This is a genomic window from Thiorhodococcus mannitoliphagus, from assembly GCF_010915725.1.
Classification (GTDB): domain Bacteria; phylum Pseudomonadota; class Gammaproteobacteria; order Chromatiales; family Chromatiaceae; genus Thiorhodococcus; species Thiorhodococcus mannitoliphagus.
This window is the reverse complement of sequence record NZ_JAAIJR010000022.1, coordinates 1-55564: the sequence shown is the minus strand read 5'-3', so window position 1 is coordinate 55564 and position 55564 is coordinate 1. Positions and strand designations below refer to the sequence as shown.

The 55564-nt window shown below is 63.0% G+C and carries 58 protein-coding genes and 2 tRNA genes (1 of these 60 cut by a window edge); 14 read left to right on the top strand and 46 right to left on the bottom strand.

Going from position 1 to position 55564, the window contains the following annotated elements; all coding sequences use genetic code 11:
* Positions 1–1592: the 3' portion of a carbamoyltransferase HypF gene (hypF, locus tag G3480_RS07515; protein ID WP_164653256.1), read on the top strand. The gene continues 772 nt to the left of window position 1, outside the view; the window shows 1592 of its 2364 coding nt (coding positions 773–2364); its start codon lies beyond the left edge, outside the window; its stop codon occupies positions 1590–1592.
* A 7-nt stretch (positions 1593–1599) separates the two neighbouring features.
* Here hypF and G3480_RS28270 read toward each other — a convergent pair whose 3' ends face one another.
* The 5 genes from G3480_RS28270 to G3480_RS07490 form a co-directional block, all read right to left on the bottom strand.
* Positions 1600–1758, bottom strand: a complete 159-nt coding sequence (locus G3480_RS28270) for an SEC-C metal-binding domain-containing protein (RefSeq protein ID WP_240905652.1) — start codon at positions 1756–1758, stop codon at positions 1600–1602.
* Positions 1755–2465, bottom strand: coding sequence for a DUF1186 domain-containing protein (locus tag G3480_RS07505; RefSeq protein WP_164653228.1), 711 nt, complete (start codon positions 2463–2465; stop codon positions 1755–1757). The genes G3480_RS28270 and G3480_RS07505 overlap by 4 nt, the downstream gene beginning before the upstream one ends.
* A gap of 122 nt (positions 2466–2587) precedes the next feature.
* Entirely contained in the window at positions 2588–3139 is a 552-nt protein-coding gene (locus G3480_RS07500) for a hypothetical protein (protein ID WP_164653227.1), read from the bottom strand.
* Between the two features lie 60 nt (positions 3140–3199).
* Positions 3200–3275: transfer RNA gene (locus G3480_RS07495), tRNA-Glu, on the bottom strand.
* Between the two features lie 59 nt (positions 3276–3334).
* A tRNA-Ala gene (locus G3480_RS07490) sits at positions 3335–3410 on the bottom strand.
* 188 nt (positions 3411–3598) lie between these two features.
* Between G3480_RS07490 and htpX the strand changes: the two genes are divergently transcribed.
* The 3 genes from htpX to G3480_RS07475 all read left to right on the top strand — a co-directional run bounded on the left by htpX (position 3599) and on the right by G3480_RS07475 (position 6120).
* A complete protein-coding gene (gene htpX / locus G3480_RS07485; RefSeq protein WP_164653226.1) occupies positions 3599–4486 on the top strand; it encodes a protease HtpX in 888 nt (295 codons plus the stop codon).
* Between the two features lie 468 nt (positions 4487–4954).
* On the top strand, positions 4955–5536 hold the full coding sequence (locus G3480_RS07480; protein WP_164653224.1) for a cytochrome b: 582 nt from the start codon (positions 4955–4957) through the stop codon (positions 5534–5536).
* Positions 5536–6120: a YceI family protein gene (locus G3480_RS07475; RefSeq protein WP_164653222.1), complete on the top strand. Its 585-nt coding sequence runs from the start codon at positions 5536–5538 to the stop codon at positions 6118–6120. The genes G3480_RS07480 and G3480_RS07475 overlap by 1 nt, the downstream gene beginning before the upstream one ends.
* Positions 6121–6155: 35 nt before the next feature.
* Here the strand turns inward: G3480_RS07475 and G3480_RS07470 are convergent, their stop codons facing one another.
* The 4 genes from G3480_RS07470 to G3480_RS07455 form a co-directional block, all read right to left on the bottom strand.
* Positions 6156–6971, bottom strand: a complete 816-nt coding sequence (locus tag G3480_RS07470; RefSeq protein ID WP_164653220.1) for an HAD-IIA family hydrolase — start codon at positions 6969–6971, stop codon at positions 6156–6158.
* A 36-nt stretch (positions 6972–7007) separates the two neighbouring features.
* Complete coding sequence (locus tag G3480_RS07465; protein ID WP_164653219.1) at positions 7008–7586, bottom strand: DUF3501 family protein; 579 nt, start codon at positions 7584–7586, stop codon at positions 7008–7010.
* Between the two features lie 48 nt (positions 7587–7634).
* Complete coding sequence (locus tag G3480_RS07460) at positions 7635–8975, bottom strand: (Fe-S)-binding protein (protein WP_164653217.1); 1341 nt, start codon at positions 8973–8975, stop codon at positions 7635–7637.
* A 180-nt stretch (positions 8976–9155) separates the two neighbouring features.
* Positions 9156–9701 carry a glutathione peroxidase gene (locus tag G3480_RS07455; RefSeq protein WP_164653254.1) on the bottom strand — a complete coding sequence of 182 codons (546 nt, stop codon included), beginning with the start codon at positions 9699–9701 and terminating at the stop codon, positions 9156–9158.
* Between the two features lie 92 nt (positions 9702–9793).
* On the opposite strand from G3480_RS07455, the gene G3480_RS28925 reads away from it, so the two are divergent.
* The 3 genes from G3480_RS28925 to G3480_RS07445 all read left to right on the top strand — a co-directional run bounded on the left by G3480_RS28925 (position 9794) and on the right by G3480_RS07445 (position 12110).
* On the top strand, positions 9794–9928 hold the full coding sequence (locus tag G3480_RS28925) for a hypothetical protein (protein WP_276611685.1): 135 nt from the start codon (positions 9794–9796) through the stop codon (positions 9926–9928).
* An 80-nt stretch (positions 9929–10008) separates the two neighbouring features.
* Positions 10009–10752: a ferredoxin--NADP reductase gene (locus G3480_RS07450; protein WP_164653215.1), complete on the top strand. Its 744-nt coding sequence runs from the start codon at positions 10009–10011 to the stop codon at positions 10750–10752.
* A gap of 68 nt (positions 10753–10820) precedes the next feature.
* Positions 10821–12110 (top strand): protoporphyrinogen/coproporphyrinogen oxidase, encoded by a 1290-nt coding sequence (locus G3480_RS07445; protein WP_164653214.1) that lies wholly within the window; start codon positions 10821–10823, stop codon positions 12108–12110.
* Here G3480_RS07445 and G3480_RS07440 read toward each other — a convergent pair.
* Entirely contained in the window at positions 12107–13864 is a 1758-nt protein-coding gene (locus G3480_RS07440) for a B12-binding domain-containing radical SAM protein (RefSeq protein WP_164653212.1), read from the bottom strand. The two genes, G3480_RS07445 and G3480_RS07440, sit on opposite strands and share 4 nt — an antisense overlap.
* Before the next feature lie 232 nt (positions 13865–14096).
* Complete coding sequence (locus G3480_RS27825; protein WP_164653161.1) at positions 14097–14288, bottom strand: hypothetical protein; 192 nt, start codon at positions 14286–14288, stop codon at positions 14097–14099.
* Positions 14289–14389: 101 nt separating this feature from the next.
* On the opposite strand from G3480_RS27825, the gene G3480_RS28920 reads away from it, so the two are divergent.
* Entirely contained in the window at positions 14390–14512 is a 123-nt protein-coding gene (locus G3480_RS28920; RefSeq protein WP_276611683.1) for a hypothetical protein, read from the top strand.
* A gap of 90 nt (positions 14513–14602) precedes the next feature.
* On the opposite strand, the gene G3480_RS07430 is transcribed toward G3480_RS28920, so the two are convergent.
* Genes G3480_RS07430 through G3480_RS07415 form a run of 4 tightly spaced genes read right to left on the bottom strand, consistent with a single transcriptional unit; the run spans position 14603 to position 19073 of the window.
* Entirely contained in the window at positions 14603–15505 is a 903-nt protein-coding gene (locus G3480_RS07430; protein ID WP_206171548.1) for an ROK family protein, read from the bottom strand.
* The gene (locus G3480_RS07425) at positions 15502–16392 is read right to left on the bottom strand and encodes a phosphatase PAP2 family protein (RefSeq protein WP_164653210.1); all 891 of its coding nucleotides are present in this window, start codon (positions 16390–16392) and stop codon (positions 15502–15504) included. Before G3480_RS07425 ends, G3480_RS07430 begins: the two co-directional genes overlap by 4 nt.
* A gap of 27 nt (positions 16393–16419) precedes the next feature.
* The gene (locus tag G3480_RS07420) at positions 16420–18054 is read right to left on the bottom strand and encodes an ArnT family glycosyltransferase (RefSeq protein WP_164653209.1); all 1635 of its coding nucleotides are present in this window, start codon (positions 18052–18054) and stop codon (positions 16420–16422) included.
* The gene (locus G3480_RS07415) at positions 18051–19073 is read right to left on the bottom strand and encodes a glycosyltransferase family 2 protein (protein WP_164653208.1); all 1023 of its coding nucleotides are present in this window, start codon (positions 19071–19073) and stop codon (positions 18051–18053) included. The genes G3480_RS07420 and G3480_RS07415 overlap by 4 nt, the downstream gene beginning before the upstream one ends.
* A 1142-nt stretch (positions 19074–20215) precedes the next feature.
* Here G3480_RS07415 and G3480_RS07410 point away from each other — a divergent pair.
* From G3480_RS07410 to G3480_RS07400, 3 genes are all read left to right on the top strand, one after another.
* The gene (locus tag G3480_RS07410; RefSeq protein ID WP_164653207.1) at positions 20216–20977 is read left to right on the top strand and encodes a flagellar brake protein; all 762 of its coding nucleotides are present in this window, start codon (positions 20216–20218) and stop codon (positions 20975–20977) included.
* A 117-nt stretch (positions 20978–21094) separates the two neighbouring features.
* Positions 21095–22699 (top strand): flagellar hook-length control protein FliK, encoded by a 1605-nt coding sequence (fliK, locus tag G3480_RS07405; protein ID WP_164653206.1) that lies wholly within the window; start codon positions 21095–21097, stop codon positions 22697–22699.
* Positions 22700–22835: 136 nt separating this feature from the next.
* On the top strand, positions 22836–23246 hold the full coding sequence (locus tag G3480_RS07400) for an EscU/YscU/HrcU family type III secretion system export apparatus switch protein (RefSeq protein ID WP_164653250.1): 411 nt from the start codon (positions 22836–22838) through the stop codon (positions 23244–23246).
* On the opposite strand, the gene G3480_RS07395 is transcribed toward G3480_RS07400, so the two are convergent.
* The 30 genes from G3480_RS07395 to G3480_RS07250 form a co-directional block, all read right to left on the bottom strand.
* The gene (locus G3480_RS07395; RefSeq protein WP_164653205.1) at positions 23203–23664 is read right to left on the bottom strand and encodes a DUF2802 domain-containing protein; all 462 of its coding nucleotides are present in this window, start codon (positions 23662–23664) and stop codon (positions 23203–23205) included. The two genes, G3480_RS07400 and G3480_RS07395, sit on opposite strands and share 44 nt — an antisense overlap.
* Before the next feature lie 45 nt (positions 23665–23709).
* Positions 23710–24114 (bottom strand): hypothetical protein, encoded by a 405-nt coding sequence (locus G3480_RS07390; protein ID WP_164653204.1) that lies wholly within the window; start codon positions 24112–24114, stop codon positions 23710–23712.
* An 87-nt stretch (positions 24115–24201) separates the two neighbouring features.
* Entirely contained in the window at positions 24202–24684 is a 483-nt protein-coding gene (locus G3480_RS07385; protein ID WP_164653203.1) for a chemotaxis protein CheW, read from the bottom strand.
* A gap of 111 nt (positions 24685–24795) precedes the next feature.
* Positions 24796–25713 (bottom strand): flagellar motor protein MotD, encoded by a 918-nt coding sequence (gene motD, locus G3480_RS07380; protein WP_164653202.1) that lies wholly within the window; start codon positions 25711–25713, stop codon positions 24796–24798.
* 9 nt (positions 25714–25722) lie between these two features.
* A complete protein-coding gene (locus tag G3480_RS07375; protein WP_164653201.1) occupies positions 25723–26466 on the bottom strand; it encodes a flagellar motor protein in 744 nt (247 codons plus the stop codon).
* Position 26467: 1 nt separating this feature from the next.
* The gene (locus G3480_RS07370) at positions 26468–27553 is read right to left on the bottom strand and encodes a protein-glutamate methylesterase/protein-glutamine glutaminase (RefSeq protein WP_164653200.1); all 1086 of its coding nucleotides are present in this window, start codon (positions 27551–27553) and stop codon (positions 26468–26470) included.
* Positions 27554–27557: 4 nt separating this feature from the next.
* Positions 27558–29624, bottom strand: coding sequence for a chemotaxis protein CheA (locus tag G3480_RS07365; RefSeq protein ID WP_164653199.1), 2067 nt, complete (start codon positions 29622–29624; stop codon positions 27558–27560).
* 126 nt (positions 29625–29750) lie between these two features.
* Positions 29751–30515, bottom strand: a complete 765-nt coding sequence (locus G3480_RS07360) for a protein phosphatase CheZ (protein ID WP_164653198.1) — start codon at positions 30513–30515, stop codon at positions 29751–29753.
* A gap of 172 nt (positions 30516–30687) precedes the next feature.
* Positions 30688–31065 (bottom strand): chemotaxis response regulator CheY, encoded by a 378-nt coding sequence (cheY, locus tag G3480_RS07355; RefSeq protein ID WP_164653197.1) that lies wholly within the window; start codon positions 31063–31065, stop codon positions 30688–30690.
* Between the two features lie 46 nt (positions 31066–31111).
* Positions 31112–31861, bottom strand: a complete 750-nt coding sequence (locus G3480_RS07350; protein ID WP_420824611.1) for an RNA polymerase sigma factor FliA — start codon at positions 31859–31861, stop codon at positions 31112–31114.
* Positions 31858–32685 carry a MinD/ParA family protein gene (locus G3480_RS07345; RefSeq protein WP_164653195.1) on the bottom strand — a complete coding sequence of 276 codons (828 nt, stop codon included), beginning with the start codon at positions 32683–32685 and terminating at the stop codon, positions 31858–31860. Before G3480_RS07345 ends, G3480_RS07350 begins: the two co-directional genes overlap by 4 nt.
* Positions 32672–33907, bottom strand: coding sequence for a flagellar biosynthesis GTPase FlhF (flhF, locus tag G3480_RS07340; protein ID WP_164653194.1), 1236 nt, complete (start codon positions 33905–33907; stop codon positions 32672–32674). The genes G3480_RS07345 and flhF overlap by 14 nt, the downstream gene beginning before the upstream one ends.
* A gap of 23 nt (positions 33908–33930) precedes the next feature.
* A complete protein-coding gene (flhA, locus tag G3480_RS07335) occupies positions 33931–36039 on the bottom strand; it encodes a flagellar biosynthesis protein FlhA (RefSeq protein WP_164653192.1) in 2109 nt (702 codons plus the stop codon).
* Between the two features lie 5 nt (positions 36040–36044).
* Entirely contained in the window at positions 36045–37190 is a 1146-nt protein-coding gene (flhB, locus tag G3480_RS07330) for a flagellar biosynthesis protein FlhB (protein ID WP_164653190.1), read from the bottom strand.
* Position 37191: 1 nt separating this feature from the next.
* Positions 37192–37965, bottom strand: coding sequence for a flagellar biosynthetic protein FliR (gene fliR, locus G3480_RS07325; RefSeq protein ID WP_164653188.1), 774 nt, complete (start codon positions 37963–37965; stop codon positions 37192–37194).
* Between the two features lie 30 nt (positions 37966–37995).
* Complete coding sequence (gene fliQ, locus G3480_RS07320; protein ID WP_164653187.1) at positions 37996–38265, bottom strand: flagellar biosynthesis protein FliQ; 270 nt, start codon at positions 38263–38265, stop codon at positions 37996–37998.
* Between the two features lie 11 nt (positions 38266–38276).
* Positions 38277–38990 (bottom strand): flagellar type III secretion system pore protein FliP, encoded by a 714-nt coding sequence (gene fliP / locus G3480_RS07315; RefSeq protein WP_420824610.1) that lies wholly within the window; start codon positions 38988–38990, stop codon positions 38277–38279.
* Positions 38991–39022: 32 nt separating this feature from the next.
* Positions 39023–39454: a flagellar biosynthetic protein FliO gene (gene fliO, locus G3480_RS07310; protein WP_338114087.1), complete on the bottom strand. Its 432-nt coding sequence runs from the start codon at positions 39452–39454 to the stop codon at positions 39023–39025.
* 5 nt (positions 39455–39459) lie between these two features.
* The gene (fliN, locus tag G3480_RS07305) at positions 39460–39945 is read right to left on the bottom strand and encodes a flagellar motor switch protein FliN (protein WP_164653245.1); all 486 of its coding nucleotides are present in this window, start codon (positions 39943–39945) and stop codon (positions 39460–39462) included.
* Positions 39946–39955: 10 nt separating this feature from the next.
* Positions 39956–40933: a flagellar motor switch protein FliM gene (fliM, locus tag G3480_RS07300; RefSeq protein WP_164653183.1), complete on the bottom strand. Its 978-nt coding sequence runs from the start codon at positions 40931–40933 to the stop codon at positions 39956–39958.
* Positions 40934–40941: 8 nt separating this feature from the next.
* Entirely contained in the window at positions 40942–41469 is a 528-nt protein-coding gene (locus G3480_RS07295) for a flagellar basal body-associated FliL family protein (protein WP_164653181.1), read from the bottom strand.
* Between the two features lie 232 nt (positions 41470–41701).
* Positions 41702–43162 (bottom strand): flagellar hook-length control protein FliK, encoded by a 1461-nt coding sequence (locus G3480_RS07290; RefSeq protein ID WP_164653179.1) that lies wholly within the window; start codon positions 43160–43162, stop codon positions 41702–41704.
* Between the two features lie 11 nt (positions 43163–43173).
* Positions 43174–43626 (bottom strand): flagellar export protein FliJ, encoded by a 453-nt coding sequence (fliJ, locus tag G3480_RS07285; protein WP_164653177.1) that lies wholly within the window; start codon positions 43624–43626, stop codon positions 43174–43176.
* A complete protein-coding gene (fliI, locus tag G3480_RS07280) occupies positions 43623–45026 on the bottom strand; it encodes a flagellar protein export ATPase FliI (protein WP_164653175.1) in 1404 nt (467 codons plus the stop codon). The genes fliJ and fliI overlap by 4 nt, the downstream gene beginning before the upstream one ends.
* Complete coding sequence (locus G3480_RS07275; RefSeq protein ID WP_338114086.1) at positions 45023–45967, bottom strand: FliH/SctL family protein; 945 nt, start codon at positions 45965–45967, stop codon at positions 45023–45025. The genes fliI and G3480_RS07275 overlap by 4 nt, the downstream gene beginning before the upstream one ends.
* On the bottom strand, positions 45964–46980 hold the full coding sequence (gene fliG, locus G3480_RS07270) for a flagellar motor switch protein FliG (RefSeq protein ID WP_164653173.1): 1017 nt from the start codon (positions 46978–46980) through the stop codon (positions 45964–45966). Before fliG ends, G3480_RS07275 begins: the two co-directional genes overlap by 4 nt.
* Entirely contained in the window at positions 46970–48661 is a 1692-nt protein-coding gene (gene fliF / locus G3480_RS07265; protein WP_164653172.1) for a flagellar basal-body MS-ring/collar protein FliF, read from the bottom strand. Before fliF ends, fliG begins: the two co-directional genes overlap by 11 nt.
* 38 nt (positions 48662–48699) lie before the next feature.
* Entirely contained in the window at positions 48700–49038 is a 339-nt protein-coding gene (fliE, locus tag G3480_RS07260) for a flagellar hook-basal body complex protein FliE (protein WP_164653170.1), read from the bottom strand.
* A 356-nt stretch (positions 49039–49394) separates the two neighbouring features.
* Positions 49395–50765 carry a sigma-54 interaction domain-containing protein gene (locus tag G3480_RS07255; RefSeq protein WP_164653243.1) on the bottom strand — a complete coding sequence of 457 codons (1371 nt, stop codon included), beginning with the start codon at positions 50763–50765 and terminating at the stop codon, positions 49395–49397.
* 178 nt (positions 50766–50943) lie between these two features.
* Complete coding sequence (locus G3480_RS07250) at positions 50944–51462, bottom strand: PilZ domain-containing protein (protein ID WP_164653168.1); 519 nt, start codon at positions 51460–51462, stop codon at positions 50944–50946.
* Between the two features lie 252 nt (positions 51463–51714).
* On the opposite strand from G3480_RS07250, the gene G3480_RS07245 reads away from it, so the two are divergent.
* Positions 51715–51984 carry a late competence development ComFB family protein gene (locus G3480_RS07245; RefSeq protein ID WP_164653166.1) on the top strand — a complete coding sequence of 90 codons (270 nt, stop codon included), beginning with the start codon at positions 51715–51717 and terminating at the stop codon, positions 51982–51984.
* Positions 51985–52050: 66 nt separating this feature from the next.
* Here the strand turns inward: G3480_RS07245 and G3480_RS07240 are convergent, their stop codons facing one another.
* Entirely contained in the window at positions 52051–53499 is a 1449-nt protein-coding gene (locus G3480_RS07240) for an HDOD domain-containing protein (RefSeq protein WP_164653164.1), read from the bottom strand.
* A 187-nt stretch (positions 53500–53686) separates the two neighbouring features.
* Here G3480_RS07240 and motA point away from each other — a divergent pair, with 187 nt between their 5' ends.
* Positions 53687–54541, top strand: a complete 855-nt coding sequence (motA, locus tag G3480_RS07235) for a flagellar motor stator protein MotA (protein WP_164653163.1) — start codon at positions 53687–53689, stop codon at positions 54539–54541.
* A 12-nt stretch (positions 54542–54553) separates the two neighbouring features.
* Positions 54554–55489, top strand: a complete 936-nt coding sequence (gene motB, locus G3480_RS07230; protein ID WP_164653162.1) for a flagellar motor protein MotB — start codon at positions 54554–54556, stop codon at positions 55487–55489.
* The last annotated feature ends 75 nt before the right edge of the window (positions 55490–55564 follow it).

Here is a 55564-nt window from a genome sequence, read left to right as displayed (position 1 = left end):
TTGCTCTCATGGCACGCGATCTCGACGTCATCCGCGCCTACTGCACCCTGGACGCGGAGGAGGCAGGGCTGCTGCAGCGTCCCGCCGCCCCCATCCTGCTCCTGGATGTCAGCCCGAAAACGCAAGCAACACCGCTGGCGCCGGACATCGCCCCAGGGCAGCGCGCGCTCGGCTTCATGCTGCCCTACAGCCCGCTGCACCATCTGCTGTTGCAGGCATGGGACCGACCATTGGTCATGACGAGCGGCAATCTGAGCGAGGAGCCCCAGTGCATCGACAACGCAGACGCGGCCGATCGTCTCGGCACGCTCGCTGATGCGACCCTGCTACACGATCGCGAGATCGTCAATCGCGTCGACGACTCCGTCATCCGCCGCATGGCCGGCGCCCCGCGACTGCTACGACGCGCGCGCGGCTACGCCCCGGCACCCATCCGTCTGCCACCCGGCTTCGAGCAGAATCCGCCGATTCTCGCCCTTGGCGGTGAGCTGAAGAACACCTTCTGCCTGCTCAGCGATGGCCAGGCGATGCTGTCCCAGCACCTCGGCGACCTCGAAGACGCACGCACCGCCCGGGAGTTGGAGGTCACGCTCGACCTCTATCTCGAACTCTTTCAGCACCGGCCTGAATGGATTGCGGTCGATCTGCACCCCGACTACCGCTCCACACTCATCGGACGGGAGCGCGCGGCACACGATGACCTGCCACTGCTGAGCATCCAGCACCATCATGCTCACCTGGCCTCGACCTTGGCAGACAACGGCTGGGCGATGGACGCCGGGCCGGTTCTAGGCATCATCTTGGACGGACTGGGCTTCGGACCGGACGGCACCCTTTGGGGCGGGGAACTGCTGCTCGGAGACTACCTGGACTGCGAGCGCGTCGGTCACCTCAAACCAGTCCCCATGCCAGGCGGCACCAAGGCCATTCTTGAGCCCTGGCGCAATCTCTTCGCTCAACTCGAAGCGGCTGACGGCTGGGCGACGATGCGCGATCGGCATCCGACTCTCGAAAGCCTCCAGAGGCTTGGCGATCGTCCCTTGGACGTGCTTAGGAAGATGATGGCTCGCGGTGTCAACGCCCCGCTCACGAGTTCCGCCGGCCGGCTGTTCGATGCGGTGGCGGCAGCACTCGGGGTCGGCGGCGACCCCATTACCTACGAAGGGCAGGCAGCCATCGAACTGGAAGCCCTGGCTGCGCAAGCCATGGACCCAGGCCTGGAGGGCTACCGGCTCAAGGCCACGCGGCAGGCTTCCGGCATGGTGCTCGATCCTGCCAGCCTTTGGGAGCAGCTCTTCGCCGATCTCGAGCAGGGCGTGTCGAAGGCGCGGATCGCGGCACGTTTCCATAGCGGACTCTCCCAGGCGCTAGGAGACCTGGCGATCGCATTGGCTGAAGCGCGTGCGGTGCAGAGGGTCGCCCTTTCCGGAGGGGTCTTTCAGAATCGGATACTGCTGGAGTCCGTGCAGCGCCAGCTCAGCGCCGCAGGGCTCGAGACCCTGCTGCAGCGACAGGTTCCGTCCAACGATGGCGGACTCTCACTCGGGCAGGCCTGTATCGCCGCCGCGCGAGCTTCGCGGGCAAGCGAATGACGGCGCCTCAGCGCCCGCAGCACTTCTTGAACTTTTTCCCGCTGCCGCAGGGGCAAGGATCGTTGCGACCAACCTTGGCCGCCTTGACCTGAGCCCCTTTCGCGATCGCCGGAGCAGGCTTCGCCGCCTTGCGGTCGTCCTCCCTGAAACAGGCCCACCAACTCATCTCGGCCACCGTATCCTCGATCGGCCCCCTGCGGAACATCTGCGGATCGCCCGTTCCTTTCCTTCGGACATTGCCCGCTCGACACTCTCCATGGTGATGAACAAGGTATCCACCAAGTCGTCAGCGAAGGCGCGCTCAATTTCAGGCAAGAGTTCCTCGGGATAGAGATCGCAACAGTCGCTGATGAGCGCGCCCCGCAGGAAATAGGCTTCACGCTCCAGCTTGCCGTTGAAGAGACTCCGGAAATAGGCGACGACATGCTCGCGTTCCAGATCTCCCTGAGCAACGAGTCTGACCAAGGCCCGTATGCAGGCACTTCGCACATATTCGTTCACCTCGGGGTTCTCGATCGTCTCCTTGATCGGATCCAGGTCGTCACCACAGACCGCCGCCAGGATGCGATCCAGGTCCTCCGTCACCGTATCACCGATCACGTCGAAACAGAGGTCACCCGGCGCAGACAACAGCTTCACAAGCATCGGATAAGCAGCTCGCTCGCGAAACTGCGCCAGCAAGAAGATCGCATACATGTGGAGCATGGCGCCGGGAGTGTTCGCGACCTTCTCGGGGTCCTCGGCCGTCTCCCGGAGACACTCCAAGAGAATAGGCGTCATCGCCTCGCGTTGCTCCACGGCGGCCCGCACGGCAGCCGTGGGAAACTTGCGCTCATAGGTTTGGAGCTGCTTCTTGATGTCCTCGATAGTCATGCTCAGTTCGCTCTCTTTGGTCCAAGCGCGTGGTCGGTGGGAGCGGCGCCCCGCCGCGACGGACGCGGGCGCGGAGGAGGGGGGGAGCTGTCAGCGATTCAACGACCACCTGCCGAGCCGTCTCAGGCTGCCAGCGAAGGCTCGGACTGCTCCTGGATCTCGATCGCGTCGACGATCTCCAGCAGCTCGAGTACGCGGGCGCGCGACTCGCCGTTGAGATCCGTCCCGTAGCCTTCGCAATAGGCAACCGCGAGCCGGTAGCCCTCGGACCGGTTGGTGGGAGCGTAGAGAAAGATCTCCAGCCCCATTTCGATGAGGAGTAGAGGCGTGCTGTGGATCCTTCGGACCTGCCCCCATTGCAGCCTCTTGTGGTCGTCTTGGAATGCCTTGAGACGACCGAGGAGAATCTTGGCAGCCACACGGTCTGGCGCGGGTGCGTCAAGCGTCCAGGTATCGAGCAGATTCCGAGCAAGGTCCAAGAGACAGGGGTCCGCGTCGTCCGCGGCGCCAGCCGCCGAAACCGCCCTGACCGCAAGCGAGAGGGCAAAGCGCTGAAGTCGCTCCGGCTTCTCCAGCCACTTCTTGAGCACAGTCAAACGTGTCTGGTTCGCGTGCCCAGCGCGATCGATCTCGTCAACGATTGAGGCCAGCTTATCCTGAATGCGTCGCGTCATCGGCATACCCCCAAAAGAAAACGGGCCAGCTGCTTCAGCAGCTGGCCCGTGATTCTTAAATGGCGTCCCCACGGGGGTTCGAACCCCGGTTACCGCCGTGAAAGGGCGGTGTCCTAGGCCACTAGACGATGGGGACAGAAATCTTTCCCAAAACAAACCCGGCTCATGACCAACTTGCCGGATTCTATCGAAATTTGGTGGAGCCAGGCGGGATCGAACCGCCGACCTCAACACTGCCAGTGTTGCGCTCTCCCAGCTGAGCTATGGCCCCAGTGCGCTGAGACGCGGAATATTAAGGCGCGATTTCCGCGTTGTCTAGCCCTTTTTCGCCTTTGTTGTACGGACCATGGCCCTATATGCTGTGCCAGTTTTCTTTGGCGACCTTCGGGGCCAGTACCACTGAGCGAAGGCCGCGTATATTACAGCCATTCTCTCTCATTGACTAGGAGCTCTTGATCCATGATGCGTATCTTCTTGTTCCTCGCGACCAATGCGGCCATCCTGGTCGTCATCAGCGTCGTCTTCCGCTTGCTGGGGATCGACGGCGTTCTCCAAGAGAGCGGCGGCATCGACATGGGTGCCCTCTTGATCATGGCCGCCATCATCGGCTTCAGCGGCTCGCTGATCTCGCTCTTCTTGTCCAAGAGCATGGCGAAGCGCTCGATGGGTGTGCAGATCATCGCGCATCCCTCCACTCCCTTCGAGCAGTGGCTCGTCGATCTGGTCGCGCGCCAATCCGAGCGCGCGGGAATCCAGATGCCTGAAGTCGGCATTTTCGACTCGCCCGACCCCAATGCCTTCGCAACCGGCTGGAACCGCAACGATGCACTGGTTGCTGTCAGCACCGGACTGCTGCAGCAGATGAACAAGGATGAGGTGGCGGCCGTTGTCGGCCATGAGATCAGTCACGTCGCGAACGGCGACATGGTCACCCTGGCGCTCATTCAGGGCGTGGTCAACACCTTCGTCGTCTTCCTGGCCCGGATCATCGGCCATTTTGTCGACCGTGTTCTGCTCAAGAACGAACAAGGCTATGGTATCGGCTACTTCGTCACCTCGATCATCGCCGAGATCATGCTCTCCGTCCTGGCGACCATGATCGTCATGTGGTTCTCACGCCATCGGGAGTTCCGCGCTGACGCCGGCGGCGCCATGCTAACCAGCCGCGGACACATGGCCGATGCCCTGCGCGCGCTTCAGCGAGTGCACGAGCCCCAGGATCTGCCTGCGGGCGAGTTTGCCGCCTTTGGGATCTCGGGCAAGATCGGCGAAGGCTTGGCTGCACTCTTCCGCAGCCATCCGCCGCTCGACAAACGCATTGCCGCGCTCGAACAGTCCGCCACCTAAGAAAGCGCCCATTAATTGTTTCCCGATACGAGCGATGCCGCCCGAAATCCCCCCTAGCCCCCCTTTGCGAAAGGGGGGAAGTTGTTGATGGACGCTTTCTAACCGGCGGCACAGTTCCCGATCGCGCAGGTCCAGACAGGCACCCCGTTCGCGTCCGGCCGATGGCCGGACGCTTTTCCCCCGCACCCTGCCACTAATCCTCTCGCTTGACGTTAGGGCATCCGGACACCAGTTGATTTGGAAGATTCGGGCTCTAGTGCTTCGCTGCGCAAGTTCCGAGACCGTTGCCTCCTCGTTGTCGTTGTCGTTGTCGTTGTCGTTGTCGTAATCGTAATCGTGATCGCGGTCTCGACATGGCGAATATTCGATTACGACAACGACAACGACCTGAGACGGTCTCGGGACTTTCGCACAGTTGCACTAGCGAGCCTCTAGGGCAAGAGCTGACACTGACTGGGAGCGCACCTCATGTGGCGCAGCACGGCGCACCGCTATGGCTTGATCTCCGTTCTCTTTCACTGGTTGACCGCCATCACCGTCGTGGGTCTCTTTGGACTCGGGCTCTGGATGGTCGAGTTGACCTACTACGACGCCTGGTATCGGACGGCACCCTGGATTCACAAGAGCCTGGGTGTGCTGCTGCTCATCGCACTCGCGCTGCGCCTCCTCTGGCGTCTCATCGACAAGCCACCGCCCCCGGAACCCGCGCTGAGCCGATTCGAGCTGATCCTCTCCCGCTGGACACACGCCCTCCTCTACCTGCTCCTCTTCGCCGTGATGGTCAGCGGCTATCTGATCTCGACCGCCGAGGGGAAAGGCGTCGCTGTCTTCGACCTCTTCGAAGTGCCAGCGACCCTGAGCCACCTACCCGGCCAAGCCGATTGGGCCGGTGATGTCCACCTGGCACTCGCCATTGCCCTGATCGCCCTGGCCGCGCTGCACGCCTTGGCCGCCTTGAAGCACCACCTCCTCGACCGAGACCGCACACTGCTGCGCATGCTTGGTCGCACAGGTTCTCCACAACAGCCCAATCACGGGAGAAACTTCTGATGAAACGAGTGACCTCGACCGTCATCGGTCTCGTGCTGATCCTGAGCAGCCCCATCACCCTCCTCGCCGCGCCCGAGCGTTATGTGATCGATACCGAAGGCGGCCATGCCTTCATCCAGTTCCGTATCAAACACCTAGGCTACAGCTGGCTCTACGGACGCTTCGACGACTTCGAGGGGAGCTTCGTCTACGACCCGGACGACACCAAGGAGTCGTCGATCGCGCTGCAGATTCAGACCGCGAGCCTCGACTCCAATCATGCCGAACGCGATAAGCATCTGCGCGGCGATGACTTTCTCGAGGTCGATCGGTATCCGACGGCCTCCTTCAAGAGCACGTCCTATCGAGAGACCGGATTCAACAAGGCCGTGTTGGAGGGCGAACTGACGCTCAAAGGGATCACCAAGCCCGTCACCATCGAGGTCAGGAAGATTGGCAACGGACCGGATCCTTGGGGAGGCTACAGACGCGGCTTTCAGGGTTCGACCGAGTTCGCGCTAAAGGACTTCGGAATCGACTACAACCTGGGCCCTGCCTCACGGAAGGTCGAGATGATCCTGTCGATCGAGGGCGTGCGTCAGTGAGCGGTGACGGCCAAGCCTGCCCGGCGACCCGAGCCTCAAGCGATGAGCCGCGGATAGCTGTCTCGCAAGGCCGACATGAGCGCGTCGAGGTCGACGGCGTCGAAGTCTGGCGCGGGGATCTCCTTGGGCCAGGGACGGCGCGGCGCGAAGCGCCCGGTCCGCACCAGGGCTGTCCACATGCCGAGACGCTCGGCGCCGGCAATATCCGTATCTGGTCGGTCGCCAATCATGAGGCACTCGCCGGGCGAGCAACCGAGCACCTCCAAGGCCATCTCATAGAGCAAGGGTTCGGGCTTGCCGATGATGGTGGGCGTGACGCCCGTGGCCGTCGCAAAGGGCGCGATGAGTGCGCCGCCTCCGGGTAGGACGATCCGCTTCCCATCGCGAACCGCGTCGACAGAGTGATCGGGATTCGTCCCGATGAGACGCGCGCCCTGCTGGAGGATCAGGTTGATGCCTGTGGTCAGTTGGTCGAAGTCCAGCCCAGGCCCCTCGCCGACGATCACGAAATCGGCATCCTCGGCGTCGGGCTGACCCACGGCGCGCAAGGCGGCGTCCAAGCCGCCCGCGCCCACCGAGAAATAGCGAAATCCGGGGTGAACGCGCGACAGCCAACGTGCGGTGGCAAGCGCAGAAGTCAGAATCAGACGGCGATCCGGCCGTGGCAGCCCCATGGCAACGAAGGCGTTGGCGACTTCGTCTGGCGTGCGAATTGGGTTATTGGTGACGTAGGCGTGCGGAGTGCGCGCGAGGGAGGCTAGCAGACGCTCTGCGCCCGGAAGTGCCTGGGCCCCATGAAAGAGCACGCCGTCCATATCGAGAAGGACGGCGCTCGGGTCGGGTCTTCTCATCTCCCGCATATCGACCCGACTCCTCTCAGGTAAGCATCAGACCAGATCGGCGGTCAATGAATCACGCACCGCTGGGGGCGCCTCGACCTGATAGCCATAGTCTGGATGGTCTGAGCCGAGCATCACCGCGGCACCTTCTTTCATGGCGGCTACCATGGGCGGGGTCAGCTCGAAGCGCATGAAGTGGACCGACGAGGTCTTGGTGTCGTCCTCCCGCTCCAAGTCTTCGTCCGCGATGGCGAAGACCTTATCGAAACCAGCCACCTGGACCCAGACCATGTCTTCGATGCCGCGCAAGCGCATCAGTGCCTCGCGACGTTCCTCCGCACTCTCGTACTCGATCATGAAGGTCGCTTTCCAGTTCGAGCCGTCCGGAATCAGCGGATTGTACGCACTCAGCTCGTCCTCGATGCCCTCAGCTTCGAAGATGCGCTCGACCCTCAGCATCTCCTGAATCTGGTACTGGATCGTCAGCCGGTCCTCGAAGTAGAGGGTGGTATGCGCCCCAATCGGGACTTGACGGGTCTTCTTGTGGGCCATGACCTGTGCGCGAAAGTCACTGCGTGTCTGGGCATATTGCTCGAGGCTGTAGAGGTCGTTGCGTGTCAGCTGCATGCTTATCTCCGAATCTCAGTGCCGGCGGCCACTGGAGCGCACCGGTGATCAAATAGCGTAGGCCAGTCGCAACAATGTGATGGGATGCTGCTGCTTCCCGTCTCGTCCCAGCGCATGCGCGATGTGAGCCCCCGCCATGGGACAGTCGCTGCCGAAGTGGTCGGCGCCCGCCTTCTCCACCCGGCTGGCAACAGGCTTGACGATCTTCATCGAGGAGGCGTGAAACTCCTTCTTGACCGCATAAGTGCCGTCGTGACCCGAGCAGCGCTCGATCACCTCCACCTTGGTGTCCGGAACCAGGGCCAGGACGTCGCGCGTCTTCGGCCCGATATTCTGCACACGTTGATGACAAGAAGCCTGGTAGACCACGGTTCCAAGCGGCTGCTTGAAGTCCATGTTCATCTTGCCATCCTTGTGGCGCAGCATCAGGTATTCAAAGGGATCGTAAATGTGGTCTTTAACCAGCTGGACGTCGGCATCGTCCGGAAACATCAGGGGAAGCTCCTGCTTGAACATCAAGACGCAGGAGGGAATGGTCGCCACGATGTCCCAGCCCTGCTCGACTAATGCCTTGAGCACGGGAATGTTGGCCTCCTTCGCCCTTCGCACGGACTCCAGATCGCCGAGTTCCAGCTTGGGCATTCCACAGCACTGCTCCTTCTCCGCCAGGGTCACGGGAATGCCGTTGTGCTCGAAGACTTGGATGAGGTCTTGATTGACGCCCGGCTCGTTGTAGTTGCCGTAGCAGGTGGCAAAGAGGGCGACTTTCCCCGTGGTGGGACCCGCCGGCTCCCCAGTCGCCTCGCGACCGATCCGCCCCTTTTCCGCCTTACGCAGCGCCGGGCTGGTATAGGGCGGAACGCGCGCGTCCTTGTGGACCTCCAGCACGGCCTCCAACACCTTGCGGCCCAGCGCATTGGCGTTGACGGCATTGACGATCCCATTGACCACTGGAATGCCGGCGAGGCTGCCAACCTGATCGGTGCTGGTCAGGATACGGTCGCGCACTTTGACATCACCCTGCTCGAACTTCACCGCCTTGGCCCGGAGCATGAGATGCGGAAAATCCAGGTTCCACTCGTGCGGAGGCACATAGGGACACTTGGTCATGTAGCAGAGGTCGCAGAGGTAACAGTGGTCGACTACCTTCCAGTAGTCGTCTCTAGCAACCCCGTCCACCTCCATGCTCTCGGACTCGTCGACCAAGTCGAAGAGCGTCGGAAAGGATTGACAGAGGCTGACGCAGCGTCGGCAGCCGTGGCAAATATCGAAGACCCGCTCCAGCTCCGCGTAGAGCGATTCGCTGTTGTAGAAGTCGGGATTTTGCCAGTCGATCGGATGCCGGGTGGGTGCTTCGAGACTTCCCTCCCGAAGAGTGGGCGACGCCATGATTATCCTCCCGTGAATTGGGGTAATGGATGCGGATCGAGATGGGCTCGGTCTGCAGCCTAGTCATGGCGGCAAGGTACCGGGCCGATCAACGCCTCAAGATCGTCGCAAGTTAAGACCAAGTGCGCCAGGAATCCAATCGCCGGTTCGGATTGGGGTCATCGAGCCAGCCCATCGCCGTCACAATAGCTTTTCGATCGCCTTGATGACCTTGCCACTCTGCGGCTTGGTGACACTGGTGTAGTAGTCGACCAGATTGCCGTCGCGATCGATGAGGTACTTATAGAAGTTCCACTTCGGATAGGGTGCTCCAGCCGCGGCGAGACGCTCGAACAAGGGCGCCGCCTTGCCCTTCTTGACGCTGACCTTCTCGAACATTGGAAACTCCACCGAGTAGGTGAGGCGGCAGAAGGACTGGATCTGCTCCTCCGAGCCCGGCTCCTGGTTGGCAAAGTCGTTGGACGGAAAACCCAGGACGACCAGCCCCTTGTCCTCATAGTCGCGATAGAGCTTCTCCAGTCCCTCATACTGCGGCGTAAAACCACACTTGCTCGCGGTGTTGACCACCAAGATGACCTTGCCTTGATAGGCTTCGCAGAGGTTGACCGCCTCCTCACTCGCCAGTCGGCGCACATCCAGATCGAGCAATGAGGAGCAGCTCTTTGGCTCCGCGACCGCGTTCGCCGACATTGCCGCCAGTCCGAGCAACAACCAGGGATGTCTCATGTTGAAATCCTCGCTGAAAGAAAAGACCATGACGGCGACTAGGTAGAGCGGACAGAACGGGATTGCAATGCCCGCTGAAGGACCGATCATTCATGAGACATCGGAACGGGGCTGCTTCCATGGGGCTCGGCTCCCAGATCGGGCGGACAGCCAGCAAGTCGTGCGCACCTGAGGAAGAGGCGCACGAAGGCGGTGAGCGCGCGGGGCAGGATCTGCGCGCTGAGTGAAGGAGTCACCCTGACCAGACGAATCGCTGAAGGCTCAGCGTCTTGATAGCAGTCGATCACTACAGAGAGCAGGACAGGATATGAAAGATTGGGTGAAAGCGAAGGTCATAGGCAAGCACCAGTGGGCGGAGGGCCTCTACAGCCTGCAATTCGATGCGCCGATTGCGGATTTCACCGCAGGTCAATACATCAAGGTCGGGTTGGATATCGAAGGCGAACGTGTCGGGCGTCCCTATTCGCTGGTCAACCCGCCTCAGCAGCGCCCCCTGGAGATCTACTTCAACGAGATCCCCGAGGGTCCGCTCACGCCGCCGCTGTCGGCGCTGAATCCGGGCGATGAGGTCTGGCTCACCGGCACCGCGAGCGGCATCTTCACGCTGGAGACCGTCCAGCCGGCCGAGACGCTCTGGATGCTCGCCACAGGAACTGGCCTCGGGGTCTATCTCTCGATCCTGCGCACGCCGGCGCCCTGGGAGCGCTTCAAGCGCGTCATCCTGGTTCACGGTGTCCGCGTGAGCACCGACCTCGCATACGCGGAGACGCTGAACGAGTTGGCCAGCCAGCATGGTGATCGCTTCACCTACTTACCAGCCATCAGTCGCGAGACCCACTCCGGGACGCTGCACGGCCGCATCACGGACTTGCTCAACGACGGCCAGCTCGAGGACCGCGCTGACGCGACCATCACGCCCGAGACCAGTCACGTGATGCTCTGCGGCAATTCGGCCATGATCAAGGAGGCCAAGGGGATCTTGGAGGCACGCGGACTCACCCGTCATCGCCGACAAGAGCCCGGCCACTACACCACCGAGGGCTATCACTGACCTCAGCCAACTCCCCGGCGGCGGAGGGGCCGACGCCCCGGGAGCGGCAGCATGCGCGAGGTAGACCCATGAACGCCGACGTGATCATCATTGGGGCCGGGCTCTCCGGCCTGGCCTGCGCCCTGAGCTTGCGCGAGCGCGGACTGGAGCCGCTGATCGTCGAGGCCGCGGACGGCGTCGGCGGGCGGGTCCGCACCGACCAGCGTGAAGGCTTTCAGCTGGATCGCGGCTTCCAGGTGCTCCAGACCTGGTATCCGCAGGCCCGGGAGCTGCTCGACTACGACCGGCTCGACTTGCGGGCCTTCTATCCAGGCGCGCTCGTTCGCACCCAAGGTCGTCTTCATCGCGTGAGCGACGTCTGGCGCAAGCCGACCCGTTTGCCCGAAATGCTGCTCTCGCCTATCGGCACCCTGTCGGACAAGCTCACTTTATTGGGACTGAGGCGGCGTTGTCTGCGCGGCGACTTGGAGGCGCTCTACGGCCGCCCCGAGTCGACGGCCATCGAGCGGCTGCGTGCGCTCGGCTTCTCGACCCGCATGATCGAGAGCTTTTTCAAGCCTTTCTTCAGCGGTGTCTTTTTCGAGCCCGACTTGGACGTCTCCTCGCGCACCTTTGAGTTCGTCTTCCGCGCCTTTGCCCTGGGCGATACCGCCCTGCCGGCACGCGGCATGGGAGAGATCCCCGCTCAGCTCGCGGCACGCCTGCCGAGTCACGCCATCCGACTCGGCGCCAAGGTGGAGCGGGTCGCGCAGACTCATGTGCATCTGCAATCCGGCGAGCGGCTCAAGGCACGAGCCGTCGTCATCGCCACAGAGGCGAAAGAGACGGCACGCCTCCTCCATCAGCCATTCTCTGGGCCGCCCGGCCGCGGCACCACCTGCTTCTACTTCGGCGCCCATCACGCACCCATCCAGGGCCCCTACCTCGTTCTCAACGGCGAAGGCCGCGGCCGGATCAACAGCATGCTTTTCCCGAGCAATCTGTCCGAGTATTACGCACCGCCCGGCCGGAGCCTCATCACGGTCAACGTCCACGGCACCGACGACAACCCGGACGCCCTGGAGACGCGCATCCGCTCAGAACTCTATCCCTGGATGGGCGAGCAAGTCCGCGACTGGCGACGCATCGCGGTCTACCGTCTGCCGACCGCCCTCACCGCCCAACACCCGCCCGTCCCCTACCCAGGTGCCCAAGCGCTGCGCCGCACTCAGTGGGTCTGGAGCTGCGGCGAGTACCAATCCGCACCCTCGATCCAATGGGCACTTCACTCCGGCCGGCGGGCGGGCGTCGAGGTCGCCGCCGCGCTCGAGGATGCCGCCGTCGGCCACCCTTCCGACCGCAAGCACCCGACGCACTAACCAGCGGCGCGCCGGCGTGCGGCCATCTCCTGGCGTTTCTTGACGAAGGCCTGCGCCGAGGGCGTCGCGCTCAGCAGCTCAAGCGACTCCTGCGGTGCTTCGGCGTCCGGCGTCATGGCGACGTCCTTGTAGGCATCGGGATTCGGATCGGCGAGAACCTTCGCGAGGATGCCGCGATAATGCCGATGCATGCGATAGGCACCGCCATACTTGGTCACGAATTCCCAGGCCAGCTGCGGATAGAAGCGCAAGGGGCTCTCCATGGGAAATCCAGGGCGGCGGTCGCGCCGCCGCTTGATCCGGATGAGGCCGCCTTCCAAGGGATGCATGCGCTCATAGACGATAGGGGCATGGAAGGCGAAGAGCTTGGCGAGCATCTGCTTCGGATCATAGCCCCAGGCACGGGCGCGCCGCAGCACGGTCTCGACGTGTGCGTCTGAGTAGTAGAGGTCCCAAACCTCGCGGTAGATGGCCTCCCACTCCACCTTGGTCATCGTCGGATGCGCCGTTGTGACGTGCTGGGTGTCGTAGTTGTTCATGTCAGGATCGAGCGGCACGCCCTCCTCGACCAGCCGCTGATGGTCCTTGGAGCCGGGCAGTGGCGTCAGGATGAAGAACTCCATGATGTCGATCGGCAGCTCACGCTGGATGATTGCGATATCCCGCCGAATGCTCTCGGGCGTGTCGCTCGGGAAGCCGATGATGTAGCCGGCGTAGGTCAGCACGCCAACCCCATGCCAGGCCTGCAGCATGGCGCGGTAGTCGGTGATCTTGTTCTGCCCCTTCTGCGCGCCCTTGAGCGACTCCGGGTTGATGTTCTCCATGCCAAGGAAGACGCGGTCGACGCCCGCCTGCCCCGCCTTCTCAATGAAGCCTGGGATGCGATGTGACTGAGTGTCGGCCTGCATGACCAAGCGCACGGGCAGACCGGACGCCTTGAGCGCAATGATGCGATCGAAGATCGCCTCCCAATTCTGATTGCGCGCGAAGTTGTCGTCAGTGATGAAGAAATTGCTCACGCCATCTTCCGCGTTTGCGCGGATCAGACGCTCGACGTCGTCCGCCGTGCGATGACGTGACTTGCGACCCTGCACATTGATGATGGTGCAGAAGCTGCAGAGATAGGGACAGCCGCGGCCCGCGTCGAAGCTGGCCCGCTTGCCCATGGTGCGATGGATGCGGTCCGCAGGCAGATAGGGGGTCGGCGTCCCGCGCATATCGGGCAGATCACCGAGGTAGTTGTAGAGCGCCTGCAGGTTCCCGCTGGCCGCATCCTGGAGCAAGGTTTCGAGCCGCCCCTCCAGCTCACCCGCAAAGAGGCTGATCCCAAGCCCCAGGGCTTCCTCAAGCTCAGGCGGACGCTGCTTGAGCATCGACAGGCAGCCACTCACGTGAAAGCCGCCGATCACGACCATGAGGCCTGCCGCGCGAAACCGCTTCGCGAGGTCGAGCGCGCGCGGATACTGGTTGGTCTGGACGCCGACCATTCCAACCAAGGCATCTCCACCCGCCGTCTCGATCCCTTGCAGGATCCGCTCGACGTCGATGCGCGTGTTGGTCTCGTCGAGCACCTGGAGGCGGATCTCGACGTCATCGCCAAGCACAGACCGCTCCACGCAATCCAAGGCGTTACCGTAGACCGTCGCCAGGCTGTTCGAGGGCAGCGAAGAGCGCCACCACTGGATCACATAGCCATCGTCGTCATAGTGCGACGGCTTGATCAGGATGAGATGAAAAGGACGCGGATCTTTCATCGGCTGTTTTAACACCTGCGCTGCGCTCCGATTGATGAAAGCCGACACCGTGCGAGCACGAAGGTCAGCGGAATGATCGCGAGGATGCGGTGCTTCACGCCACCAAGGCGCGAGAGCCATCACTGCGGCCTAGGGTACGCACTTTCGCCCCGGTTTGCCTCAGGCACCGACCCTAGAATCCTTGAGGACGCAAAATGCTTGCAGATGAGTCAAATTTCGATGAAGCGTCCGACTATCCAAGGCCGTCGGTACCGGTACCGGGATCGGGATCGGGATCGGCATCGGCATCGGCATCGGCATCGGCATCGGCATCGGCATCGGCATCGGCATCGAACCGACGATAGCGATCCCGATTCCGATAGCGATCCCGATGGCATGACTCGTCGGTCTGAGGCGAAGCCTCGCTAGAGACAGACGCGAGCACTCAAGGCATCGCCTTGCGCGTCTCATCCGGGAAGGAGCCGCAAGCTCACTCCCGCGGCCAGAGCCAGGCCGCTCCGCGCACCCCAGAGGCATCGCCGTGCAATGCCGGCGCGAGCCGAGTGGCGACATGATCCGAACAAGGCCGTCGGCATCGGCATCGGCATCGGCATCGGCATCGAACCGACGATAGCGATCCCGATTCCGATAGCGATCCCGATGGCATGACTCGTCGGTCTGAGGCGAAGCCTCGCTAGAGACGGACTCGGGCACTCAAGGCATCGCCTTGCGCGTCTCATCCGGGAAGGAGCCGCAAGCTCACTCCCGCGGCCAGAGCCAGGCCGCTCCGCGCACCCCAGAGGCATCGCCGTGCAATGCCGGCGCGAGCCGAGTGGCGACATGATCCGAAAAGACGTGCGCATCCCAAAGGCGCGGGACCTTGCGGTAGAGCCGCTCGATCTTGGACAGCCCGCCGCCGAGCACGATGATATCCGGATCGACCAGATTGATGACCACGGCCAAGGCGCGGGCCAGGCGTCGCTCATAGCGCTGGAGGCTATCGAGACATCCGGGGTCATCGTCGGCAGCACCGGCGGCAATGTCGACGGCCTCCAGCGCGCCGCCATGGCGGCGCGCATAGTCCAAGGCGAGTCCCGGACCCGAGAGATAGGTCTCGACGCAACCGGCCCGCCCGCAGTAGCAGGGCGGAAGCGGCGTGTCCTCCGCATCCGGGAGCGGCAAGGGGGAATGGCCCCACTCACCGGCGATGGCGTTGGCCCCGGTCAAGAGCTGACCCTTGATGACCAGGCCACCACCGACGCCCGTCCCCAGGATGACAGCAAAGACCGCTTGGGCCCCGGCCCCGGCGCCATCGGCCGCCTCGGAGACCGCGAGACAGTTGGCGTCGTTGGCGAGCCGAATCTCACGGCCGAGCCGCGCCTCCAAATCCTCCTTGAGCGGCCGGTCATTGAGGCAGGTGGAGTTGGCGTTGCGAATCACGCCTGTGCGCGGCGAGATCGAACCGGGAATGCCAACCCCGACGCGCGCCTGGGTGCCAAGGTGACGCTCGGCCTCCGCGACCAGCTCGACGATGGTCGCGACCGTGCCTTGATAGTCGCCCCGAGGCGTCGCGACACGCCGGCGCCACAGCTCACGCCCATCCGGGGCGAGCGCGACCAGCTCGATCTTGGTGCCGCCCAGGTCGACGCCGATCCGCATCATGGCTCGGCTCGCCGACCCGGCAAGACGCTCCGCCGCGATCGACGCAGAGGCCGCCAGAGGTACTGCAGACCCGCGCTCAAGAGGCCAGTCAGTCCGATGACGGCCATCATCCAGGCGGCCTCATGGTAGCCGGCATCCTCGATCAAGAGCGAAAATGCCAATGCGGCGGCGATCAGCACGAAGATGAGATGAAGGGTGACGTTAGAGGCAGGTCCCGACCAGCGTGCACTCAACCGACCGCCCAGCCAGGCCGCAAGCGCCCCGCCCATGAGACCGAAGGCCACGTCCACCGGCCAGTGCACCCCGACGGCAACGCGACTCAACCCGACCAAGATCGCGAGCAGCAGCCAGAGGACGCGCAGCTCGATCCAGCGTGAGTGGTAGATGAGCACGCCGAAGAAGACGGCGGCGGTCACGCTGTGGCCGGAGGGAAAGCTGTGGCGCTCATGCGCCGGACCCAGCAGGTGAAAGCGCTCGGCCGGCAGCACCGCCGGCGGGCGCATGGCGTCGAAGAACTCCTTGAGGCCGCGACTGTAGGCGATGGCGATCAGCGCCGCGACGATCAGCGTCCAGAAGACCCGCGGATAACGCGCCGAAAACAAGAGTGTCAGCGCAAAGACCGTCCGCTCATCGCCCAGCACGGTGAGACACTGCCAGGCCCAGCTCGGGTAGGTCGCGGCCAGGTCATTGAGGCGTAGGAATCCCGCGTGATAGCCGCAGGCCAGGTAGAGGCTCAGCCCGACGATCAGACAGAGGAGCGCCAAGCGCAGCAGCCAACGGTCACCGCCGCGCGGCTGCGGCGGCGTCCGTTCGAGCCCCTCCTCCAGCAGCGTCTGCCAGGCAGCGCGCCATTCGACGGCCCTCAGTGCTCCAATCAGCCCATGCATGGCCTTCCTCAATCCGGTCGAGTCCGACTATTGCGGGCGCCGCACACGCAAGAGTGCAACGGCCCCACGCTGGTAGAGCAGCTCCAGCTCGAGCTGCGGATCATCCATGACCAGCTTTTGGAGCTTGTCGACGCGCAGGAAGACCAGCTCGCCGTCCTTCGGGATGCGATTCGGCGTGATGGCATCGCGATAGACACTGAAGCTCGGCATGGAGGTCCGGTAGACGACGGTCGGCAGATCCATGGCTTTCGCCTTGAGCGCGGCTTCTTTCACCGGCGTCTGCAGGGTATCGAAGACACGCGGCACCAGAACGCCGAAGACGAAGATGGTCTGCAGGATGCCGACGAAGATCAAGGCCTGCCAGAAGGCCGTGCCCGACCAGCGCATCAAGAGGATGGTCAGCACCAGCCCAGCCATCACCGCAAGCACGTAAGGCCGATCGATGAATGAGCGCCCGTACTCGAAAAGCGCGACTTCATGGGGCTTGTCCGCCACGGCAACCGCGACGTCCAGGACCATCGGCAGCAGTGCGAGCACGGCGAAGAAGAGTAGCGGCGGCAGAAAGGCCAGCCATCGGCTCAGGAGCGCGTCACGATGCTTCGCCATGAGGATGAAGAGCGGCGTCGCGCCATAGAGCAGGTAGTGAGGCAGTTTGGTGCCCGAGAACGAGAAGACGACGAAGACGACCAGGAACCAGATCCACAGAAAGCGATCCAGCGGGTCCTGCCAGGCGGATTTATAGCGCTTGAAGAGGCTCAAGAACCATCCAGTGAAGGGCAGCAGGATGAGCGGCAGGATCGCGAAATAATAGCCGGGAAAACCGCCATGGCCGTGCATGGCACCGTCAAAGCGGCCGACGTTATGGTCGAGGAAGAAGCTGCGGAAGAAACCCGCGCCATCGTCGAGATAGATCGCCACGTACCAAGGCACGGCGACCGCCAAAAAGATCAGCCAGCCGTCGCCAGCGAAGACGGCACGAAACCAGCGGCCGAAGGTTCTCCAGCTAGAGACTGTGAGGCGCAGCTCGGAAAGGAAGAAGAGAAAGCTCACGACGACCGGAAAGAAGACTGCGACCGGCCCCTTGGTGAGAAAGCCCAGGCCCATCCAGAGATAGGCGCGCCAGATGTATTTTCGGCCGCGCGCCACGTCCGGCTGCAGGTAATAGCGGTAGATCTCGAAAAAGGTCAGCGCGATGAAGAGATTGAGCAAGGCATCCGCCACCGCCGCCTTAGCGATGATGGACACCTGAAGACAGAGCGCCATCACCAAGCCCGCAACGGTCGCGGTCTCCGCATCGATCCGGGCGCGCACGAAAAACCAAAGCGCCATGACCCAGAGCGTCGCAGCCATGGCCGATGGCAACCTGAGCGCAAATTCGTTGAAACCGAGCCATTCGACCGATGCCGCCTGCGCCCAATAGATGAGCACCGGCTTGTCGTAGCGCGGCTCGCCGTCGCGGTGCGGCGTGATGAAGTTGCCGCTGGCGAGCATCTCACGGGTCGCCTCGGTGAAGGCGCCTTCGTCCAGATCGTAGAGCGGCACGGCCCCGAGTTGCCAGAAGAAGCTCAGCGCGATCACCAACACCAGCAGCAGCGGCGAGGTCATGATGCTGCGCAGGGTCTTCTGCCGGCCACCAAGCGGGATCGATGTCTCTGTTGTCATCGGCAAGTCTTCCAGCCGGCCGTCTGCGCATCGGACGCCCAGCGAATACGGTGATGGGTGCGCTCACCCCTGGCGTAGAAGGTCCGCGTCAGCAGCTCCGCCAGCACGCCAGTGGTCAGAAACTGCACGGAGGCCACCAGAAAGAGGATAGCCACAAAGAGCAGCGGCCGATTGCCAATATCCTCGCCCAGGCCGAATTTGACGACCAGGAGATGGGCCATCATCAAAGTCCCCAGCACCCCGAAGAGGATCCCGATCGAACCGAAGAAATGGCCCGGACGCGCGCCAAAGCGCAGGAAGAAGAAGGCCGCCAGCAGGTCGAGCAACACGCGAAAGGTCCGCGAGATCCCATACTTGGAGTGCCCGAACTGCCTCGCCTGATGGGTGACCTCGGTCTCGCCGATGCGCTCCGGGGCGGTCACCCCCGCCACCCACACCGGAATGAATCTGTGCATCTCGCCGAGCAGCCTCACGTCTTTGATCACCTCGGCGCGATAGACCTTGAGGCTGCAGCCATAGTCATGCAAGCGCACCCCGGTCACCTTGCCGATGATGGCGTTGGCGATCCGCGAGGGGATCTTGCGCATCATCAGGTCATCCTGTCGATTGCGCCGCCAGCCCTGCAAGAGGTCGAGGTCGCGCGCCAGGAGTTCGTCGACCATGCGCGGGATGTCCGCCGGATCGTTCTGCAGATCCCCGTCCATGGTCGCGATCAGCTCCCCGCGCGCCGCGTCGAAGCCAGCCTGCATGGCCGCCGTCTGGCCGAAGTTTCGCCGCAGACGAATCACGCGCAGGTGCGGACCGGCCTCCTTGGCGAGATCCTGCAGGCGCGCCCCCGTGCCGTCACGGCTACCGTCATCGACGCAGATCAACTCCCAGTCGCCCTGGTAGTCCGCAAGCCCCTCATGGACGCGCTCGACCATCGGCCCAAGGCTCTCGATCTCCTCGTACATGGGGATGACGACGGAGAGAGACGGCCGTTTCGATGAATGCTGCTCGGCTGCGGTGGACGCGGGCATCTTAGGCGTGGATCCATGGACTCGGAGCAAAGTCGCTCTAGGCGCGGGAAGCTATACGCCAGCGGTGGAAAATTCAACCGAAATGCCCTCTGGCCGGCAGCATCCCGCTCCGAGGCGCTGCATCGAGCGACGTCTGAGTGGATCGGTCCGATGACAAATCGGCGAAGGACTGTGATCTTTGCGGATCCCTGGACGCTGGGAGCGGTGCGTTCCGGTCATCGCCCTCGCCTTCATCTTCTTTGACGCCCCCCGTGGCAACATTCGGAGGCTGGGCGACGGGTTTCGAAGGGCGCTCGTGGACACAGGGCGGAGATCGTCGGGCGCAACTGCGCTCGATCTCGCCCCGCGGCTCAGTGATACTTGGCAGCACAAGCTGGCCTCGACCGCCAATGACAATGGCCGACGCCCGACTAAACTGCAGCAATGTGCGAGCCTGCGCGGGTCGCCGGGCGCTTTGATCTCTCTGGCGCGCGCAATCCATCAGGCGCTGGCAAGGCCCTTCCTGCGACGACCTCCGAAGGCGGAAAATCTCGTACCAGATGGAGCCAGATCGAGGTTCGCCTTCAAGGAGCATCGGCGGGCTCTGTGACCGCAGATGCGACGTGGCAAGCGGGCCTCGAGACGAGTCAGCGGGCTCACCACCTATCGGTTTTAGAGGCTGTCTGAATATTGCAATCGCCCTCCCGCCAGTGCCAAGGGCCACTAGAATCCTTGAGGGCGCAAAATGCTTGCAGGTGAGTCAAATTTCGATGAAGCGTCCGACCATCCAAGGCCGTCGGTATCGGTATCGGTATCGAACCGACGATAGCGATCCCGATTCCGATCCCGATGGCATAACTCGTCGGTCTGAGGCGAAGCCTCGCTAGAGTACCTACGAGTTTCCAGACATCTTCCTATGTAGCCAGGGCTTCCAGCCCTGGCAAACCAGGCCAGGATGGCCTGGCTACGCAGGCTTGGAGCGGCTGTTCCGGTTGGTTTCGGGAAACCGATGGTGTTGAGGTCAGCGGCTATGCGCTTTGACAGAAATCGCCCAGACCTGTCAAAGAATCGGATAGATGGTATGAGGTTCCCTGTAAATCAGGACAAGCGCTGGCCATCTTTAGGCGTCAAGAGATCCCGTATCGAAGAAAAGGGGGTGAGGATTGAATCAGACAAACCCGCAAGACCAGGGCAGAACCGGAAGCCATAGCGATTTTGAGAACTACGACCTCGTATCCGACGCGCGCCGGATCGCATCGGCACTCGCCGAAATCAACAGCCAGCTCATCCTTGTCAGCGTCCGCCTGGATGCGGACGGCCCCCTCTACGACTCGCGCATCCTGCGACTGGATGAAGCGGCGCAGACCCTCGTCCTGGATAAGCTAGCCCCATTGGACGAGCAAATCCAGCTATCCACGGAGCAAGATCTCTACGTCTACGCGACCTTGCGGGGTATCGCCATCCGCTTCACGACGACTGTCAAAGAGGTCGCAACCACCGGCGAAACCACTCACTACGCCTGCGCCTATCCAGAGCAGATGCTCTACTTACAAAGGCGCGACCTCTTCCGCGTCCCGCTCCCCCGACACGATCACCGCACGGTCAGCATCAGTGACCGGGACGGCGGCCAAGAGATCGTCGGTAAGTTGCAGGATCTCTCGATCAAGGGCTTCTGCATCGAGGTCGAGGCGTCGGAAGTCAATCAACATCAACTGGGGTCGAGCTTCTACTACCACGGCATGAGCCTGCCTGAGACAAGGACCGCGCTCGCGGGCGAAGCGCTGCTGGTCAATCTCAGAGCATCGACAAGTCCAGGCTACCTATCAGCCGGCTTTGCCATCATTGATCTCGATCCGCAGACAGAGCGTTCGCTCATGCGAGCAGCGCTCTATTTCCAGCGAGAGTCGCGCAAGATGAGCAAATGAGCCAACGGCCAGGCCGTTAGACGCTTGACGGCACTCAGCTGAGTTCCGAGGTAAAAGGCTATTCGTGCCGGTTTCGATCACAGGGGTTAGCGAGATTGCCATGAGCCGTCCTTCGACATGAGTGATTCTTTGCCGGGCGTCAATCCTGCTCAATCTGGCACATTCGCGAGCAACACCGCCCGCGCAGAGCCGACGCAGGGCTCTCAAGCTCAACTGCTGCGGAATCTGCGCACCGGCACTCAAGTCGAGGTCCTTGCCGTCAAGGCGCTTGGCCCGGATGTGGTCGAGGTCCGCCTCAAACCCGCCGGTGCCGCGCAAGCAGCAGCAACGACAGTGCGCGCCCAGCTGGTCGACGCACAGCAGAGCCAAGTTGCGAAGCTGCTGACCAACGCCGGCGATGGCGGCACCTCGGGCAAACCCACGGCATCCGCGTCGCTGCTCGCGGAAGTGGTCGCCGTCTCCCCAAAGCTCGTCCTGCGCCCAGTCGTCACGGCCAATCGCGACGCACCCACCCCAGGGTCGCGCGATTGGATCGGTGTTCAGCTCAAGCAGCACTGGCCCGGAGCGCGGCCACTAACAGCGACCTTGGAATCAGTCACGAATCACCTTGCCGATCCGCTCGACCTCGCCCGCGCGCTGCAAGCCAGCGACCCATCCGTGCGTGCCGCCGTCCAGCAAACCGCCGAGCGCCTCGTCGCCCAACTTGCAACCGCCCAGGATCTGACGCAAGCCGAGCGCCTCTCTTCAACGCTCTCCCGCTCAGGGATCTGGCTGGAGGCCATGCTGGCGCAAGGCGCCAACGGCCCCACTTCGATAGCGGATTTGCAGAGCGACCTCAAGGTTCAACTGCTCACGCTGGCCCAGCGCCTGCGGAATGCAACACAGACGGCGCCAAACAGAGCGGGCCATGAGGTGTCACCCCAAAGCCCGCGACCGGCCGGCCCAACGCGATTAGCACTGCCGAGCCCGCCACCAACGGCCACGACAAATCCCAAGCTAGAGAGCCCGACCCTCTCGCCAGCAGGAGCCGGGCGCCCGCAATCGCATGGGAAGCTGGAGACCACCGCACCGCTCCCACAGCCACGCGCAGAGCCCTCGCAGGCCAGCCAGTCCAGTATTGTGACCGCCGGCACGCGCACCGATCTCCTCAATCGCGCCGCTGGTAAGAGGCCACAAAATGCCGGGGCTCAGACAGTCAAAGCCTTGGACTCCGCCGGCCTACCCAGAAATGAACCACCAAACATCAAGCTATCATCCCCCGATGAGATCGACTTGAAGGGCCTAGCCCGTGACGTCGATGGTATGCTCAAGCATCTCGTGACCAGCCAACTCAAGACCTTGGACGCCTCTCAGGCCCAACCGCACTGGCTCGCCGAGATCCCCTTCAAGACACCGGCGGGGCTGATCGCGTTGGAAACGGACATTCGGCGCGAATCGCGCTCCGGAAATCCGGATGAAGACGCCTGGAGCATGCGGCTCAATCTGGATCTCCCTCATCTTGGTCCCTTGACCATCAAACTCAGCTTGCGCTCAGAGCGACTCAGCGCGAGCCTGCAGGCAGAGAGCCCGCTCGCTGCCGACACGCTCAAGCAGAACCTTGCCAAGCTGCGCGAACAGCTCGAGTCACGAGACATCGAGGTCGCAGCCTTGCATGCGGGTCAGCGCCAGCAGGATCGCTCCGAGCCGCCCTTCGATGCGCCCTTGATCAGTGAGAAAGCATGAGCCTCAGAAGATCCGTCGAATCGCAAAGAACACGGAGCGCACAGCAGATCTCAATGTCTGCTTCGGGCGCGCGCGACGAACCGCTGTCTTGCTTGGCATCCTCTGCGTCTTTGCGGCGCCAATTGCCAATTCCAGAATGAACGAGGACGGGAAGCCGCCGCCCAAAACCAAGGCGGTCGCTCTGCACTGGGATGGAGAACAGGCACCTCGGGTTACGGCATCCGGGGTTGGCCTCACGGCTCAGCAGATCCTGGAGATCGCCGAGGAACACGGGGTCCCGCTCCAGCAGGATCCAGTTCTCGTCGAGGCCCTGGCCCAGATTCCGGTCGGCGACGAGATCCCGCGCAAGCTCTATGTCGCCGTGGCCGAGGTACTCGCATTCGTCTTCGCACTCGAGGGCATCGATCCGCGAGCGCAGACATTCATCCCCGCCGGCCAAGATGGAGCGGACGCGCTTGACGAAACGGATCGCGCAGATGCGGCCGGCGCGGATTCAGTCGATCTCAGCCCCAGGGCTGAGATTCCCCGCCTTGACCATGAAGACTGAAGAGAAGATCCACCTCTGACTCGGTCAAGGCGCAGAGTTTTCTGACCTCATCGCGCCGCTTACCCTGGTGGACCAACGCGATGGCCTGGCTATAGAGGCCCTCTTCGACGTCGCGCAAACGCAGCTCGCTTTGCTGATCGGAAAGACGCTCAAGCGTGCGGGAGACGTTGCTTTGAAGCTGCCCATGCTTGATCACGTCCTCTGCGATGACCTTCATGGCACCATGCAGCGCCAGCAGCGAGGTACTCTGACGCTGCTGCTCGCTGCGGACTTCCTTGAGCTGAGAGCGCAGACGCCTGTTTGACCGCAGCACGCGAACGACCAGCAGCATGCCTATTAGGAGCACAAGGAAAAGGACGCAGAAGGCGATCCAAAGCGGCTCGAACGGGAGTTTGTCGACGATAGACTCGGCGCTCATTCGCGGGCACCCGCAGGACGCACCGGGACTCCAAAAACAACGACCTCAGGCATAGTCATCGATAATGCCACGGCGTCGCTTGCCGCCGGAGCTGGACTTGAAGGGCGCACTGGATTTGGGCTTGGGCGGGAGCCGAGACGACGCCGAGCGCCGATCTCCGCCCCTACGGTCGACTTTCCGCCTGTCCACCGCTCTGCGGTCCAGCGTGCGGCGATCATCCGAGAGCCGATTACCGTCTCGGCGATCGTCCGAGCGGCGCTCATCCGCACGTCTCTCCTGATTCCGTCGCTCGCCCCGACGCCGCTCGCCTTGGCGACGCTCGTCTTGCTTCCGTTCTTTGCGCACCACCCAGGTCCGCTGCTGGTCCAGCGCGCTCTCGTGCTCGTCGGCAAGCGCCCGCGAGGGCGTCTGCGCATGAACTGGGCGCAGATTCTTGATTGGCTCACTCATCGACTCCTCCTAGGCTCTAAGTGCCCAGTCAGTTCCCGTTGGGGTGACAGCCCCGCGAGTCGAGCCGATGCGACCTCGAAAGCTGGCTCAGATGTCGCGGAGTGCCGCCCACTCCTCGTCGGACAATAGCTTATTCAGATCGATCAGGATCGTCAGCCCTTCATCTGTACTGGTTACGCCCAGAATGAAGCGGCTCGTCTGGTCGTTGCCGACAGCCGGGGCCGGATCCACCGAGTCCGGTGAGATCTGAACCACCTCCGCGACCGCATCCACCAAGATGCCCACATTCTGCTGCCCAGCGTCGATGACCACGATCCTGGAGGCGTCGTCCGGCTCGCGATAAGGCAGCGACATCCGTCGCCGCCCGTCGATGACCGTGACGACATCACCACGAAGATTGATGATACCTAGAATGTAGTCGGGGACGCCCGGCACCGGAGCGATCTCCGTCATCTTCAGGACCTCCTGCACCTGCAGGACGTCGATGGCATAGGTCTCCTCAGCCAGGCTGAAGGTCACATAGGCGGACGATGGGCCTTGATTGGTATCGCGTGACTCTGGTGCGGTCATTGGGTCCTCGCAGATCGATTGAACACTTTGAATCCTTGGTCAGACGCGTGCTCAAGGGGCAACGCATCCTCGAGATCATTGACGCGCGAGCCTCAGCCCGCGACGCGCTGATTACAACTGTCCTAGCCCAGCCTCATAGTCTGCCTTTAAGGGCTCTGGCGCGTCATCCGCGCCGGCCCGCGCCGCCGTAACCTGAGGCAACACGATCACTTCCACCCGACGGTTCTGCGCCCGTCCCGCTTCAGTCGCATTGGATGCCAGCGGTTGGAACTCGCCATAGCCGATCGCGACCATGTGCCCAGGATCGATGCCGTATTGCGCGAACAGATTGACCACGGTCGCCGCCCGCCCCGAGGAAAGCTCCCAGTTCGATGGGTAAATGGTGTTGCTGATCGGCAGATTGTCCGTGTGACCCTCGACGTGAATACGCACCTTGCGCTTTGACAGGATGCGCGCAACGTCGGCCAGCGCGGGACGGGCCGCTGCCTCGAGGGTCGCCGAGCCGCTGAAGAAAAGCAGCTTGGTGTTGATATTGATCTCGAGCCAATAGGGCTTGCGATTGACCTGGATGTCGCCGTTCTCGATGAGCGGCTCCATCGCCGCCTCGACCTCCTCCGACATCTCTTGAATCTCTCGCAGAATGTGATCACGGTTCTCGTCGGTCGCCGCGTCGAGAACGGATTCCATGGCCACGTCGGTCGGCGACAGAGGCTCGACCGGCCTGTCTTGCTCGTCACCCGTGGAGGCGCCGCCGCTTTGAATCTCAATCGCAGCCAACGACCGATGCACATCGTCACTCATGAGGTTGAGTGCCAGACTCGGCTCGCCGATCTGGATCGGCTCCACCGGCACCGCAGACCCAAAGGCCTCAATCAGTGAGTTGGACAACACCCGATACTTGCCCGCGTCCACCACGGAGACCGCATACATGACGACGAAAAAGGCCATGAGCAAGGTAACGAGGTCTCCATAGGGAATGGCCCAAGCCTCGTGATTCGCGTGCTCGTCATGCTTCTTTCTGCGTGCCATGACCAGACCTCAGCCCTGGATGAAACCGCTCAGCTTGTTCTCGATATTGCGTGGGTTCTCACCTTCAGCAATGGAGATCAGCCCTTCGACCAGCATGGTCTCGTAGTTCACGCGGGCCTGGATCACGCCCCTAAGCTTGTTCGAGACTGGCAGGAAGAAGAGGTTCGCCATGCCAACCCCATAGATGGTCGCAACAAAGGCTGCAGCGATACCATGCCCGAGCTTGGCCGGGTCCGCCAAGTTCTGCATCACCGCCATAAGGCCCATGACGGCCCCGATGATGCCTAGTGTCGGCGAGTAGATGCCCATGCTCTCGAATACCTTGGCACCCTGCAGGTCGAACAGCTCACGATTGTCCAAATCGGCTTCCAGGATCTGACGCAGCGCCTGCGGCTCCGCGCCGTCGACCAGCAGCTGCAGGCCCTTGCGCACGAAGGGATCTGCCTCTTCCTCGGACAGCGTCTCCAGCCCCAGGAGTCCCTCCTTGCGCGAGAGGTGTGACCACTCGACGAGCCGCTCGATCATCTCCTCTGCGTCGAGGCTCGGCGGCATGAAGACCCATGGAAAGATCTTCAAAGCACGGAAAAACACCGGCGTCCGCGCCTGGACGAGAACGGCACCCGTCGTGCCGACCACGACAATGAGAAAGGCTGCCAGGTTCCAAAGGGCCTCGAGCGAGCTGCCCTTGGCCACGGCCCCGCCAAGAATAGCGACCAGGCCGAGCACGATTCCAAGCAGGCTCAAGACATCCATTTCAGCAAAGCTCTTTGACCAAAGCCGGCCCGACCTCCTTCAACGCAAACACATGGTCCGCGATCCCCGCCTCGATTACCGCGGCAGGCATCCCAAAAACGACACAGCTAGCGGCATCCTGCGCCCATACGTGCGCCCCCTGCGCCTTGAGCGCCCGTGCGCCATCGCGCCCGTCGGCCCCCATGCCCGTCAGCACGACCGCGAGCACCTGTGAGCGCAACGCCCCCACGGCCGAGCTAAAGGTGATATCCACGCTCGGCTTGTAGATGGTGCCCGGCGGACTCCCTTCGATCCGGATCCTGGTCTGGGCACCACCGCTTAGGACCAGTTGCTGCCCGCCAGGTGCCAGGTAGGCCCACCCCGGCTTCAGCTCGTCACCGTCGCGGGCCTCCTTGACCTCGATCCGGCAGAGACCATTCAAGCGTTCCGCGAAGGCCGGAGTAAAGCTTGCCGGCATATGCTGGATCAGCACGATCGGCAGCGGAAACTCCTTGGGCAGAACCTTGAGCACTTCCTGCAAGGCGACCGGGCCGCCAGTCGAGGTTCCAATGAGCACGGCACGCAGGGACCGAGCCGGCAGAGCGCTCTTCGGCGCCAGCGCGACTGCTTGAGGCGCGGGCCGAGGCGGCGCCTTGGCCTCGATGCCTGGGCTACGCTCGACGTGGGGCGCCGGGACAGGGCGCTGCGTGCGTGTCCGGCCAAGCGCGCGAACACGTCGACGCAGCAGGATCTTGGCGGAATCCTCATCCTTGGCCATGTCGCTGAAGCGCTTGGGCAGGAAGTCCATCGCACCGGCGTCCAAGGCGTCCAGCGTCGCCTTGGCGCCTTCCGTCGTCAGGGTTGAGAACATCAAGATCGGCCGCGGCGACTCGGCCATGATACGCCGTACCGCGGTAATGCCATCCATGACCGGCATTTCGATGTCCATGGTGACGACGTCTGGATTCAGCCGCTTGACGACCTCGATCGCCTCTTGGCCGTTCGCGGCCGTGCCCACGACATCAATACCGATGTCCGCGCTCAGGATCTCGACGATACGCCGTCTGAAAAAACCTGAATCATCGACCACCACCACGCGCAAGGCCATCGCCTTAGGCCTCCGCTGCGGCTAGGGGCTCGGGTGCGCGTGAGGCCCGACCACCGAAGCCGGGACTCCCCATGAGCTTGACCAAGGCCGGGACGTCGATAATGAGCGCGATGCCGCCGTCGCCGGTAATGGTGGCCCCCGCCAGGCCGGACAGCCCCTGGAGTCCAAATCCCAGCGGTTTGATGACAACTTCTTCCTGGCCGACGAGCCCGTCGACCACGATACCGACCTTGCGTTGCGCCACGTTCACAACGACGACGTGCGCATCCCGCTTCGGCTCGATGAGCCGGTCTGGATAAAGCCAGCGCACTGCATAATAGAGCGGCAGTGCGTGGCCGCGCACCATGATGACTTCCTGGTCGTCGACGAAGTGGGTCCCGGTCAGGTCCAGGTCCAGAATCTCGGATACGGACGCAAGCGGAATGGCGAAGCGTCGACGATTCAGGATCACCATGAGCGCTGGCAGAATGGCGAGGGTCAGCGGCAGCTTGACATTGAGCTTGGTCCCGACCCCCAGCTCGGAGTCGATCTCGATCGAGCCGTTGAGCTGGGTGATGCGCGTCTTGACGACGTCCATCCCGACCCCGCGGCCGGAGACGTCCGAGATCTCCTCCTTGGTCGAAAGCCCGGCCATGAAGATGAGATTGAAGCACTCGCGACGCGACAACCGCTCGGCCATCGCGGGCTCCATCAGGCCCTTCTCGATCGCCTTCGCGCGCAGCTTCTCCGGATCCATGCCGCGCCCGTCGTCTTGGATCACCAACGAAATGTGGTCGCCTTCCTGCGCGGCACCCAATACCACGGTGCCCTTGCGCGGCTTCCCTTCGGCTTCCCGCACATCCGGCAGCTCCACCCCGTGATCCACCGCGTTGCGGATCAGGTGAACCAGCGGATCCGCCAGCGCCTCGACCAAATTCTTGTCCAGGTCCGTCTCTTCGCCATAGGTCTCCAGCTCGATCTCCTTGCCCAGATTCCGCGCCAGATCGCGCACCACGCGCGGGAAGCGACTGAACACCTTCTTGATCGGCTGCATCCGGGTCTTCATCACCGCCGTCTGGAGATCCGAGGTGACCAGCGCCAGCGAACCGATCGCCTTGCCGATCTCATCGTCCTCAGTGCGCGCGCGCAGCATGGTCATGCGGTTGCGCACCAACACCAGCTCACCGACCAGGTTCATGATCTCGTCGAGCCGCTGCGTGTCCACACGGACCGAGGATTCGCCCGCCGGCATGCGCGCAGCCTTGGCAGCCCCGCCCGCACCAGCATCGCGCGCGGGCTGAGGCTTGCTCAGGACGGGTGCTGGCGCTACTTCGGCGGGTTTTTTGGCAGCGGGCTCAACCGCAGTCTTGGGCACCGCGTCGCTGGAAGCGCCGCCGCCATGCAGCTGGTCCAGCAGGGCCTCGAACTCGTCATCGCTGATGAGGTTATCACCGCCGCCCGCATTCGCCTCAGCGACGGACGGCTTCGCTGCCGGCTCGGGCTGCGCTTGCGCCGAAACGGGCTGAGCGGCAGGGCCGCCGAGGGCATCCAGCAGGGCGTCGAACTCCTCCTGGCTAATCTCGTCACCGCCATCTGCAGGGGCGGCGGTCGCGGTTTGCTCGGCGGCAACAGGTGCGCTCGGGGCCGGCGGCTGCGGCTCGGCAACTGCGGCTGGAGGCTCGGGGGCAGCCGCAGCTGGGGGCTCGTCGGATGCCAGTTGCGCCAAAGCCTGGACGAGTTCATCCGGCGCTGGCGTCGGCTCGTTTCCGGATTGCAGCTCACCGAACATCACATTGAGAACGTCTAGGACCCGCAAGACCGTATCCATGAGGTAGGGATTGATCTTGCGCTCGCCATTGCGCAGCAGATTGAAGACGTCCTCGGCATGGTGGCAGACCACCACCAGCGCGTTCAGATTGAGAAAGCCCGCGCCGCCCTTGATGGTATGAAAGCTGCGAAAGACTGCGTTCAGCAGATCCCGGTCTTCGGGATTCTGCTCGAGGTCGATCAGCTGCTCGTTGAGCCCCTCAAGAAGCTCCCCGGCCTCGACCAGAAAGTCCTGGAGGATCTCGTCATTGGGATCGATTGCCATGCTTGACCACCTCAGGTGCAACGAGCGAGGGAAACGCTGATTCCGCCCGACGAGCGTGAAACAGCGCCGCGGCGCGGATGATTCCAGGCCGCGCTCCTCACCCTAATCGAATTGGCCGGTGCTTCCCTAGAAGCCCAGACTGGAGAGCAGCGCGTCCACGTCGTCCTGGCCACTGACGACGTCGGCACTTGCATCCTGCGTATTCGGCACAATCGGGCCGTGCCCCTTGATCTCTTCATCGACAGCGGGCTCCTCGACCGGCTTCGCGGCCTTGCTGGGCTCCATTCGGGAACTCGAGAGCCGGATCAGACCCACGAGGTTCTCCTCGACCTCCTGCACGAGGCGGATCACGCGCCGGATGATCTGTCCAGTCAGATCCTGGAAGTCCTGCGCCATCATGATCTCGGACATGAGCGTCTTGACCCGCTCGGTCTCCTCGCCGCTGGCAACGAAGAAGGCATCCAGCTCGGTCGCGAATTCACGGAATTCCTCGACCGAGAGTTCGCGCTTGCGGAAGCGTGTCCAGCGCTCGGTCAGCTCGGCCGAGCGATCGTGCAGGGATTCGAGCAAAGGGATGCCCTCGTCCAGGGCATTGAGGGTGCGATGGGTCGCCTGCTCGGTCATGGAGACGACATAGTTCAGGCGCTCTTTGGCGTCCGGAATGTCGTCGCGGGTCAGCTCGACCAGCCGAGAATCGCCCCGGAAGCTGTTGAGGGCCTCGTGCAAATCGCGTGTGAGTTTGCCGAGATCGTCAAAGAGCTCGCGCTCGAATGGATTGCGCAGCTCACGAATGATCTCGTTCGCGGCTGCCTCGTCGCCGGCCTCGAGATGCGCAACCAGACGACGCGCCAGATCCAGCTGCGACGTCGTGCGTTCTTCGTCAATTTCCATCGATCGTTCCTAGACGAAACCTGTGATGATCCTGACCCCAAGCAGCCAGGTCTGCTCTAAATGCACCCATGCGCCGATGATGGAAAGCACCCCGATCACCGAGTCAGGACTCGAGATTGGCTGATCCGCCAAGGCCCGCGAGCGCAAGCGCGCTAGGCGATTGAATCCGGGCTCATTGAGCCTCGAGACGCTCGAAGATCTTGTCGATCTTCTCCTTCAGGGTCTCTGCCGTGAAGGGCTTGACGATGTAGCCGTTCACCCCGGCCTGTGCAGCCTCGACGATCTGGTCGCGCTTGGCCTCGGCCGTCACCATGAGCACCGGCAGCGACTTGAGCATTGGATCCGCCCGTACCGCCTTGAGCAGCTCGATGCCCTCCATGTTTGGCATATTCCAGTCGGTAACCAGAAAATCGAAACCCCCATTCTTGAGCATGGGCAGCGCGGTGCTGCCGTCATCCGCTTCGTTGGTGTTATTGAAGCCCAGCTCACGAAGCAGGTTCTTGATGATGCGTCTCATGGTGGAGAAGTCGTCCACGATGAGAATTTTCATGCCTTTATCCACAAAAAACTCCTAATGGCATCTGTCGAGTTGAGGTTCATGAGCCAGCCTCGGTCTGAGTCCATTCGCTCAGCCGCGACCGCACCCGGTGCAATGCCTGACTGCGAATCTGGCTCACGCGGGATTCGGTGACCTCCAGGATGGCACCGATCTCGCGCAGGTTCAGCTCTTCATCGTAATAGAGCGCCAGCACGAGACGCTCGCGCTCGGGCAGGTTCGCCAGGGCCTCCACCAGGGATGCCCGCAGCTCATCCTGCTCAAGCGCTTCGGTTGGCGTCGCGCCGTCGCCCGGCAAGAGGCGGTCAGGATCCGCCTCCTCGCCGAACAGCTCGTTCAGCCCCAGGATCTGGCTGCTCGCCGAGTCTTTAAGCATGCCATAGTAGTCGTCCAGTGAGACTTTGAGCTCGTTCGCAATCTCGCGATCGCTCGCCGCGCGCCCCTCGCGCGCCTCAACGTCCTGTATCGCCGCACTGATGCGACGCGTGTTGCGGTGGACCGAGCGCGGCGTCCAATCGGCGCGCCGCAGCTCATCGATCATGGCACCGCGAATCCGAATCCCGGCATAGGTCGAAAAGGTCGCGCCCTGCCCTGACTGAAACTGCCGCGACGCCTCGATGAGGCCGATCATACCTGCCTGCACGAGGTCCTCAACCTGCACCGACGCCGGCAGACGAGCCATCATATGATGGGCGATGCGCCGCACCAGGTCAGTATGCTCAGTGACCAGCTGCGCCGAGCGATCGGCGGCCCCGGCGTATCCCGTCATTGAGCGATTGACCGTCATCAGGCTGACTGCAGCATGCGTTCGACAAAAAAGCCAATTCCACCCGTATCCGCATCTGGCGCTGTCCAGCGTTCGACTTGTTTAGCCAGCTCGGTAAAGACCCGAGCAGATGGACTGCCGGGATAGAGCGCAACCACGGCCTGACGCTTCTGCACCGCGATCCTCAGCTTGTCGTCCTGCGGCACGAAGGCGGCGGCCTCGAGCACCACGTCCGGCAGATAATGGGCGCACACCGACGTCAGCTTCTGCATCAGGCGCCGGCCGGACTCGGGCTCGCGCAGCATGTTGCAGACGATACGAAAGCGCCTGAGACCGTGCTCCTGATGCAAGACCTTGATCAGCGCATAGGCATCCGTCAGCGAGGCCGGCTCGTCACAGACCACGACGAAGACATGCTGAACGGCCTTGCAGAAGCTAGTGACCGAATCCTGCACGCCCGCGGCCGCATCCACGATCAAGAAATCCAGCGGTTTGCTGTAGGAGCTGAAGGCCCGTATCAGCCCCATGTGCTCGCTCGGCGTCAAGTTGGCCATGGAGCCGATCCCTGACGCCGATGGCACCAACAGCATACCCTCGGGCCCCTCCAGCAGAATTTCCTCCAAGCTGTCCGCGCGGCCGGCGACCAGATCGTGCAAGGTCTTCGTCGGCCGCAACCCCAGCATGAGGTCGGCGTTGGCCAAGCCCAGATCGGCATCGAACAGCAGCACGCGGCGTCCGGTCCGCGCCAGGGCCACAGAAAGATTAACGGCGACGTTGGTCTTGCCAACGCCGCCTTTACCGCTAGCGATTGCGATGCTCTGAAGCGGCCGACTCCTAGAAGGCTGCATGGACGCGTTTCCTGAAAGGCACCACTGACTCCAGAACCATACTCTCTTGCTCAGTGCGAGTTTGTGAGGTGACTTGCAATCTTGTGACCTGAGCGTGCTCAAAAACCCGCTTCGGGGTCGGCTCAGCGATGGGCCTGTGCGCGGTTGGACGCACCTGACTGGCTGGTTCGTTGAGCGCGAGACGCGTGAGATAGAGAGTATCCGCCTTGTGGAAGTCCTCGTCGATGCGTTGGCCGTCGCTGTAGAAGGCCAGTCCAAGGCTTTGCTCGAGGAGGACGGAGAGCGTCTCGCCGAGCTGCTCGGCCTCATCCACCTTGGTCAGCACCAAGGCCGAGGGCTCACAGCTCTGGAAGGCTTCCAGCACTTGCCGGAGCACGCTCGCTTGGTGTGTCGCGGGCACGACGAGCCAGGTCTCGAGGTCGATTTGATGACGGACTTGCGCGAATAGCTTGCGCTCGGCCACATCACGCGCCGCGCGGCCCTCGGTGTCGATGAGGATCAGCTTGCCATCGCCGGCACGGCTCGCAAGCGTCAGCAGATCGCGCTCGCTCTCCAGCAGCATCACCGGAATCCCGGCCATCTGACCGAAGGCCTGCAGCTGTTTGTAGGCACCCAGCCGCTGTCTGTCCAGGGTGACCAGGCTGACCGACTCGGCTCCCATACGGCGGATATGCCGCAGCGCGAGGCGATTGATGGTCGTTGTCTTGCCCACGCCGGTCGAGCCAACCAGGGCCAGCATGCCGCCGCGCTCCAGCACCGTCGTCTGAGCCGTAGCGATGGACGCGGAGAGACGCGTCCGCAGGCGCGTCCAGGCCTCGTCCGTCGGCGTGCTTTCTTGAATGCTTCCCGCGAGCGAGCGAGCCAGCTTTTCGTTGAAGCCGCACTTCATCAGCCGCTCGACGAATTCGGCGGCCAATGGATGGCGCGCGGCCCACTGATCGCGCTCGCTCAGCGCCTGCTGCTGGACCAGGAGGGTGCGCAGGTCACATAGCTCGCGACGCATGGCGGCCAGCTCTGGGTCGACGGGGATGGACAAGGCTGGCTTAGACGGCGGCGCGGACTCCAGCGCCCGCGAGGCCGGCTCGGGCTCGGTTCCAGCGACGACTTCCAGCATACCGTCAACGCGGCGACTCGAGAGGATCACGGCATCAGGGCCCTGATGCTCGCGCACCAGCCGCATCGCCTCGCGCATGTCCCGTGCCTGATAGCGCCGTACATTCATGGATCAACTCCTGCCTTGCTCGATCATGCCCGCGCCTGAGCGGTATCACCCTTGCCTACGGTGGCCACGACTCGGATGCGTCGATTGTCCGGGATCTCGGTAAAGGCCAGGACGGTGAGACTGCGCACCGCCCCCCTCAACCAACTTGCGATCCAGGACCGGATCTCGGGGGCCACCACCAGGACAGCCGGCGCACCTTCGGACTCCTGCCGCCGCGCGGCCTCGGTTACCGAGCGCTGTACGCGCTCTGCCAATCCGGGCTCGATACCGACGGTCTCGCCTTGACTGCCTTGCAGCGATTTATGCAACAGCTGTTCCAGCGAGGGATCCAAGGCGATCAGGGGCAGTTCGTCCTCCGGGCCGATCAGGTCCTGGACGATCGAGCGTGACAGGGCGACCCGAACTGCCGAGGTCAAAGCGGCGGGATCCTGACTCTTCGCCGAGCGCTCCGCCAAAATTTCGGCGATTGTGCGTAGGTCGCGGATCGAGACCTGCTCCGCCAGCAGGTTCTGCAGCACCTTGAGCACCACGCCCAGCGAGATGGCCTTGGAGCCGAGCAGGTTCTCGACCAGCTTCGGCGAGCGTCGCGAGAGCTGGTCGAGCAGGTGCTGCACCTCCTCATGCCCGATCAGGCGATGCGCATTCTCGCGGAACACCTGCGAGAGATGGGTCGCGATGACGGTCGCGGCGTCCACTACAGTATAGCCAGCGGCCTGGGCGGCATCGCGGTTCGCCGGATCGATCCAGAGCGCGTCCAGGTTGAAGGTCGGGTCCTTGGTCGGTGTGCCTTCCACGGTGCCGAAGACCTGACCCGGATTGATCGCCAGCTCCCGGTCCGGAAACACCTCGGCCTCGGCCGTGGTGACGCCGAGCAGCGAAATGCGGTAGTGGTTCGGGCCGAGTTCTAGGTTGTCGCGGATGTGCACGGGCTGGATGAGGAAGCCGAACTCCTGCGAGAGCTTGCGGCGAATCCCCTTGATACGCCCCATCAGCTGCCCGTCCTGACTGCGGTCGACCAGCGGGATGAGCCGGTAGCCCACCTCCAAGGACACCAGATCGACCGGCGGGACATCCTCCCAGGACAGCTCGCGCTCCTCGGGCGCGGGCAGTTCCATGCCTTCTGGCAGGCGCTCGACCACGTCCGCACCAGCTTCGGCCTTGCGCTTTCCAATCGAATAGCCCGCACCGCCGAGCACGGAGGCCAGACCGAGGAAGACCAGGTTCGGCATGCCAGGGATCAAGCCCAGGATGCCGATGACGCCGCCAGCGACAAAGAGCACGCGGGGGTTGGCAAACATCTGCCCAAAGACCTGCTGCCCCATGTCCTGGGACGTCGAGGCCCGGGTGACGATGATCGCGGTGGCCGATGAAAGCAGCAGCGAAGGCAGCTGGGCGACCAGGCCGTCGCCGATGCTCAGCAGCACGAAGTTGTTGGTCGCGTCCGCCATCGTCATCCCATGCTGGGTGGTGCCGATGACGATACCGCCAAGGATGTTGATGAACAGGATGAGAATGCCGGCGATGGCATCGCCGCGCACGAACTTGCTCGCGCCGTCCATGGAGCCGTAGAAATCGGCCTCCTGCGCCACGTCCTCGCGGCGCGTGCGGGCGTCTTCCTGTGAGATCAAACCCGCGTTGAGGTCCGCGTCGATCGCCATTTGCTTGCCGGGCATAGCATCCAGAGTGAAGCGTGCGCTCACCTCCGAGACCCGTCCGGCACCCTTGGTGACGACCACGAAGTTGATGATCACCAGGATGGAGAAGACCACGACTCCGATGGCGAAATTACCACCCAGCACGAACTCGCCAAAGGCCTCGATCACCTTGCCTGCCGCACCCGTGCCGTCGCCGCCCTTGAGGAGGATGACGCGTGTCGAGGCCACATTCAGGGCAAGCCGCAGCAGGGTCGCCAACAGCAGTACCGTCGGGAAGGCGGCAAAGTCGACCGGGCGCGGCGTATAGACCGCCACCATGACGACGATGATCGACAGGGCAATATTGAAGGTGAAGAGCAGGTCCAGCGCAAAGGGCGGCAGCGGCAGCACCAGCATGCCCAACAGGGCCACCAGCAGGAAGGGCGTCACCAGCCCCATGCGGCCAACGACGCCAAGACGCTCGGCGAAGGTCGTCATCCGCCCTACCTCCGCGCCCGCCGCGCGCTGCGCGGATCCAGATACTCTTCGGGCACCGGCAGCTCGCTTGAGATCTCGGCGTCCGGATCATGGCGCTTGAGCTGATAGACGTAGGCCAGGATCCGCGCCACCGCGACGAAGAGTCCGCCGGGGATCTCCTGCTCCAGCTCGGTCGTAAAATAGATGGCGCGCGCCACCCGCGGAGCCTCGACCAGGGTGATCTCGTGCTCCTGGGCAAGCTCGCGAATCGCCGCGGCGACCTCATCCGACCCCTTGGCCAGTAGCTTGGGGGCGCGCATGGTGGCCGCCTCATAGCGGATCGCCACGGCGTAGTGGGTCGGATTGGTGATGACCACATCCGCCTTGGGGACCTCCGACATCATGCGGCGGCGCGCCATCTCGTGCTGCATCTGCCGGATACGCCCCTTGACCTCCGGCTTGCCCTCGGTCTCCTTGAACTCGTCCTTGATCTCCTGAAGGGTCATCTTCAGCTGCTTCTGGTGATTCCACAGCTGGAAGGGCACATCCATCATCGCCACCACGAGCAAGGCCGAACTCGCGATCAAGAAGATCCAGGAGGCCATGTGCGCAGTCTGCAAGATGGCACTCTCCACCGGCTGCTCGCCCAGGCTGATGAGGCTGCCCCAAATGGTGCTGATCGCCAGTCCGGCGACGGTCCCGACCAAGAAGAATTTGCCGAGCCCCTTCGCAAGCTCCATCAGGCCCTGCACGGAGAAGACCCGCTTGATGCCGCTGATGGGGTTCAGCTTGGAGAACTTGGGCATGAATGCCTTGGTCGCGAAGTTCGCCCCGCCAATCATGATGGGTGCCAGCATGGCGACGGCCGTGAGCACGATGAACAAGGGTACGAGGATGAAGAAGGCGCGCCCAAACAAGTCTTGCAGGTGAGGCACGAGCAGGTTGGTGTCGAAGATCAGGCCGCGCTCTAGCGTCCAGGCATCGATCACGAGGGCGCTAAGCTTGCCCGCGAGGCTGCCCCCGGCCAAGAGCAAGAAGCTGCCGCCCGCCATGAGCATCGCAAAGGTGTTGAATTCGCGCGAGCGCGCGACCTGCCCTTTCTCGCGCGCCTCGCGAATGCGCTTGGCGGTCGGTTGCTCGGAGCGTTCCTGGCCATTCTCATTCTCGGCCATGTCATGCCCTCGTCAGCTGCTGAATGAGCGAAAAGGCCGACATGAGCAGCTCACCGATTCTTGCCGGCAGGCTGGGCATGGTCAGGAGGACGATGATGAATCCGGCGAGCAGAGTCAGGGGGAAACCCACGGCGAAGATGTTGAGCTGAGGCGCGGCGCGCGTGATGACGCCCATGGAGAGATTGACCAGCAGCAAAGACGCGATGGCCGGCAAGGCGATGAGCACGGCTGCCGCATACATGGTACTGCCGAATCCCAGGATCGCCCAGAGATTCTCCGTGGTCAGCCCCTCGGGCGTGATCGGCAAGGTCTCGAAGCTGCGCAGCAGCAACTCGATGAGAACGAGGTGGCCGTTGAGCGCCAGAAAGAGGAGGGTTGCGAGAATCATGTAGTACTGCGACACCATCGGCACCTGAACACCGCCGACCGGATCCATGGTGGAGGCGAAGCCCAGGCCCATGGAGAGCGCGATACTCTCCCCCGCCTGCGTCAGCGCCGAGAAGACCATCTGCATCACGAAGCCCATCGCAATCCCGATGATGACCTGGTGGATGGCGACCACCAGGCCGCCCACGCTCAGGGGATCGATCCGAGCCGTCTCGGTCAGCTGCGGCGCAACGACGAGCGCGAGCAGAAAACCTAAGGAAAGCCGGGCACGCACATTGACGTTGCGGGCGCCGAAGATAGGCGCGACCAGCAGCAGCGCGCTGATGCGCACGAAGGGCCAGATGAAGGAACTCACCCAAGCGAAGATGTCCTCGGCCGCGAAACTCATGCAACCAGCCCTGCAAACCTTGGGCCTAAGCTACCCAATCAAGCCAGGAATGCTCTCGTAGAGCCGGGTGACATAGTCGATGATCAGGCTGAGCATCCAGTGTCCGGCGATGATCAGCACCCCCCCCACGGCGACCAGCTTGGGGATGAAGGTCAGGGTCATCTCCTGGATCTGGGTCGCGGCCTGCAGCAGGCTGATCACAAGACCCACGATGAGCCCGGTGAGCAGGGGTGGCGCCGCCAGCAAGATCATGACCTCGCCGGCCTGCTTACCAATCTCCACCACCATTTCGGGTGTCATCGTCGTTCTCCTCAGGTATAGAAGCTCTGTGCCAAGGTTCCCATCAGCAGCGACCAGCCGTCGACCAGGACGAAGAGCATCAGCTTGAACGGCAGCGAAATGATGAGCGGCGACAGCATCATCATGCCCATCGACATTAAGACGCTGGCGACCACCAGGTCGATGATGAGAAAGGGAAGGAGGATGAGGAAGCCGATCTGGAACGCCGTCTTGAGTTCGCTGATCACGAAGGACGGCAGCAGCAGACTGAGAGGAATATCCTCAGGTGAGTCGAAGCCGTCGAGTCCGCGGATCTCGGCAAACATCGCCAGGTCGGACTCGCGCGTCTGCGCCAGCATGAAGGTCCGCAACGGCTTGACGGCCTTGCTCAGCGCCTCCTCGGTCCCGAGCTTCTCCTGCATGTAGGGCTGCACTGCGGTGTCGTAGATTTCCTCGAAGACCGGCGCCATGACGAAAAGCGTCAAAAACAGGGCGAGCCCCAAGAGGATCTGATTGGACGGTGTCTGCGACGTGCCCAGTCCTTGCCGCAAGATACCTAGCACGATGATGATCCGCGTGAAGGAGGTCATCATGATGAGTGCCGACGGCAGCAGCGTCAGCAGCGTCATCAACAGCAGGATTTGAAGTTTGACCGAGTAGACCTGACCGCCATCCGGCTGCGTGGTGACCGTCACGGCATCCAAGCCGCCGATCTGCCCCCAGGCAATGGCTGGGATCATCAGCATGACCAAAACGCCGAAGCACCGGATGGGCCGGCTCATGAGCGTCCACCGCGCGCCTTCATGCGGTTCAGCAAGCCCGCGAAGTCCGCAGTGGGTAGCTCGTCCGGCGCCACCTCCAGCGGCGTGGCGAGCGTGTGCAGGCGGTGCATACCGCTCGGCGTGACACCGATGAGGACCTGCTCCTCGCCGACTTGAATCAGCAGCAGACGCTCACGGGTCCCCAGGTTGCGCACGGCCAGCACTTGAATCAAGGAAGGTCCCTGCCCCTGCAGACCGGGCATCCTGCGCAACATCCAGGCAAAAAAGACGATGAGGAAGACGACCAGCACCAGCCCGCCCAGCAATTGCGCCAAATAGCCGGCAGACACATGCCCCGATTGCCCGGCGGAGGCTGCCCAGACCGGCCCCGTCACTGCCCAAAGTCCCGCAAGGGCCGCGCTCAGCGCATGACGACCTGGGCGGCGCACCAAGATCACCTGAGCTTGCGAACCCGCTCGCTGGGGCTGATGACGTCCGTAAAACGGATTCCGAACTTCTCGTTGACCACCACGACCTCGCCGTGCGCGATCAGGGTTCCGTTCACCAGGACATCCAGCGGCTCGCCGGCTAGGCGGTCCAACTCCACGACCGAGCCCTGATTGAGCTGCAGCAGATTGCGGATGGGAATCCGGGTGCGCCCGATCTCCATGGCGATGGTGACGGGAACGTCCAGCACCAGATCCAGATTGACCTCTGACGCAGCCGGCGAGCCGGCGCCCGAGAACTCCTCCGGGCTCAGGGGCACCGCTTGATCCTGTCCAGCGCCCGCCGCCTTCGCGCTGCCATTGGCGCCGGCCGGCGCAGCTGCAGCGGCCGGCTCGGTTTCGGTCTCCTTCTGCTCTTCAAGTGCGGCCGCCCAGGCGTCAGCGATGTCTTCGTTCGGATCATCGGCCACGATTTGGTTCCTCGTTTCTGCTATCGGACGGCATCTAGTTGCCGAGCCGCTCTAGGATCTTGATGGCGTTGACCCCTTTGGCCGCACCGAACTTACCCCGGAACAGCGGGATGTCCTCGACATTGAGAATAACGGTATCCGGCAAGTTGATGGGAATGATGTCGCCCGCCTTTATGTCCAGCAACTGCTGCACGGACAGGGTTGCCTCCGTGAGATTCGAGAAGATCTCGACCTCGGCCAGCGGGATCTCCTGCTCCATTGCGATCTGCCAGCGCCTATCCGCGCTTGAACGGTCCGACTGCAGTCCGGTGTCCAGCTGCTCACGGATTGGCTCGATCATCGAGTAGGGAAAGGTGACGTGCAGGTTGCCGCCGCCACCTTCCAGTTCGATGTGGAAGTCGTTGATCACGACGATCTCGGTCGGACTCACGATATTGGCGAATTGCGGATTGACCTCGGCGTTGATGAACTCGAACTCCAAATGCATGACCGGCTCCCAGGCCTTCTGCATGTCCTCGAAGGCGGTATCCAGAAGGTTCTGGATGACGCGCAGTTCCATGGGCGTGAAGTCGCGGCCCTCAATGCGGGAATAGTAGCGACCATCGCCGCCGAAGAAGTTGTCGACCAAACCGAAGACCAGCTTTGGGTCGAAGACGAAGAGCGCGGTGCCATGCAGCGGAAAGACCCGCACTAGGTTCAGACTGGTCGGCACGTAGAGCGAATGGAGATATTCAGAGAACTTGGTCACCCGAGCGCCGATCACCGAGATCTCCGAGGCGCGCCGAAGGAGATTGAAGAGGTGGACTCTCAGATAGCGGGCGAAACGCTCGTTGATCATGTCGAGCGTTGGCATGCGCCCGCGAACGATGCGGTCCTGGGTGGCGAAATCGTAAGACGTGATATCGCCGTCACTCGGACTAGGGTCCGAATCAGTATCGACACCACCGTTATCGACGCCATGCAGCAGCGCGTCGATCTCATCCTGGCTGAGGATATCTGTCTGTTGAGACATCGAAGCGCCTATTGCATGACGAAATCGGTGAAGAGCACTTCGTCGACACCAGCGGGCTCGCCAGCCTTGGTGAGAATACTGATCAGTGATTGCTTCAGCGCTTCGCGCAGCGCGTCCTTGCCTTCCGGGGTGTTGACAGTGGCGAATTCCTGACTCGCGAGCAAGGACAAGAGGTCATTGCGGATCATCGGCGTATGCTTGTCGAGCGCGGCCACAACAGCTTCATCCCGCGTGACGACGGTCATCTTGACGCGCAGGAAACGGGCGGGGCCAGGCGCCGTGATATTGACGGTGAAGCCCTCTAGCTGGTGGTAGATCAGGGGCGCCTGCTCGATCGCCTCGGCGCGTTGCGCGGCCGCCCCCTCGGATCCGTCGCCCGCCTCTTCGGCTTGGTCGTCGGACTGATAGATCAAAAAATAATAAGCGGCACCACCGCCTGCCGCGAGCAGCAGCAGGACGATCAGGATCAGGATAATCCATTTCAGCTTACCGCTGCTCTTGACTTCGACAGACTCGTCTTTCTTCTTATCGGCCATGACTCACTCGTGGAATAGGGACGTCAACTCAGAATCCAGCAAATCAGGGACCAATGCAATCTGACAAGCGCTTGGCAGCCACCCTGACATCCGGTACCTGGAGACACAGCGGCGGGAATGACACTCGGTTGGGACAACAGCCTTGACGCGCCCGGGAGTCGTGCCTCGGCGATCACGGATCTAAGAGGCCCGAGCCCCAAAACCGCCCTTGTCCAGCCAGCTCCATCTTGGGTCACACAAAATAGTCGTGCTGACTCATGCGTCTCGAGAGGGCTCCGACTGCCGTGCCCAACGCCTCATCAGCGTCTTCGATGACGGCGTCAAGCCCCTGATGATCCTCCTGCGTACCTGGATGGCGCTCTGCGGATTCGTCGCGCCCTCCCGCGCGATGCTCGGAGACGCTGACATCGACCAGCGCGACGCCGTCCTGCGCCAAGGCATCCCGCAGGCGCGGCATCGCCGCCTCGAGCACTTCCTTGACAATCGGATGCGGGGTGAGGAACTGCACGCTCGCCTTGTCCCCATCCATGGTCACACGCACGTCCAAGGTGCCTAGGCTCGGGGGATGGAGCTTCATTTCGACAGAGTCGAGTCCCGCTTGGATGGACCATTTGACCTGCTCGGCGAGACGCCCCTCGCCCCCCGGCTGCAGCAACTTGGAGAGATCGAAGATCTGAGCACGCTGCGGACCCGCCTGTGTCTCATTGACCTTCAGACCCGACAAAAAACCCTCTGCATCGACTTGATCGTCGGCCGCCTTCTCCGTTCCAACTGCATCGAACTGAGCGTCCCGTGCATAGCTGCGCCCCATGAGCGCGGCAATGGAATCTGGGATCTCCCCATCACCTTGCGCCGATCCTGCGCCTTGCGCAAGCGAGGCATCAAGACCCTTCATGATCGAACTCGCTGTTCGATCCACCGCAACGCTGCCAAGCTGCGCTTGCAGCGCTTCGACGAACTCGGACAACTCCGTGTCAGACATGCCGGCAAGGTCAGCGGCTGCCGCCCCCTTCAGTCCAAGAGTCCCGGACTCGGCATTCGGTCGTCCGAACCGCGACATCAACTCGGCCAAGCCCGCCTCAAGGACGCTAGGATCCACTTGAGCCGCTCTGCTGGCGATCTGCGAGGAATCGGCCTCTGAGCCCAGGACTGTGCTCAGGGCGACCTGGCCGAGCATGCTCGCCTGCCCAGATAGCGAGGACAGAGCGCCCTCGGCAACTTGCACCTGGCCAGGCGCCGCGCCCCCGAGCGCGGCCGATTGCGCCAACTGCTCGAGCACGAACGCCGGTAGTGCCTCGATCGCTTCGAGACGATCGATTCCCGCAACGGACGAATCCGCATCATGCTCCGCATCCGCTTGCGCGCCGTCCAACTGCCCCGCCTCGAGCCCAGACAGCAAGCGATCCAACGAGGCCAAGGCCCGGCCCTGAGCACTCTCGGCGTCAACCGAATCCAAAGCAGTCTGTCCCTGCATGGCGGAGAGGAAGTGCGCAACCAACGCCTGGTTATCGACCGACTCCAGCGCGTCCGAATCCACGCCATTCTCCGCCAAGAGCCCGCGGATCTGATTGCCCATGGCATCAATGAAGTCGGACTGCGAGCCGGAGTCTAGTGCTCCCTCCTCCACCAGGCCGACATTGAGCAGCTGGGCGAAGAGACCCACTGCCCCAGTTTGAACATTGCCCGATTGCATCGTCTTGATCCTCAGTCGTCCGATCCCGAGAAGCCCAGTCCTTGGTCCTTTTTGAATGCCCTGAGCGTTGCCCACATATCCAGGGCGCTCTGCTGCTTGCGATTCTCTTCGATGGCGTCGACGCGCTTTCGCCGCTCGATCAGCTTCTCCAGCGACAGCGTCTCCTGATGCCGGTCCAGCCAGACGTCGCGCGCCTGATCGACCCGCGTCTGGGCTGCCGCGACCCGCAGCTCCTGCTGCTGCAGCGCCTCGCGCAGCTGCTGATGCATGAGCCCCAGCTGCTTGAGCAGGCGCGCGTCGTTTGGCACCAGCGCGTTGAGGTAGACCGACTGGTACTCGGTGAGCTGGTCGCGCTGTTGCTCGACCTTGCTGAGGTCGGAGCGCCGCTCGGCAAGCGCCACCGCCGCCTCGCTCTCTTGTGCCTCACGGATCTTCAGGAGCCGCTGGAAACGCCGCACGCTCATGCCGCATCACTCCGTCCGCTAGCAGCCTGGATGCCCAGGACATCGAACAAGCCTTGCCGAGCTTGCTCGAAGCCGGCCGCCTCCAGCCGGTCCTGCCGCAGGTAGTCCTCCAGCCGTGGCTGCATCGCAACGGCCTCGTCCAGCGCCGGGTCCGAGCCTTTGCGGTAAGCGCCGACAGCGATGAGGTCACGATTGCGCGCATAGGTCGACAGGAGGCCACGAAAACGAAACGCGGCGCGTTGATGCTCCGACGTCACCACGGCGCTCATGACGCGCGACACCGAAGCGCCGACATCGATGGCCGGATAACGCCCGCTCTCGGCGATTTCGCGCGACAGCACCACGTGTCCGTCGAGGATGGCACGCGCCGAGTCGACGATGGGATCGTTTTGATCGTCCCCCTCCGCCAGCACCGTGTAGAAGGCCGTTATAGAGCCACCGCCCTTGTCGCCGTTGCCAGCACGCTCCACCAGCTGCGGCAGACGCGCGAACACCGAGGCGGAGTAGCCCTTTGTTGCGGGCGGCTCGCCGATCGCCATGGCGATCTCACGGGCGCCCTGCGCAAAACGCGTCAGGGAATCCATGAGCAAGAGCACGTTCAGCCCCTGGTCACGGAAATACTCGGCGATTCGGGTGGCCACCCAAGCGCCGTGCTGGCGCAGCAAGGGCGACTGATCCGCTGGAACCGCCACGACCACGGTGCGCCTGCGCGATTCCACGTCCAAGATGTCGTGGATGAACTCGTTGACCTCACGGCCGCGCTCGCCGATGAGCCCGACCACGATGACATCGGCCTCCGTATGCCGCGTCATCATGCCCAAGAGCACACTCTTACCCACGCCGCTTCCGGCAAAGAGCCCGATGCGCTGACCGCGGCCGACGGAGAGCAGCCCATTCAGAGCCCGAATGCCGACGTCCAGTGATTCGGTCACAGGTGTCCGCGTCAAGGGATTGATGGGACGCCCCTCGATCGAGACGGCCTCCGACGCCCGGATCGGCCCGCCGCCGTCCAGTGGTTTACCGAGCGCATCGACCACCCGCCCGAGCAGCTCAGGCCCCACTTGGATCCGCCGGACCTGCTCCAGTGGCTCGATCCGCGCGCCTGGGATGAGGCCCTCCAGCTGGCCTTCCGGCATGAGAAAGGTCTTCTCGCCATTGAAGCCGACGACCTCCGCGGCCAGGCGCTTGCCGGTGGAGGTATGAATGGCCGCACGCCCGCCAACGGGCAGGCGAATCCCCTCCGCCTCGAGCGTCATACCGACCATACGCGAGAGGCGTCCCTCCGGCTGGGGCGCCAGCGCTTCGTCGATACGCTGGCGTGATTGACTCAGCCGATCCTTGAGGCCGAGGCTCAGCTGCCGCCTTCCCTCCTGCTTGAGTTCATGGATGACCTCGCTCATTGCATTTGCTCCGCATCGTCCTCCGACGTAAGTGCCATCTCGCCAGACTCGTCAGGCTCGGGCTCAGGCTCAGGCTCAGGACCGGGACCGGGACCGGGACCGGGACCGAGATCGGGATCGGGATCGGGATCGGGATCAGGCTCAGGCTCGGGCTCGGGATCGGGATCGGGATCGGTCATCGCGACATCAGGCATCGAAGCCTCGAACTCGGCGCTAACATCAACGGCGTCAATCTCTTGACGCGGCTTGGAGACATCACCCCAAATGGCCGCGATCCCCTGCCGCAAGCGTGCCTCGAGGCTCGCGTCGATGCGACTGGGCCCACTCTCCAGAACACAACCGCCCGGCTCGATCTCCCGATCCGGCACCCAGGAGACCTGCTCGCCGCGCTCCTGGGCATAGCGCTCCAGAATGGCTTGCTGATCGGGATGCACATGGACTCTCAGCGCATACTGCCGCGAGGGCAGCTGCTTCAGCGCCTGATGGAGAACCTGCTGGACCAACTCAGGCCGGATGCGCAGCTCCTCCATGATTACCTGGCGCGCGACGGCCTCGACCAAGGCCAACAGCTCCGGCTCCAAGTCATCCGCTGTGCTCGCGAGTGGATCCGCCAGCTCGCGCGCGACGCCTTCGAGCGCAGCGACAGTCTCACTCAGTATCCGATCCTGCTCCTGCCGCTGTGCTTGCTCGCGTGTCGCGCGCGAGTCCTGCTCGACCCGGGCCTCCTCGGCGGCCTTATCGGCACCCTCTTTGTAGCCAGTCTTGTAACCTTCACGAAATCCAGCCTCCGCGCCAGCCAGCCGTGCGGCCTCCTCGATCGCGGCGATCTCTTCGGACGTCGGGGGCTTGATTACGGGTCCCGTCGCGCGGCCGACGTCCGGTGGCAGCCAACGCTCGACATCGTGCGCCCGTGAGGACTGGGAAGACGCCAAGCCGCTCACAGCATCTGCTCCCCACCCTTGCCGCCGAGTACGATCTCACCGCTGTCGGCGAGACGCCGAGCCGTGGCCAGGATCTCTTTCTGCGCCGTCTCGACATCACTGACACGCACCGGCCCCTTGGTCTCCAGGTCTTCGCGCAGCATCTCGGCGGCACGCTTGGACATGTTGCGAAAGATCTTGTCCTTGAGTTCTTCCTCGGCGCCCTTGAGCGCCAAGACCAAAGATTCGGTGGAAATCTCGCGCATCAGTGTCTGGATACCGCGATCGTCGACATCGACCAAATTCCCGAACACGAACATCAGCTCCTGAATCCTGCTGCCCAGGTCCTCATCGACCTGCAGCACACCGTCCATGATGGTGCTCTCTCTAGAGGCGTCAATGAAGTTGAGAATACTGGCTGCAGTCTTCACACCGCCGATCATCGAAGACTTGGCGGTGTTCTTGCCGGAAAGCTGACGCTCAAGAATCTCGTCCAGCTCCTGCAGCGCGGCCGGCTGCACGCCGTCCAGGGTGGCAATGCGCAGGATGAGATCGGACTGCATACGCTCCGGCAGAAACGACAGGGTCTCTGCGGATTGGTCAGGATCCAGATGAGACAGCACGATCGCGACGATCTGCGGATGCTCATGGCGAATCATTTCGGCCACGGCGCGCGGATCCAGCCACTTCAGGGCCTCCAGACCCTTGGAGTTGCGCCCGATCAGGATGCGGTCGATCAGTCCCTCGGCCTTGTCGTCACCGAGTGCCGAGCGCAGCACGTTGCGCACATAGTCGTCCGCGCCGATCCCGAGCGAGGTCTGATCTTGGACCACATCCGAGAACTCGCGTAGAACCTGATCGATATCAGAGCGCGAGACCTTCTCCAAGGAGGCCATGGCCGTGCCGATCTTCTGGACCTCCTTTGGACCCATATGCCGGAGAATCTCGGCCGCAGCCTCCTCACCCAGGCTCATCATAAAGATCGCCGCGCGTTCGGAGCCGGAATACTTTTTCTCTGTTGCTTCAGTTGCCATCTTCCGCCAACCATGACTTCATGACCTGAGCGACCCGCTTGGGATCCTCCTTGACCATTGCGCGAACGGCATCCAGATCCATCTGCTGCTGATCCGGACCCTTGGGCCCCATGAGGGCGCCCAACGCCGAGGGTTGATGACTGAGGGCGACGACATCATCACCGTCCTCGCCATGCGCTGCGCCGCCGGACTCATCCGTGAGTGCGAGCTGCTCCTCATCGCCATCGGATTCGAGCGCAGCCTGCTCCTCGGGCTCTGGAGGCTGGGGCGCCAGCTGCCTGATGCCTGGACGCACGACCAGCAAGATCACCAGCAAGGCCATCGTGAAGCCGGCCAGTATCTTGGCCAGCTCGAGGAACCAAGGCTGCGTCCAGACCGGTGCAACCTCCTCGTCAAGCGCATCCTGCACGAAGGATGCCGAGCTGACCCGGATGGAATCGCCGCGTGCCTCGCTGAAGCCAACCGCCTCACGCACCAAGGCGCGGATCGTCTCCATCTCCGCCTCGGCACGAGGCACGCGCACCGGCTCGCCGGCGTCGTTGATCTGATCTTGGTAGTCCACCACCACGGCGGTCGTCAACCGCCGAATACCGCCAGGCGTCTCTTGAACGTGGGCGATTGTGCGGTCGACTTCGTAATTGCGCGTGGTCTGCTGGCTGCGACTGCTTGGCACCAATGAAGCGCCCGCCGCTTCGGTACGCTCGCCAACAGCCCCGCCCTGCGGCGGCTGGTTGGTGAGTGCACCGGGAATGCCGCCCGCCCCCGGATCGGCACCGATGCGCTCTTCTTCATTGGTCTGTTCGGAGCGAACTGCGGTGCGATCCGGATCGAAGGTCTCCTGGGTGCGCTCGACGCGCGAGAAATCCAGGTCCGCTGCAACCTGCACGCGAACCCGGTCACGCCCGACGATCGGGGCAAGCAGCGACTGAACACGATTGACATAGCTGGACTCGACCCTTGCAATGTAGTCCAGGCTGTCGAGACTGAGGTTGTTGCCAGCCTTATCGTCGTCGTCCTGGGTAAGCAGCCGGCCGGTCTGATCGACGACCGTGACCCGATCCGGGCTCAAGTCGGGGATGCTTGAGGAGACCAGATGCACGATGGCACCGACCTGCGCATCGCTGAGAGAGCGACTGCCCTTGAGCTGCACGATGACAGAGGCGCTCGGCGGTGTGCGCTCACGCACGAAGACCGAGCGTTCCGCCTTCGCGAGATGCACGCGCGCACTCTCGACAGGATCCAACGCCGCGATCGAACGGCCGAGTTCGCCCTCGAGCGCCCGCTGATAGCGCGCCCCTTCAATGAGTCTGCTGGTGCCGAAGCCCGCGTCCTGCTGCAGCAGCTCGAACCCGATGTCAGCCGACTTCGGCAATCCCTGTCCAGCCAGCAAGAGCCGAGTCTCGGCGATCTTCTGCTGAGGAATTTCGATCCGACCTGTCAAATTGTCGACCTTGTAGGGAACGGCCATCTGTGACAAGGCCTGCATGACCTCTGACGCCTCGGCGCTATCCATCTGACCGAACAGGGGAGCATAGGTCGGCTTGAAGGCCCAAAAGAGGATGGCGGCAGCCGTCACCAGTCCGCCCGCGATCATACCGATCAAGGCTAGCTGACGACCGGCGGACATCTCCGTGAAGGTCTTCACGCCGGTCGACAATGTGGCAGTGAGGGATGTCGCCATGGGTGTCTCTCTTCGCTAGCAGCGTAATCGCGGCGCGATCACACCTGCATACTCATGACTTCTTGGTAGGCCGACAGCAAACGATTGCGGACCTGATTGGTGGCCTCGAAGGCGATGCTCGCCTTGTTCATGGCGATCATGACCTGAGGCAGGCTAACGTTCTCTTCGCCGAGTTCGAACTGGGTCTGCATCACGCTGGATTCTTGCTGCACTTCGTTCACACCGCGGATGGCCTCCTGTAGGTTGGACGCGAAATCGACCCCATCTGCCTGGCGCGCCTCTTTGACCTCTCCAGCGGATGCTGAGCCTTCGATGCGACCCGATTGCGAGAGCGCACGCATCTGCTGCAAGACGCTCTGGATCTGCATTTCGCTCATCTGATTCCTCTCCTCGCTCCCCTCGGGGGCCCCGAGTGCGCCATCTAGAGACCTTATGGCTGAGGCATCGTCAGCGGGCGCAACTCAATGATGCACTTAGCTAGGCAATTTGGATGCCGTCCGAGAGGTCGGCGGATGAGAAGCGTGATGAAGCTCGCAGGACAGCAGGGCCCTAGCCCGATCAGACCTCAGCCAAGAAAGCGCTGTCGGCCACCAGCAGCTGGCTCAAGGCTTTGTCTTGGAGATGCGTTCAGGTTCTCCGCCCGTCATCCATCGGAGCAGCGGCTGATTGAGGAAAAGAGCAGCTAGATGTCTGATTGGCTGCCGCTGCAGGCTGGCGGCCGGCATCAGAAACGTCAAAGACTCGACGCGGCATCTCTTGCGTCGCGCTCGAGCCCGAACTTGCGCATCCGCTCGACCAGCGTCGTGCGGCGCATGCCGAGCCGCCTAGCGGCTCGCGCGACGACATAGTCGTTCTGCTCGAGTGCGGAGATGATCATCTTGCGCTCTACCTCGTTGAGGTACTCGCGCATCTCCGTCCCCTCGGGCGGCAGCATGTCGTCGCCAACGCCAGGCAGGCTCATGCCGGATGGCGGGGGCCCCGCATCGCCTTCGAGCACGGGCAGCGACTCGACATCAGCGGGCCGAAAGCGCGTCGGGAGCTGCGCCAAATCGACGAGCTGGTCGGGATACATGATGGACAGCTGCTCGAGCAGGTTGGCTAGCTCACGGATGTTGCCCGGCCAGGGGTGGGTCTGCAGATGCGCCATGGCGGCAGGCGTGAGGTGCGCCGGCTGCCCGCCCTGCTCGCGCAGCCGCTCTTCGAGGATCGCGGCCAAGAGCGGAATATCGCTCTCTCTTTCCCGCAGAGAGGGCAGCTCGATCGGGAAGACGTTGAGACGAAAGAAGAGGTCCTGGCGAAAATTGCCCGCGTCCACCGCCTCCTCCAAATTGCGGTGGGTGGCCGAAATGATGCGGGCATTGGTGTGGATAGGCTTGTTCGAGCCGACCCGCTCGAAGGTGCGCTCCTGGAGCACGCGCAGGAGCTTGACCTGCATGGGCAGGGGCATGTCGCCGATCTCGTCGAGGAAGAGGACGCCGTCCTCGGCCAGCTCGAAACGGCCGGCTCGCGCCGTGAAGGCCCCGGTGAACGCCCCCTTCTCGTGCCCGAAGAGTTCGCTTTCGAGGAGATCACCCGGAATAGCCCCGCAGTTGACCGCCACGAAGGGCTTGCGCGCCCGATTCGATGCGCGGTGAACGGCGCGCGCAACAACCTCCTTACCCGCACCTGTCTCGCCAAGGATGAGCACCGTCGCTTCCGTCTTGGCCACCTGAGCGATCAGACGTTTCACGCCGCGCATCGCCGGGTGCTGGCCGACCAGGTCGATCTCAGACTCGGTCTCTGATTCGACTCCAAGCTGGAGACGCTGGAGGATCTGGAGCACCGTGCCGGGCTTCAGCGGCGCCTCGGCGATGAAGGCGCGGCGTTTCAGGTCCAAGGACCCACCGTCAAGAGGTTGACACACAACTGGAAGCTTGGCGTGCGAGGACAAGCGCGCGAGAAGATCAGGGATCAGGGTCGCGGATTCGCAAATCCAGATTCCGGAGCAAGTCTCCGCGGCGATCCTGCCAAGTGACTCCAGTTCCACGACGTCGCAGCCCAGGAACTCCAGGATAGATCGCGTTGCGAGCCTGGCAGACGCCTGACCGTAGAGACCTATTCTCATCACCTGATCGGATGCTCCTCTTGCGAGATGTCCGCCACTCCCAAGCGGAGCCGCTCGGCGATGCGCCGCGCCGAGCCCTCAATGGCTCTAGCCCCAGGAATCCGACGCCACACGCCCATAGAATCGTCAACTCTCAGCCATTGTCCCGAGCGACACACCGCATCAGGGTGGTAACCGCTCAACCGCTGCCGCTCATGCGCCGCCGCGCAACCTCGCGCCGGTGCATCCGGAATACCCAGCGACCCAGAGCATCGCGCAGCGCAGGGTCGGGCGAGCGCCAAGAAGCTCCTGCCGCGTCGCCCCTCAGAGCGACAGGCCCAAGCGCCAAAACGAGCGGCTGCGCCAGCCACTGACTGGGATAGATCTGGATGCGCTCGCAAGCGACGCCCAGCACATCCGCCGGCAAGACCAAGCCCTCACCGCTGATGAGAACTTCCACGGGCCTTGGGATTCTGTCTATAAGCAAAGATGACACCAGATCCGTCAGGAGGTCGATCTTGAGTTCCAGTCGCTGAATCTCCGGTGCCGGCTCGTCCTTAGCGAGCACCGGCGGCCCTTCTTCCAGGACCGCAATCGCTTCCAGCAAGTGTGCGGCCGCATCCCCCGTCGTCGCAGGTCGATCACAAGGCGCAGCAGCAAGATCCAAGCTCACCGCGAGGCTATCGCCAAGCACATCTCGCCATTCCTCGATTTTCATGCGTTACCGGAACTCCAACGCAAACCCCTCATGCTTTCGATCCTAACCCGCATATCACCAAGCTCAAAACCGCGAAACCGGTCCCAGGGCCTCACCATCGCGCCGAACAAGCGGACGCTCGATCGCGAGGCCCGCCCATGTGAAGGCTCAGACGACCCTTGGTCAGGGACGCTCGAGAAAACCTCCGCCCTACGCGGGATCTCAGGCTATTATGCGCGAAATCGAAGCTGACACGACCTGTGAGGTGAGCGCATGCTCTCAAGCATCGCAAACATTTACGAACGCCTAGTCATGGAGTGTATCCGAGAGATCTTGGAAGACGGCGCCCTTGCGGCCGACCAAGACTATGCGGACGACTTGGCCTGCATCGCGCTGAACAGCTTGCCGCCCAAGTATGTTCGCCACGCGGTCGATTTCGCCGCGCACCTTGACGACGAGTCGCACAAAACCCTGCGGATTGAGGCGGCAGACGCCGTCGGCAAGGCGCTCGAGACCATGTCACGCCGCTCGAGCACACGCTAGCGGCCAGCGGTAAATTCGCCGAATTTGCTCGCAGCATGGCGCGGAGGCATCTCGCCGAAGCCCACCTCAACAGCCGGGTTCTGGCTCGCTACCTGGCGCCGCCTCAGCCAGACGCTCGAGGCTCGCCTCAGCCATCCGCACCAACCGCAGGAAGCCCTGAAAGCTGCGGGCGTCGAGCGCGCAGCTTGCGTCCCTGCGGTCGGCGTAGACCAGTCCCAAGGGCTGACCACCCAGCCGCAGTGAGCAGGCGAAGAAGCTGTCCGCCCCCGTCAACGCCCGAACCATCTCAGGCATCTCAAGCCCGGCCGAAGGTTCGTCACCCAACCAGACACCGCCGGCATTCTCTACCAGTCCAGCGAAGAGCCCAGCTTCCGACATGGGCAGCACGAAGCGGTTGAAGCCCGGCTCGAAATCCGTGCCGATCAGATGCTCGGCCCGCACGGCGTGGCGCTCCGGATCATAGAGGGCAACGACGACTCGGCTCAGACCGAGCCCGCGATGAAGCCCCCTGAGCATGGTCCGGAAGATCGCCGTTCGGTCCTCACAAACCTGCCTGCCCTTCGAGATCCCTTCGAGATCCTGCTCCGCCCGCGCGTAGTCGTCCGCTCGCGGCGCAAGACAGAAGAGCGCCTCGCATGGCAGCGCGGCTTCGCCGGACTCCAGTGGCAATGGAGGCAGCGGCTCGAGCGCGTAGGTATCGACCCCCACATTAAAGTTGTCCAGCACGCGATTGATGCGCGCTCGCAGCGCGGCGACATCCAGGTCCAAGAGCCCAGCGACGAGACGGAGATCCTGTCCCTGCATGGGATGCGGCCATCCAGCGCAGGCATATCTCGCAATCTGAGTAGCCAACATCACGCACAGCGTCCGCGGGTGCTGGGCATTGCGCGCACGCATCGCCTCCCGAATCAGCAGAGGAAGCTCCCAAAGTCCGGCCAGGCGGTAGCCAATGGTCTCCAAACTCTCGCCGAGCGTGACGTACTCAACCTCGTGCGGGTAGGCATTGCAGCGCCCGACCATGTCGAGATAACGCTGCATCCTGGCATCGCCGTGCGCGATCAGGTAGCGCTCACCCAGATTGTGCAAGAGCGCTGCGAGACTGATCTCGGCTGGGAAGCGATCGCGGTCCAGCTCTGCCCAATCCAGCGCCAGCAACGCAGACAGGACGGCGCGACCCGCGGTCTGCCGATAGGCCTGGATCCGCGGCCTATCGCCGAGACTGCGCTCCGAGGCGGCCTCCCCTGCCAGTCGCGCCAGCGTCCGTGTGCCAAGCATCTGGGCCGCCTCCTCCAGCGACCTGAGCTGGAAGCTGGGATGTCGGCGCGGAACGGCATTCGCGCGCTGGAGCACGCGCAGCGCCAGCGCCGGGTCACGCAGAACGACCCCCGTGATGCGTCGCAGCGGCGCCAGCTCGTCCCGAAGCACCTCGGCGAGCGCAGCGGAGGTTTGCGATAGGAGCGGAAGCTCATCAGGCCTGGCATTGGTCGTTAGGTTGGCAAACCAGCGCGCTGCCATCTTCCGGTGCCTCCTGGGTGAATCGATTTCATGACACGGGTCGCGACTTTGATGCGAGATCCCACGCCCTGCGTCCTTTCCCGTTATTATCAGACGTGATCGGGATGCACGCGAGGCGCGCTACAGGCCGCTCGTCGGAGCATCTCTGATCGCAACCGAATCAACCCCGTGAACGGGAGCCGATCACGTGAATCTGATCATTGGCTCGGTCATCGTGCTGGTCGGAGTGCTTGGTGGCTTCGCCTTCCAAGGCGGACACCTGATCTCTTTGTGGCAACCCTACGAGCTGATGATCATACTCGGCGCCGCTGGCGGCGCCTTCATCATGGCCAATCCGATGAGCTTGGTGCTGCGGATCTTCAAGAGCATCCCGGCCATTTTCATCGGCACCAGGTACAAGAAGGCCCACTATCTCGACGCGCTCGCCTTCATGTACGAACTCTTCAACAAGACGCGCAAGGAGGGTCTCATTGGCGTCGAGTCCGATATCGAGGAGCCCGAGAACAGTGCCCTCTTCGCAAAGTATCCACTCACCTTGGCGGATCACCATGCCACCGCGTTCATCAGCGATTACATGCGCCTGGTGATCAGCGGCAACATGAACCCCTTTGAGCTGGACAACCTCATGGAAGTCGAACTCTCCGCCCACCACGAGGACGCCGAAGAGGCCTCGCACGCCATACAGCGGGTCTCGGACGCACTGCCCGCCTTTGGTATCGTGGCCGCCGTCCTTGGCATCGTGCACACCATGGCCGCCTTGGGCGGCCCCATCGACGAGATCGGCGGTCTGGTAGCTGCCGCCTTGGTCGGCACCTTCAGCGGCATTCTCATTGCCTACGGTTTCGCTAGCCCCATCGCCACCGTGCTCGCCCGCCTGGCGGCGGAAGAGACGCGCTTTCTGTCCTGTCTGAAAGCCTGCATTCTGGCGAACGTCCAGGGCTACAGCCCGCAGATCGCCGTCGAGTTCGGCCGCAAGGCCATGCCGCCGGAGATTCGACCCAGCTTCGTCGAGTTTGACGCGCACCTGCGCGGGACGCGCTGAGGGGGACGAATCGTGTCACTCGACGAATCCAAACAGCCCATTGTCATCAAGCGTGTGGTGAAACACGGCGGCCATCACGGCGGCGCTTGGAAGATCGCCTTCGCCGATTTCGCCACCGCAATGATGGCCTTCTTCCTGCTGTTGTGGATCCTCGGCGCCACCACGGAGGAGCAGCGCGCAGCCATCTCGGAATACTTTCAGAACCCATCGGCCTTTAGCGGCCAGAGCCAGGCCCCGTCCGAGATGACGGGAGAGGGAACCGGCTCCAAGCCCTCGATCATCGAATTCGAGGGCGCCATTGGCATGGGCAATGAGTTGGCGCCAACACCGCTCGCCGAGGAGCAGATCGACGACAGCAGTCATGAGCAGGACGCCGCGCGCCTGCAAAGGCTCGCCGATCTCCTCAATCGCGCGCTCGACCGCAGCGAAACCTTCGCGCCCTATAAAGAGCAGCTGTTGATCGACATCACGCCGGAGGGCCTGCGCATCCAGATCGTCGACAAGGAGAACCGCTCGATGTTCGGCCTCGGCAGCTCACAGCTGAAGCCCTACACGGCAGACATCCTGCACGAGCTGGGCGCATTGATCAATCAGGTGCCGAACCGCCTCAGCATCACCGGACACACCGACGCCAAGCCCTTGGCCGGCTTCAACTACAGCAACTGGGAACTCTCGACCGAGCGCGCCAATGCAGCCCGCCGTGCCCTGATCGAGGGTGGCATGCAGGCAGACAAGATCGGCCGTGTCGTTGGCCTCGCATCCACGGCCCCATTCGACCGAAATCAGCCGAACAACCCGGTGAACCGCCGCATCAGCATCATCGTCATGACCCAAGAGGCCGACGAGGCCATCCATCAGGAAACAGGGGGCATCGCGGACCTGACCGGCCAGACCGATCCAGCCGATATCCAGCCGCCAAGCACCAGCCGCCCGCCCGATCCTTCTTAGGCGATTTACGCGAAAGAACTTACCCGCAGTTTGGTCGGATGAGGATATCCCATTTGGGCAAAGTGGAACTGCGCT

Excerpts from the sequence above, each read along its gene's own strand:
- G3480_RS28270 (WP_240905652.1), bottom strand. The coding sequence starts at position 1,758 with ATGAGTTGGTGGGCCTGTTTCAGGGAGGACGACCGCAAGGCGGCGAAG.
- G3480_RS07505 (WP_164653228.1), bottom strand. The coding sequence starts at position 2,465 with ATGACTATCGAGGACATCAAGAAGCAGCTCCAAACCTATGAGCGCAAG.
- G3480_RS07500 (WP_164653227.1), bottom strand. The coding sequence starts at position 3,139 with ATGACGCGACGCATTCAGGATAAGCTGGCCTCAATCGTTGACGAGATC.
- htpX (WP_164653226.1), top strand. The coding sequence starts at position 3,599 with ATGATGCGTATCTTCTTGTTCCTCGCGACCAATGCGGCCATCCTGGTC.
- G3480_RS07480 (WP_164653224.1), top strand. The coding sequence starts at position 4,955 with ATGTGGCGCAGCACGGCGCACCGCTATGGCTTGATCTCCGTTCTCTTT.
- G3480_RS07475 (WP_164653222.1), top strand. The coding sequence starts at position 5,536 with ATGAAACGAGTGACCTCGACCGTCATCGGTCTCGTGCTGATCCTGAGC.
- G3480_RS07470 (WP_164653220.1), bottom strand. The coding sequence starts at position 6,971 with ATGAGAAGACCCGACCCGAGCGCCGTCCTTCTCGATATGGACGGCGTG.
- G3480_RS07465 (WP_164653219.1), bottom strand. The coding sequence starts at position 7,586 with ATGCAGCTGACACGCAACGACCTCTACAGCCTCGAGCAATATGCCCAG.
- G3480_RS07460 (WP_164653217.1), bottom strand. The coding sequence starts at position 8,975 with ATGGCGTCGCCCACTCTTCGGGAGGGAAGTCTCGAAGCACCCACCCGG.
- G3480_RS07455 (WP_164653254.1), bottom strand. The coding sequence starts at position 9,701 with ATGAGACATCCCTGGTTGTTGCTCGGACTGGCGGCAATGTCGGCGAAC.
- G3480_RS28925 (WP_276611685.1), top strand. The coding sequence starts at position 9,794 with ATGAGACATCGGAACGGGGCTGCTTCCATGGGGCTCGGCTCCCAGATC.
- G3480_RS07450 (WP_164653215.1), top strand. The coding sequence starts at position 10,009 with ATGAAAGATTGGGTGAAAGCGAAGGTCATAGGCAAGCACCAGTGGGCG.
- G3480_RS07445 (WP_164653214.1), top strand. The coding sequence starts at position 10,821 with ATGAACGCCGACGTGATCATCATTGGGGCCGGGCTCTCCGGCCTGGCC.
- G3480_RS07440 (WP_164653212.1), bottom strand. The coding sequence starts at position 13,864 with ATGAAAGATCCGCGTCCTTTTCATCTCATCCTGATCAAGCCGTCGCAC.
- G3480_RS28920 (WP_276611683.1), top strand. The coding sequence starts at position 14,390 with ATGCCGGCGCGAGCCGAGTGGCGACATGATCCGAACAAGGCCGTCGGC.
- G3480_RS07430 (WP_206171548.1), bottom strand. The coding sequence starts at position 15,505 with ATGATGCGGATCGGCGTCGACCTGGGCGGCACCAAGATCGAGCTGGTC.
- G3480_RS07425 (WP_164653210.1), bottom strand. The coding sequence starts at position 16,392 with ATGCATGGGCTGATTGGAGCACTGAGGGCCGTCGAATGGCGCGCTGCC.
- G3480_RS07420 (WP_164653209.1), bottom strand. The coding sequence starts at position 18,054 with ATGACAACAGAGACATCGATCCCGCTTGGTGGCCGGCAGAAGACCCTG.
- G3480_RS07415 (WP_164653208.1), bottom strand. The coding sequence starts at position 19,073 with ATGCCCGCGTCCACCGCAGCCGAGCAGCATTCATCGAAACGGCCGTCT.
- fliK (WP_164653206.1), top strand. The coding sequence starts at position 21,095 with ATGAGTGATTCTTTGCCGGGCGTCAATCCTGCTCAATCTGGCACATTC.
- G3480_RS07400 (WP_164653250.1), top strand. The coding sequence starts at position 22,836 with ATGAACGAGGACGGGAAGCCGCCGCCCAAAACCAAGGCGGTCGCTCTG.
- G3480_RS07395 (WP_164653205.1), bottom strand. The coding sequence starts at position 23,664 with ATGAGCGCCGAGTCTATCGTCGACAAACTCCCGTTCGAGCCGCTTTGG.
- G3480_RS07390 (WP_164653204.1), bottom strand. The coding sequence starts at position 24,114 with ATGAGTGAGCCAATCAAGAATCTGCGCCCAGTTCATGCGCAGACGCCC.
- G3480_RS07385 (WP_164653203.1), bottom strand. The coding sequence starts at position 24,684 with ATGACCGCACCAGAGTCACGCGATACCAATCAAGGCCCATCGTCCGCC.
- motD (WP_164653202.1), bottom strand. The coding sequence starts at position 25,713 with ATGGCACGCAGAAAGAAGCATGACGAGCACGCGAATCACGAGGCTTGG.
- G3480_RS07375 (WP_164653201.1), bottom strand. The coding sequence starts at position 26,466 with ATGGATGTCTTGAGCCTGCTTGGAATCGTGCTCGGCCTGGTCGCTATT.
- G3480_RS07370 (WP_164653200.1), bottom strand. The coding sequence starts at position 27,553 with ATGGCCTTGCGCGTGGTGGTGGTCGATGATTCAGGTTTTTTCAGACGG.
- G3480_RS07365 (WP_164653199.1), bottom strand. The coding sequence starts at position 29,624 with ATGGCAATCGATCCCAATGACGAGATCCTCCAGGACTTTCTGGTCGAG.
- G3480_RS07360 (WP_164653198.1), bottom strand. The coding sequence starts at position 30,515 with ATGGAAATTGACGAAGAACGCACGACGTCGCAGCTGGATCTGGCGCGT.
- cheY (WP_164653197.1), bottom strand. The coding sequence starts at position 31,065 with ATGAAAATTCTCATCGTGGACGACTTCTCCACCATGAGACGCATCATC.
- G3480_RS07345 (WP_164653195.1), bottom strand. The coding sequence starts at position 32,685 with ATGCAGCCTTCTAGGAGTCGGCCGCTTCAGAGCATCGCAATCGCTAGC.
- flhF (WP_164653194.1), bottom strand. The coding sequence starts at position 33,907 with ATGAATGTACGGCGCTATCAGGCACGGGACATGCGCGAGGCGATGCGG.
- flhA (WP_164653192.1), bottom strand. The coding sequence starts at position 36,039 with ATGACGACCTTCGCCGAGCGTCTTGGCGTCGTTGGCCGCATGGGGCTG.
- flhB (WP_164653190.1), bottom strand. The coding sequence starts at position 37,190 with ATGGCCGAGAATGAGAATGGCCAGGAACGCTCCGAGCAACCGACCGCC.
- fliR (WP_164653188.1), bottom strand. The coding sequence starts at position 37,965 with ATGAGTTTCGCGGCCGAGGACATCTTCGCTTGGGTGAGTTCCTTCATC.
- fliQ (WP_164653187.1), bottom strand. The coding sequence starts at position 38,265 with ATGACACCCGAAATGGTGGTGGAGATTGGTAAGCAGGCCGGCGAGGTC.
- fliP (WP_420824610.1), bottom strand. The coding sequence starts at position 38,990 with ATGCTGATGATCCCAGCCATTGCCTGGGGGCAGATCGGCGGCTTGGAT.
- fliM (WP_164653183.1), bottom strand. The coding sequence starts at position 40,933 with ATGTCTCAACAGACAGATATCCTCAGCCAGGATGAGATCGACGCGCTG.
- G3480_RS07295 (WP_164653181.1), bottom strand. The coding sequence starts at position 41,469 with ATGGCCGATAAGAAGAAAGACGAGTCTGTCGAAGTCAAGAGCAGCGGT.
- G3480_RS07290 (WP_164653179.1), bottom strand. The coding sequence starts at position 43,162 with ATGCAATCGGGCAATGTTCAAACTGGGGCAGTGGGTCTCTTCGCCCAG.
- fliJ (WP_164653177.1), bottom strand. The coding sequence starts at position 43,626 with ATGAGCGTGCGGCGTTTCCAGCGGCTCCTGAAGATCCGTGAGGCACAA.
- fliI (WP_164653175.1), bottom strand. The coding sequence starts at position 45,026 with ATGAGCGAGGTCATCCATGAACTCAAGCAGGAGGGAAGGCGGCAGCTG.
- fliG (WP_164653173.1), bottom strand. The coding sequence starts at position 46,980 with ATGGCAACTGAAGCAACAGAGAAAAAGTATTCCGGCTCCGAACGCGCG.
- fliF (WP_164653172.1), bottom strand. The coding sequence starts at position 48,661 with ATGGCGACATCCCTCACTGCCACATTGTCGACCGGCGTGAAGACCTTC.
- fliE (WP_164653170.1), bottom strand. The coding sequence starts at position 49,038 with ATGAGCGAAATGCAGATCCAGAGCGTCTTGCAGCAGATGCGTGCGCTC.
- G3480_RS07255 (WP_164653243.1), bottom strand. The coding sequence starts at position 50,765 with ATGAGAATAGGTCTCTACGGTCAGGCGTCTGCCAGGCTCGCAACGCGA.
- G3480_RS07250 (WP_164653168.1), bottom strand. The coding sequence starts at position 51,462 with ATGAAAATCGAGGAATGGCGAGATGTGCTTGGCGATAGCCTCGCGGTG.
- G3480_RS07245 (WP_164653166.1), top strand. The coding sequence starts at position 51,715 with ATGCTCTCAAGCATCGCAAACATTTACGAACGCCTAGTCATGGAGTGT.
- G3480_RS07240 (WP_164653164.1), bottom strand. The coding sequence starts at position 53,499 with ATGGCAGCGCGCTGGTTTGCCAACCTAACGACCAATGCCAGGCCTGAT.